Source organism: Dolichospermum sp. UHCC 0406 (assembly GCF_009712025.1).
GTDB lineage: Bacteria > Cyanobacteriota > Cyanobacteriia > Cyanobacteriales > Nostocaceae > Dolichospermum > Dolichospermum lemmermannii.
Map to the genome: position 1 here is coordinate 57,672 of NZ_VILA01000017.1, position 55,350 is coordinate 113,021.

Annotated in this window: 65 protein-coding genes and 2 pseudogenes (1 of these 67 cut by a window edge); 30 read left to right on the forward strand and 37 right to left on the reverse strand. The window is 37.7% G+C overall.

The features are described from left to right. Positions 1-18 precede the first annotated feature (18 nt). Positions 19-861: an HpsJ family protein gene (locus FJR09_RS16335; RefSeq protein WP_015079959.1), complete on the reverse strand. Its 843-nt coding sequence runs from the start codon at positions 859-861 to the stop codon at positions 19-21. Between the two features lie 81 nt (positions 862-942). Further along, on the reverse strand, positions 943-1,911 hold the full coding sequence (gene cofG / locus FJR09_RS16340) for a 7,8-didemethyl-8-hydroxy-5-deazariboflavin synthase subunit CofG (RefSeq protein WP_168653428.1): 969 nt from the start codon (positions 1,909-1,911) through the stop codon (positions 943-945). A gap of 276 nt (positions 1,912-2,187) precedes the next feature. Between cofG and psbA the strand changes: the two genes are divergently transcribed. Next, positions 2,188-3,270 carry a photosystem II q(b) protein gene (psbA, locus tag FJR09_RS16345; protein ID WP_015078361.1) on the forward strand — a complete coding sequence of 361 codons (1,083 nt, stop codon included), beginning with the start codon at positions 2,188-2,190 and terminating at the stop codon, positions 3,268-3,270. Positions 3,271-3,324: 54 nt separating this feature from the next. Here the strand turns inward: psbA and FJR09_RS16350 are convergent, their stop codons facing one another. Next, positions 3,325-3,771 (reverse strand): SRPBCC family protein, encoded by a 447-nt coding sequence (locus FJR09_RS16350; RefSeq protein WP_015078362.1) that lies wholly within the window; start codon positions 3,769-3,771, stop codon positions 3,325-3,327. 345 nt (positions 3,772-4,116) lie between these two features. Here FJR09_RS16350 and FJR09_RS16355 point away from each other — a divergent pair, with 345 nt between their 5' ends. From FJR09_RS16355 to FJR09_RS16365, 3 genes are all read left to right on the forward strand, one after another. Then, entirely contained in the window at positions 4,117-4,449 is a 333-nt protein-coding gene (locus tag FJR09_RS16355) for an RNA-binding protein (protein WP_015078363.1), read from the forward strand. Between the two features lie 198 nt (positions 4,450-4,647). Then, entirely contained in the window at positions 4,648-5,562 is a 915-nt protein-coding gene (locus tag FJR09_RS16360; protein ID WP_015078364.1) for a 3'-5' exonuclease, read from the forward strand. A gap of 305 nt (positions 5,563-5,867) precedes the next feature. Further along, entirely contained in the window at positions 5,868-6,710 is an 843-nt protein-coding gene (locus FJR09_RS16365) for a tetratricopeptide repeat protein (protein WP_015078365.1), read from the forward strand. 220 nt (positions 6,711-6,930) lie between these two features. On the opposite strand, the gene FJR09_RS16370 is transcribed toward FJR09_RS16365, so the two are convergent. Both FJR09_RS16370 and FJR09_RS16375 read right to left on the reverse strand, forming a co-directional pair. Continuing rightward, the gene (locus tag FJR09_RS16370) at positions 6,931-7,725 is read right to left on the reverse strand and encodes an Rpn family recombination-promoting nuclease/putative transposase (RefSeq protein WP_168651699.1); all 795 of its coding nucleotides are present in this window, start codon (positions 7,723-7,725) and stop codon (positions 6,931-6,933) included. 94 nt (positions 7,726-7,819) lie between these two features. Continuing rightward, the gene (locus FJR09_RS16375; protein ID WP_015078367.1) at positions 7,820-9,187 is read right to left on the reverse strand and encodes a hypothetical protein; all 1,368 of its coding nucleotides are present in this window, start codon (positions 9,185-9,187) and stop codon (positions 7,820-7,822) included. A 399-nt stretch (positions 9,188-9,586) separates the two neighbouring features. Between FJR09_RS16375 and FJR09_RS16380 the strand changes: the two genes are divergently transcribed. Continuing rightward, the gene (locus tag FJR09_RS16380) at positions 9,587-11,095 is read left to right on the forward strand and encodes a UbiD family decarboxylase (RefSeq protein ID WP_168653070.1); all 1,509 of its coding nucleotides are present in this window, start codon (positions 9,587-9,589) and stop codon (positions 11,093-11,095) included. A 173-nt stretch (positions 11,096-11,268) separates the two neighbouring features. Here the strand turns inward: FJR09_RS16380 and petE are convergent, their stop codons facing one another. After that, the gene (gene petE, locus FJR09_RS16385; protein ID WP_015078369.1) at positions 11,269-11,688 is read right to left on the reverse strand and encodes a plastocyanin; all 420 of its coding nucleotides are present in this window, start codon (positions 11,686-11,688) and stop codon (positions 11,269-11,271) included. Positions 11,689-11,988: 300 nt separating this feature from the next. Continuing rightward, a complete protein-coding gene (locus FJR09_RS16390) occupies positions 11,989-12,582 on the reverse strand; it encodes a thylakoid membrane photosystem I accumulation factor (protein WP_015078370.1) in 594 nt (197 codons plus the stop codon). Between the two features lie 312 nt (positions 12,583-12,894). Between FJR09_RS16390 and FJR09_RS16395 the strand changes: the two genes are divergently transcribed. Further along, a complete protein-coding gene (locus tag FJR09_RS16395) occupies positions 12,895-14,238 on the forward strand; it encodes a Mur ligase family protein (protein WP_015078371.1) in 1,344 nt (447 codons plus the stop codon). Here FJR09_RS16395 and FJR09_RS16400 read toward each other — a convergent pair. Continuing rightward, a complete protein-coding gene (locus FJR09_RS16400) occupies positions 14,132-14,350 on the reverse strand; it encodes a hypothetical protein (RefSeq protein ID WP_083881412.1) in 219 nt (72 codons plus the stop codon). The two genes, FJR09_RS16395 and FJR09_RS16400, sit on opposite strands and share 107 nt — an antisense overlap. A 3-nt stretch (positions 14,351-14,353) precedes the next feature. Between FJR09_RS16400 and FJR09_RS16405 the strand changes: the two genes are divergently transcribed. The 3 genes from FJR09_RS16405 to FJR09_RS24780 all read left to right on the forward strand — a co-directional run bounded on the left by FJR09_RS16405 (position 14,354) and on the right by FJR09_RS24780 (position 16,182). Next, positions 14,354-14,626 (forward strand): hypothetical protein, encoded by a 273-nt coding sequence (locus FJR09_RS16405; protein WP_015078372.1) that lies wholly within the window; start codon positions 14,354-14,356, stop codon positions 14,624-14,626. Positions 14,627-14,732: 106 nt separating this feature from the next. Continuing rightward, positions 14,733-15,731 (forward strand): metal ABC transporter solute-binding protein, Zn/Mn family, encoded by a 999-nt coding sequence (locus tag FJR09_RS16410; RefSeq protein WP_015078373.1) that lies wholly within the window; start codon positions 14,733-14,735, stop codon positions 15,729-15,731. A gap of 289 nt (positions 15,732-16,020) precedes the next feature. Then, the gene (locus FJR09_RS24780; RefSeq protein WP_158310497.1) at positions 16,021-16,182 is read left to right on the forward strand and encodes a hypothetical protein; all 162 of its coding nucleotides are present in this window, start codon (positions 16,021-16,023) and stop codon (positions 16,180-16,182) included. A 309-nt stretch (positions 16,183-16,491) separates the two neighbouring features. Here FJR09_RS24780 and FJR09_RS16415 read toward each other — a convergent pair whose 3' ends face one another. The 5 genes from FJR09_RS16415 to fraC all read right to left on the reverse strand — a co-directional run bounded on the left by FJR09_RS16415 (position 16,492) and on the right by fraC (position 21,313). Continuing rightward, entirely contained in the window at positions 16,492-17,934 is a 1,443-nt protein-coding gene (locus FJR09_RS16415; RefSeq protein WP_168654128.1) for a phosphoglucomutase/phosphomannomutase family protein, read from the reverse strand. Between the two features lie 252 nt (positions 17,935-18,186). Next, positions 18,187-18,837, reverse strand: a complete 651-nt coding sequence (gene purN / locus FJR09_RS16425) for a phosphoribosylglycinamide formyltransferase (RefSeq protein ID WP_168653478.1) — start codon at positions 18,835-18,837, stop codon at positions 18,187-18,189. A gap of 83 nt (positions 18,838-18,920) precedes the next feature. Continuing rightward, the gene (locus FJR09_RS16430) at positions 18,921-19,700 is read right to left on the reverse strand and encodes an ABC transporter permease (RefSeq protein ID WP_168653477.1); all 780 of its coding nucleotides are present in this window, start codon (positions 19,698-19,700) and stop codon (positions 18,921-18,923) included. A 20-nt stretch (positions 19,701-19,720) separates the two neighbouring features. Then, the gene (fraD, locus tag FJR09_RS16435) at positions 19,721-20,731 is read right to left on the reverse strand and encodes a septal junction protein FraD (RefSeq protein WP_168654129.1); all 1,011 of its coding nucleotides are present in this window, start codon (positions 20,729-20,731) and stop codon (positions 19,721-19,723) included. Positions 20,732-20,767: 36 nt separating this feature from the next. Then, the gene (gene fraC / locus FJR09_RS16440; RefSeq protein WP_015078378.1) at positions 20,768-21,313 is read right to left on the reverse strand and encodes a filament integrity protein FraC; all 546 of its coding nucleotides are present in this window, start codon (positions 21,311-21,313) and stop codon (positions 20,768-20,770) included. A 274-nt stretch (positions 21,314-21,587) separates the two neighbouring features. Between fraC and FJR09_RS16445 the strand changes: the two genes are divergently transcribed. Continuing rightward, entirely contained in the window at positions 21,588-22,724 is a 1,137-nt protein-coding gene (locus FJR09_RS16445; protein ID WP_015078379.1) for a cob(I)yrinic acid a,c-diamide adenosyltransferase, read from the forward strand. 89 nt (positions 22,725-22,813) lie between these two features. On the opposite strand, the gene FJR09_RS16450 is transcribed toward FJR09_RS16445, so the two are convergent. The 5 genes from FJR09_RS16450 to der form a co-directional block, all read right to left on the reverse strand. Further along, the gene (locus FJR09_RS16450) at positions 22,814-23,650 is read right to left on the reverse strand and encodes a DUF4351 domain-containing protein (RefSeq protein WP_015078380.1); all 837 of its coding nucleotides are present in this window, start codon (positions 23,648-23,650) and stop codon (positions 22,814-22,816) included. A 186-nt stretch (positions 23,651-23,836) separates the two neighbouring features. Further along, positions 23,837-24,568, reverse strand: a complete 732-nt coding sequence (locus FJR09_RS16455; protein WP_168652386.1) for a hypothetical protein — start codon at positions 24,566-24,568, stop codon at positions 23,837-23,839. Between the two features lie 84 nt (positions 24,569-24,652). Continuing rightward, the gene (locus FJR09_RS16460; protein WP_015078382.1) at positions 24,653-25,369 is read right to left on the reverse strand and encodes a Uma2 family endonuclease; all 717 of its coding nucleotides are present in this window, start codon (positions 25,367-25,369) and stop codon (positions 24,653-24,655) included. Positions 25,370-25,615: 246 nt separating this feature from the next. Continuing rightward, complete coding sequence (locus FJR09_RS16465) at positions 25,616-26,545, reverse strand: energy-coupling factor transporter transmembrane protein EcfT (protein ID WP_015078383.1); 930 nt, start codon at positions 26,543-26,545, stop codon at positions 25,616-25,618. Between the two features lie 321 nt (positions 26,546-26,866). Next, positions 26,867-28,231, reverse strand: a complete 1,365-nt coding sequence (gene der / locus FJR09_RS16470) for a ribosome biogenesis GTPase Der (RefSeq protein WP_015078384.1) — start codon at positions 28,229-28,231, stop codon at positions 26,867-26,869. Positions 28,232-28,681: 450 nt separating this feature from the next. Here der and FJR09_RS16475 point away from each other — a divergent pair, with 450 nt between their 5' ends. The 3 genes from FJR09_RS16475 (at position 28,682) to FJR09_RS16485 (ending at position 29,859) form a co-directional block, all read left to right on the forward strand. Next, positions 28,682-29,302, forward strand: a complete 621-nt coding sequence (locus tag FJR09_RS16475; RefSeq protein ID WP_168653474.1) for a hypothetical protein — start codon at positions 28,682-28,684, stop codon at positions 29,300-29,302. An 80-nt stretch (positions 29,303-29,382) separates the two neighbouring features. Beyond that, positions 29,383-29,562 (forward strand): hypothetical protein, encoded by a 180-nt coding sequence (locus FJR09_RS16480; protein WP_041457552.1) that lies wholly within the window; start codon positions 29,383-29,385, stop codon positions 29,560-29,562. 102 nt (positions 29,563-29,664) lie between these two features. Next, positions 29,665-29,859 (forward strand): hypothetical protein, encoded by a 195-nt coding sequence (locus FJR09_RS16485; RefSeq protein ID WP_148279012.1) that lies wholly within the window; start codon positions 29,665-29,667, stop codon positions 29,857-29,859. Here FJR09_RS16485 and FJR09_RS16490 read toward each other — a convergent pair. Beyond that, entirely contained in the window at positions 29,806-30,549 is a 744-nt protein-coding gene (locus FJR09_RS16490) for a response regulator transcription factor (RefSeq protein ID WP_015078386.1), read from the reverse strand. The genes FJR09_RS16485 and FJR09_RS16490 overlap by 54 nt on opposite strands. Positions 30,550-30,768: 219 nt before the next feature. Here FJR09_RS16490 and FJR09_RS16495 point away from each other — a divergent pair, with 219 nt between their 5' ends. Both FJR09_RS16495 and hetI read left to right on the forward strand, forming a co-directional pair. After that, complete coding sequence (locus tag FJR09_RS16495) at positions 30,769-31,842, forward strand: YheT family hydrolase (protein WP_168652400.1); 1,074 nt, start codon at positions 30,769-30,771, stop codon at positions 31,840-31,842. 12 nt (positions 31,843-31,854) lie between these two features. Next, entirely contained in the window at positions 31,855-32,571 is a 717-nt protein-coding gene (gene hetI / locus FJR09_RS16500) for a 4'-phosphopantetheinyl transferase HetI (protein ID WP_015078388.1), read from the forward strand. A gap of 80 nt (positions 32,572-32,651) precedes the next feature. Here the strand turns inward: hetI and FJR09_RS16505 are convergent, their stop codons facing one another. Then, entirely contained in the window at positions 32,652-32,873 is a 222-nt protein-coding gene (locus FJR09_RS16505; RefSeq protein WP_015078389.1) for a ferredoxin-thioredoxin reductase variable chain, read from the reverse strand. Positions 32,874-33,171: 298 nt separating this feature from the next. Continuing rightward, entirely contained in the window at positions 33,172-35,100 is a 1,929-nt protein-coding gene (locus FJR09_RS16510; protein ID WP_015078390.1) for a protein phosphatase 2C domain-containing protein, read from the reverse strand. A 225-nt stretch (positions 35,101-35,325) separates the two neighbouring features. Here FJR09_RS16510 and FJR09_RS25360 point away from each other — a divergent pair. Then, positions 35,326-35,427: pseudogene (locus tag FJR09_RS25360) on the forward strand (NfeD family protein); the annotation flags it as partial. Here FJR09_RS25360 and FJR09_RS16515 read toward each other — a convergent pair. Next, entirely contained in the window at positions 35,414-35,851 is a 438-nt protein-coding gene (locus FJR09_RS16515) for a Fur family transcriptional regulator (RefSeq protein ID WP_168652399.1), read from the reverse strand. The pseudogene FJR09_RS25360 and the gene FJR09_RS16515 sit on opposite strands and share 14 nt — an antisense overlap. Positions 35,852-35,977: 126 nt before the next feature. Here FJR09_RS16515 and purS point away from each other — a divergent pair, with 126 nt between their 5' ends. Further along, positions 35,978-36,256: a phosphoribosylformylglycinamidine synthase subunit PurS gene (purS, locus tag FJR09_RS16520; RefSeq protein WP_041457555.1), complete on the forward strand. Its 279-nt coding sequence runs from the start codon at positions 35,978-35,980 to the stop codon at positions 36,254-36,256. On the opposite strand, the gene FJR09_RS25925 is transcribed toward purS, so the two are convergent. Then, entirely contained in the window at positions 36,236-36,361 is a 126-nt protein-coding gene (locus FJR09_RS25925) for a hypothetical protein (protein ID WP_256370264.1), read from the reverse strand. The genes purS and FJR09_RS25925 overlap by 21 nt on opposite strands. Positions 36,362-36,530: 169 nt before the next feature. Between FJR09_RS25925 and purQ the strand changes: the two genes are divergently transcribed. Continuing rightward, a complete protein-coding gene (gene purQ, locus FJR09_RS16530) occupies positions 36,531-37,202 on the forward strand; it encodes a phosphoribosylformylglycinamidine synthase subunit PurQ (protein ID WP_015078393.1) in 672 nt (223 codons plus the stop codon). A gap of 93 nt (positions 37,203-37,295) precedes the next feature. Here purQ and FJR09_RS16535 read toward each other — a convergent pair whose 3' ends face one another. The 4 genes from FJR09_RS16535 to FJR09_RS16550 are packed head-to-tail and all read right to left on the reverse strand — an operon-like array spanning position 37,296 to position 38,771. Beyond that, on the reverse strand, positions 37,296-37,721 hold the full coding sequence (locus FJR09_RS16535) for a type II toxin-antitoxin system HigA family antitoxin (protein ID WP_015078394.1): 426 nt from the start codon (positions 37,719-37,721) through the stop codon (positions 37,296-37,298). After that, positions 37,681-37,983, reverse strand: a complete 303-nt coding sequence (locus FJR09_RS16540; protein WP_015078395.1) for a type II toxin-antitoxin system HigB family toxin — start codon at positions 37,981-37,983, stop codon at positions 37,681-37,683. Before FJR09_RS16540 ends, FJR09_RS16535 begins: the two co-directional genes overlap by 41 nt. Positions 37,984-37,992: 9 nt before the next feature. Next, positions 37,993-38,448, reverse strand: coding sequence for a hypothetical protein (locus tag FJR09_RS16545; RefSeq protein WP_015078396.1), 456 nt, complete (start codon positions 38,446-38,448; stop codon positions 37,993-37,995). Then, on the reverse strand, positions 38,445-38,771 hold the full coding sequence (locus FJR09_RS16550; protein ID WP_015078397.1) for a hypothetical protein: 327 nt from the start codon (positions 38,769-38,771) through the stop codon (positions 38,445-38,447). The genes FJR09_RS16545 and FJR09_RS16550 overlap by 4 nt, the downstream gene beginning before the upstream one ends. Before the next feature lie 175 nt (positions 38,772-38,946). Here FJR09_RS16550 and FJR09_RS16555 point away from each other — a divergent pair, with 175 nt between their 5' ends. Beyond that, positions 38,947-39,252 carry a hypothetical protein gene (locus FJR09_RS16555; RefSeq protein ID WP_015078398.1) on the forward strand — a complete coding sequence of 102 codons (306 nt, stop codon included), beginning with the start codon at positions 38,947-38,949 and terminating at the stop codon, positions 39,250-39,252. Between the two features lie 152 nt (positions 39,253-39,404). Here FJR09_RS16555 and FJR09_RS16560 read toward each other — a convergent pair whose 3' ends face one another. Next, entirely contained in the window at positions 39,405-39,536 is a 132-nt protein-coding gene (locus tag FJR09_RS16560) for a WG repeat-containing protein (RefSeq protein WP_083881413.1), read from the reverse strand. Between the two features lie 125 nt (positions 39,537-39,661). After that, entirely contained in the window at positions 39,662-41,062 is a 1,401-nt protein-coding gene (locus tag FJR09_RS16565) for a TldD/PmbA family protein (protein WP_015078400.1), read from the reverse strand. A 692-nt stretch (positions 41,063-41,754) separates the two neighbouring features. Between FJR09_RS16565 and FJR09_RS16570 the strand changes: the two genes are divergently transcribed. The 4 genes from FJR09_RS16570 (at position 41,755) to FJR09_RS16585 (ending at position 43,125) form a co-directional block, all read left to right on the forward strand. Further along, positions 41,755-42,018 (forward strand): hypothetical protein, encoded by a 264-nt coding sequence (locus FJR09_RS16570; protein WP_168633641.1) that lies wholly within the window; start codon positions 41,755-41,757, stop codon positions 42,016-42,018. A 140-nt stretch (positions 42,019-42,158) separates the two neighbouring features. After that, entirely contained in the window at positions 42,159-42,416 is a 258-nt protein-coding gene (locus FJR09_RS16575; protein WP_015078402.1) for a hypothetical protein, read from the forward strand. Between the two features lie 118 nt (positions 42,417-42,534). After that, positions 42,535-42,843: a DUF3181 family protein gene (locus FJR09_RS16580; RefSeq protein ID WP_168651796.1), complete on the forward strand. Its 309-nt coding sequence runs from the start codon at positions 42,535-42,537 to the stop codon at positions 42,841-42,843. A gap of 57 nt (positions 42,844-42,900) precedes the next feature. After that, positions 42,901-43,125: a hypothetical protein gene (locus FJR09_RS16585; protein WP_015078404.1), complete on the forward strand. Its 225-nt coding sequence runs from the start codon at positions 42,901-42,903 to the stop codon at positions 43,123-43,125. Between the two features lie 53 nt (positions 43,126-43,178). On the opposite strand, the gene FJR09_RS16590 is transcribed toward FJR09_RS16585, so the two are convergent. The 5 genes from FJR09_RS16590 to FJR09_RS16610 all read right to left on the reverse strand — a co-directional run bounded on the left by FJR09_RS16590 (position 43,179) and on the right by FJR09_RS16610 (position 45,875). Beyond that, the gene (locus FJR09_RS16590) at positions 43,179-43,637 is read right to left on the reverse strand and encodes an ABA4-like family protein (RefSeq protein ID WP_168654130.1); all 459 of its coding nucleotides are present in this window, start codon (positions 43,635-43,637) and stop codon (positions 43,179-43,181) included. A gap of 1 nt (position 43,638) precedes the next feature. Continuing rightward, complete coding sequence (gene cobW, locus FJR09_RS16595) at positions 43,639-44,688, reverse strand: cobalamin biosynthesis protein CobW (RefSeq protein ID WP_168654131.1); 1,050 nt, start codon at positions 44,686-44,688, stop codon at positions 43,639-43,641. Positions 44,689-44,807: 119 nt separating this feature from the next. Continuing rightward, the gene (locus tag FJR09_RS16600) at positions 44,808-45,251 is read right to left on the reverse strand and encodes a type II toxin-antitoxin system VapC family toxin (RefSeq protein WP_168654132.1); all 444 of its coding nucleotides are present in this window, start codon (positions 45,249-45,251) and stop codon (positions 44,808-44,810) included. Continuing rightward, positions 45,244-45,498, reverse strand: a complete 255-nt coding sequence (locus FJR09_RS16605; protein WP_015078408.1) for a hypothetical protein — start codon at positions 45,496-45,498, stop codon at positions 45,244-45,246. Before FJR09_RS16605 ends, FJR09_RS16600 begins: the two co-directional genes overlap by 8 nt. Before the next feature lie 170 nt (positions 45,499-45,668). Further along, positions 45,669-45,875 carry a DUF559 domain-containing protein gene (locus tag FJR09_RS16610; protein ID WP_083881492.1) on the reverse strand — a complete coding sequence of 69 codons (207 nt, stop codon included), beginning with the start codon at positions 45,873-45,875 and terminating at the stop codon, positions 45,669-45,671. Between FJR09_RS16610 and FJR09_RS24785 the strand changes: the two genes are divergently transcribed. Then, a complete protein-coding gene (locus FJR09_RS24785; RefSeq protein ID WP_158310499.1) occupies positions 45,874-46,023 on the forward strand; it encodes a hypothetical protein in 150 nt (49 codons plus the stop codon). The two genes, FJR09_RS16610 and FJR09_RS24785, sit on opposite strands and share 2 nt — an antisense overlap. 223 nt (positions 46,024-46,246) lie before the next feature. On the opposite strand, the gene FJR09_RS16620 is transcribed toward FJR09_RS24785, so the two are convergent. From FJR09_RS16620 to queC, 3 genes and pseudogenes are all read right to left on the reverse strand, one after another. After that, positions 46,247-46,648: a type II toxin-antitoxin system HicB family antitoxin gene (locus tag FJR09_RS16620; RefSeq protein ID WP_015078410.1), complete on the reverse strand. Its 402-nt coding sequence runs from the start codon at positions 46,646-46,648 to the stop codon at positions 46,247-46,249. Position 46,649: 1 nt separating this feature from the next. Further along, a pseudogene (locus FJR09_RS25930) lies at positions 46,650-46,778 on the reverse strand (type II toxin-antitoxin system HicA family toxin); the annotation flags it as partial. 58 nt (positions 46,779-46,836) lie between these two features. Beyond that, positions 46,837-47,520, reverse strand: a complete 684-nt coding sequence (queC, locus tag FJR09_RS16630; RefSeq protein ID WP_015078411.1) for a 7-cyano-7-deazaguanine synthase QueC — start codon at positions 47,518-47,520, stop codon at positions 46,837-46,839. 576 nt (positions 47,521-48,096) lie between these two features. On the opposite strand from queC, the gene FJR09_RS16635 reads away from it, so the two are divergent. The 6 genes from FJR09_RS16635 to FJR09_RS16660 all read left to right on the forward strand — a co-directional run. After that, positions 48,097-49,179 carry a Gfo/Idh/MocA family protein gene (locus tag FJR09_RS16635; protein WP_041457566.1) on the forward strand — a complete coding sequence of 361 codons (1,083 nt, stop codon included), beginning with the start codon at positions 48,097-48,099 and terminating at the stop codon, positions 49,177-49,179. A gap of 364 nt (positions 49,180-49,543) precedes the next feature. Beyond that, positions 49,544-50,695 (forward strand): ParM/StbA family protein, encoded by a 1,152-nt coding sequence (locus tag FJR09_RS16640; RefSeq protein WP_168651799.1) that lies wholly within the window; start codon positions 49,544-49,546, stop codon positions 50,693-50,695. A gap of 5 nt (positions 50,696-50,700) precedes the next feature. Further along, positions 50,701-51,162, forward strand: coding sequence for a hypothetical protein (locus FJR09_RS16645; protein ID WP_015078414.1), 462 nt, complete (start codon positions 50,701-50,703; stop codon positions 51,160-51,162). A 761-nt stretch (positions 51,163-51,923) separates the two neighbouring features. Next, on the forward strand, positions 51,924-53,255 hold the full coding sequence (locus tag FJR09_RS16650; protein WP_168651800.1) for a folate/biopterin family MFS transporter: 1,332 nt from the start codon (positions 51,924-51,926) through the stop codon (positions 53,253-53,255). Positions 53,256-53,278: 23 nt separating this feature from the next. Then, the gene (locus tag FJR09_RS16655) at positions 53,279-54,760 is read left to right on the forward strand and encodes a carotenoid oxygenase family protein (protein ID WP_168653562.1); all 1,482 of its coding nucleotides are present in this window, start codon (positions 53,279-53,281) and stop codon (positions 54,758-54,760) included. A gap of 183 nt (positions 54,761-54,943) precedes the next feature. Continuing rightward, on the forward strand, positions 54,944-55,350 hold the 5' end (the start) of the coding sequence (locus tag FJR09_RS16660; protein ID WP_168653561.1) for a Glu/Leu/Phe/Val dehydrogenase. The gene runs 883 nt beyond the window's last position; only the first 407 of its 1,290 coding nucleotides appear in the window; it begins with the start codon at positions 54,944-54,946; the stop codon falls past the right edge of the window.

A 55,350-nucleotide genomic window follows, 5' to 3' on the forward strand; every position in this document is an offset into this window, starting at 1 on the left:
AAATTACTAAGGAGCTACTCAACCTCTAGAACTACTTTTGGAAATACCCATACCTCTTAATCCCCTCCAGCCGATGACGATATAACCAATTGACAATAATAAACTATTAATACCAGTTCGCAATTCCTTCCAGGCATCTTCCTGGGTTTTCTGCAACTGTTGTTGTGTTTGAGTCTGAATTTGGTTAAGTCTTTGGGTTGCTAGTTTTTGAGGGTCTGTTTGCTGGGCGATAAAATTATCAAGAGAGTTAAGATTTGTTTTATACTGCTTGAGTAGATCCTTCTGTGCCTCAGGTAATTGACTATCGCTAAGTGCCTGATTATACTTTTTGTCATCCTTAACCAGTTCATTTAGCTGGGTTCTGAGTTGCTCTTTTAATGCAGCGCGTTGTTTCTCTACAGATGCTTTTACCTGATCATTACCAAGTTGATTTTGGAGTTGTGCTAATTGATTTTTCACTTGGGTTTCTGACTGTTCCGCTTCTTTCTCAATCCGTGCTAACCCCTCTGCCTTTAGTTGATTGACGTTACTCAGATGTAGGGGAAAAATCAACAAAAATATCAGTCCTAACAAACTAGAGAGGATAAAAATTGGCAATTTTAGACCAGAAGACGAGGAACGACTACTTTCACTAGATCCACTAGATTTACCAACCCAGTATGCAATTAGAATTGTTCCCAGACCAAGCAATGGTACAATACCCTGATTTACAAGACTTCTGCACAAGTTAATTTGCCAGAGTTTATCTGTAAATTGCAAAGGGAATAATAAAAATAGACAGTCTACAGAAAAGAACAATATACAGATTATACCTATTAACTGGAGCAAGAAGGATGTGTTAGAGGATGTATTAGTAGCCATATTGGTTTACAGTGTGAATACATTAAATTAATTAGCATATTTAATGTTACAGGATTACCCAGTAAGCGTAAAGCTCAGTGTCTAGAGCTTAAATCTTTCTCGCCATTCTTCTACATTTTGTCGTAAACCTGCACCCAACCAATCATCAAACTGGGGATACAGTGGTAAACGTGGTACTAACTCCCAGCCCCCAGATTTTAAGATGTTTCTGAGTTCCTGTTCCTGTAAATGGGGATAATCAGGATTAACTTCATCCTTGGGACCTATTCCCCCTAAATCCCTCGCTCCAGCGGCTATACAAGCAAGTAACCAATTTTCATCTTTAACTAAATTGGGGGGAATCTGGATTGTAATGTCTGCTGGTAAAATTTCCCGCACTTTGGCGATAATTTCTGGTAATTGATGAGGGTTAAATGGTGGTGCGTCAAAGGTTTGCACCGTTCCGGGGCTGTGGGGTTGGAGAATTACCTCTTGAATATGATGGTAATGTGCATAAGATTCAGAAATAGCCGCTAAAGTCTCCCACCAATCTGTCTCTGTTTCCCCTATTCCTAAAAGTAACCCTGTGGTGAAGGGGATTTTTAGCTCTCCTGCCCATTGTAATTGTTGCGATCGCACTTGGGGCAATTTACTTGGTGCATGACGATGGACTGTACTTAATAGTTTTGGTGTCAACTGCTCCAACATTAACCCCATGGACACATTCACCGTTTTCAGTTTTTGCATTTCTACCCAACTCAGTGGACCAACATTGGTATGGGGTAAAAATCCCATGTCTATTGCTAAGGCACACAAATCATAAATTCGCTCAAACCAAGCTTCCCGTCGGGCTGAATGGGGATGGACTTCACCGCTCAAGATCAGGATTTCACAGACATTTTGTTGTTTAAGTTGTAAAAAAATCTCTTTAGCTTCCCCAAGAGTCAACCAAGGACTTTTACCCGGTTCAGTGCGGAAATTGCAATAAGAACAGCGGTTAAAGCACTCATAAGTGGGAACAATAGTATAAGCAGGGCTATAGGTAACAATATTTTGACTAGATAGAGACATATATAGTAGGGAGCAGGGTCTGCGTCCAAAAATGCAGGGGTTCATGAATGAAGTAGGGAGTTGCGTTCCCAGAAAATCAGAAATTATCACAAAAATAATTAATGCCTGAAACCCGCAGCCTGTCTACAATATAACCTTCTCTATGACCCAACTTACAAGATTTATTAAAAAATATTCCGAAAACCCCTTTACAAATCGAAACATATCGCTTAATATAAATTCATGAGGTAGAAACACCTACCAAAACATACATAACTCAAACGCAATTATAAACACATGACAACTACCTTACAACAGCGCGAAAGTGCTAACGTATGGAATCGCTTCTGCGAATGGATCACCAGCACTGACAACCGTTTATATATCGGTTGGTTCGGAGTATTAATGATCCCTACCCTCCTCGCTGCAATTACTTGCTTTGTAATTGCATTTATCGCTGCTCCTCCCGTGGACATTGACGGTATCCGCGAACCAGTTGCAGGTTCTCTACTCTACGGAAACAACATCATCTCCGGTGCAGTAGTTCCTTCCTCCAACGCTATCGGTTTACACTTCTACCCTATTTGGGAATCTGCTTCTTTAGATGAGTGGTTGTATAACGGCGGTCCTTACCAGTTAGTAGTATTCCACTTCTTGATCGGCGTATTCTGCTACCTCGGTCGTGAATGGGAACTTTCTTACCGCTTAGGAATGCGTCCTTGGATTTGCCTAGCATTCTCCGCACCTGTAGCTGCTGCTACCGCAGTATTCCTAATCTACCCAATCGGTCAAGGTTCATTCTCAGACGGTATGCCTTTAGGTATCTCTGGAACATTCAACTTCATGATCGTGTTCCAAGCTGAACACAACATCTTGATGCACCCCTTCCATATGTTAGGTGTAGCTGGTGTCTTCGGTGGTTCTTTGTTCTCTGCAATGCACGGTTCACTCGTAACTTCTTCCTTGGTTAAAGAAACAACCGAAAACGAATCACAAAACTACGGTTATAAATTCGGTCAAGAAGAAGAAACCTATAACATCGTTGCTGCTCACGGTTACTTCGGTCGCTTGATTTTCCAATACGCTTCCTTCAACAACAGCCGTCAACTACACTTCTTACTCGCTGCTTGGCCTGTAATTGGTATCTGGTTCACAGCTTTGGGTGTTAGCACAATGGCTTTCAACTTGAACGGTTTCAACTTCAACCAATCTGTCATGGATTCTCAAGGTCGTGTCATCGCTACATGGGCTGACGTAATCAACCGCGCTAACTTAGGAATGGAAGTAATGCACGAGCGTAACGCTCACAACTTCCCTCTAGACTTGGCTGCTGCTGACGTTGCTCCTGTTGCTTTAAGCGCTCCTGCAATCAACGGTTAATAAGTTTAGTTAAATAGAAAACGCTCTCCAATCATGGGGGGCGTTTTTTTGTATTCATTTTTCACATTCGCGTTTAGTCACATAATGCCGATAGCGAAACATTGCTTCTAGCTGTGTTTGCACTAACCAACCACTGATAAATTCTATTCCATCACCGCCAGGCATAGAATAAGTAATATTATCGGTTAATTTAGTTTTGCCATTTTCTTCTGTAAACTCATGACGATGTACCCAGGACTCAAAAGGTCCAGATATCTGTTCATCGGTGAACAGACGATATTCTTCATAGTCTGTGTGCCGCGCTAACCAAGTTAAGGGTAAAATACCCAAAAAAAGCCGAAATTCTGTAATTGCACCTGCTGATAGTCCTCCTTCCCGTCTGACTATTTGTACAGGTTGCCAAGGTGGGGTGAGTATTTGGAGTATGTCTGGTCTTTCGTGGAATTTCCAAACTACTTCTATTGGTGCGTTAATAATTGAGGAATGTTTAAAGTGCAACATGAACAAAGAAACCTAAAATTGAGCCTTTAGATTCAGTCTTGATAATTTTATCAGAAAATAGGCTAAAACCCCCGAATTAACCCCTAAAAATCCTTCAACTAAGTATAACGAGAGAATGCCATAAAAAGCTGATGCTGCCATTGCTAATTAAGGTATAAAAAAAATATTTTATAAACTTTTTGAATTTACTGCCTAGATATCTATTTTCTATGCCATAATGGGAGTCGAGAAGTAATTCGGTGGACCTCGTTTGTTTTTAGTATTGATAGGCTTTTCCCCTTTGGTATTTACAGACTTTTCTCCGAAATCTAAATCTCTACACTCTTATGATTTTGGAGAAAATCTATGTCAATTTATGTAGGCAACCTCTCTTATGAAGTTACCCAAGAAGGTTTGAGCGAAATTTTTAAGGAGTATGGCAAGGTAAAACGTGTTCAGCTACCTACCGACCGGGAAACTGGTAAAGTTCGCGGTTTCGGTTTCGTGGAAATGGAATCAGATGAAGAAGAAGAAAAAGCCATTGAAGCCCTTGATGGTGCTGAATGGATGGGACGTGATTTAAAAGTGAACAAAGCTAAACCCAGAGAAGAACGTAGTTCTTTTGGTGGTGGAAACCGTAGCGGCGGTGGTGGCCGTAGCGGCGGCTATGGCGGTGGCGGCGGTGGAAACCGTTACTAATATCCATAGACCAAAGCTTAACAAATATCCGCCTCTAGGATAATTAGGTTGAATAAAAGTTCAGGAATTAATACCTGAGCTTTTTTTAATGGAAAATTTTCTATAAAAATAATGATGATGTAGCACTTGCCAGCATGATTAGTCATAAAATGTTACTTTGGGAAGCGATAACTAATTTACACTTCCTGACATTTACCAATGCCTTATCTTACTGCTGCGAGGGAAATTCGTTCCTTAATTACTGAATATACCACAGCTAAAACTTTGTGGATAGATACAGAAGTTGCTGATTATAAAACTCGTAATCCAAGATTATCACTGATTCAGGTGTTAGCTAATCCTGAAGATATGACTGGTAATAGTGTTTATTTATTAGATGTTCTCGATAAATCAGATGTAATTGCTGATTTTGTGGAGAGGATTATGGTTAATGATGCTATTGAAAAAGTTTTTCATAATGCTGGTTATGACGTGAAATATTTGGGAGCTAAAAAAGCCAAAAATATTACTTGTACTTTGGAAATGGCGAAGAAAATTCCCGTCTATTTACTACCATTACCTAATTATCAATTGAAAACCCTAGCTACTAAACTTTGTAATTTTCATGATATTAATAAACAAGAGCAAACGAGCGATTGGGGAAAAAGACCATTAACTGAAGAACAAATAGAATATGCTTATCTTGATTGTATTTATTTAGCTCAAGTACATTTACGATTATTAGAATTAGAGGCAAACTTAAAGATAGATCCAATTAGGGAAGATCTAAGTTTATTGACTGCTAGATATATAGAAATTGAACAGCAACAAAAAATACTCAAATCAGAATTTGAGCATTTACAAGAACGGGTAAAACAAGCGATGTTAGTCCAGAATATTTCTGAAACATCATCTTGTAAACTTACAAGTTATGAGCGAAAAACTATCAAGACTCAGTTTCAGGAATTGGTAGATTTGGTAGAAAATCAAGGTGTTGATTTAGATTTTACAATTACTTTAACCGAAGATATTCGCAAAAATTTGGGGGTAAATTTGGAAAAATTGACTGTAAATGTTGATATAAATACTTATTGGAAAATAACGCCTAAAAATCAAGAAGGTGAGGAATACTGAGAAACTCTGTGAACTAGTTTTGAGTCTATTTCCTGATACTGGTATGGAAATTTTTCTCAAATTGCTAACAAAATTAACAGAATTATCAACGGTAGTCTAGTAATAATACAAATATAGCTATCAGGGATTTTTTTAGTATTTAGTAATATGCGGTGATTGGCTGGATAAATTTATTTATTTCCGATAACTTCAGGGAATTTTATCATTTGAATTGAATATTAATCAAAAAGCGAGAGTATTTCCTAAGTAAGTAAGCAATTTAGTGAATGATTTACTCCAGGTATAATGGCGATTTATAGTAAATTATGAAATGGCAGTTATTGAGACACAAACACAGAGAAGTAAACAGAGCATTCACTATAGCGATGGTTACTATTTTTAGCGGGATTATTTGCGTTTCTTGTAGTAATAATCAAGATGTTTTGGTGACAGAAAGAGGAGCAAGTCCCCCAAATCCACAGATAGGGAGAACCTCTAAAGCTGGGGAATTTTATGTTCAGGGACAAACTCAACATCTTAAAGGTAATTACCAAGCGGCTATTGCTGCCTATAGTAAATCAATTAGTCTGAATCCTCAATATGCACCAGCATTTAAAGGTCGGGGTTTGGTTTATTTTGATACTGGTAATAAAGAGGGAGCGATCGCGGATTATAATCAGGCATTGGGTCTAAATTCTCAGGATGCGGAAGCGTACAATAATCGTGCTAATGCTTTTGTATCTATAGGAGACTACAGAAGAGCGATTGCGGATTATAATCAAGCAATTAGTATTGCGCCTAAATATGCCGAAGTTTACAATAATCGAGGTAACGCCCGTGCAAACCAAGGTGATAAGAATGCGGCGTTAGAGGACTACACTCAAGCAATTCGGATCAATAAAGAATATGCTGTAGCTTATAATAATCGTGGTAATGCTTACGCATCAAGAGGAGAACCACAAAAAGCAATATCGGATTATAATGAAGCAGTTCGCATTAATCCTAACTTCGGTGCTGCTTTCAATAATCGAGGTAATGCCTATGCTGCAATTGGTGATAAACGGGGAGCATTAAAAGATTTACAACGGGCAGCAGCGATTTTTGATAAGGAAGGAAATAAGGATTTATATCAACAAGCGATGAAAAATATTGAGGAATTGGGGAAGTAATTGATAGTATCTTATTTAAGTATTCCCCATCAAGAGGCAAAAATCTCAAATATCTACTGAATTTCACTCTGTTTTTGGCTTGTGGTTAGGTTTGGCTGTAGCCTAGTTCGTAAATAGTTGAAACTAACGATTAAATTTTTATATTAAATATCCCCGACTTGTGCTAAAAATCAGGGATATTATTTTTATGAAAATTGAAACCAAAAACATCGAAGTTACTTTAGTTAGAAGTAGGATTTTTTATCTCTCTTTCTAAAGCTTGAACTTGTTCCAGAGATAATTCCGTAACTTCAGAAATTTGTTCTAAACTCATACCAATTCGCAACAAATTTAAAGCTAACTTTTTGGTTGCTTCTGCTATTCCTTCAGCTTTACCTTTAGCTTCACCTTCTTCGAGAATTTCTTGATATATCACTGATTCTCGCATAATCTCACTCCTGAAAATCTTCCTAATTACATCTTTTTTTAACACAAGACCGGCTAAAACTGCACTAGCAGCAGCTATATTCCCCTGTATCTTTTGATCTGTAATGGCTGCTACTGCTTCTCCTACTTGGCTTAATACCATTTTAGGATCTTTTGTCTGACTTAGCACTGCAAAAGGTAATAAACCTGGAACTGTCATAAATTGGGCTGTTGGTTGTTCCCAAAGTCTAATTATCTCAAATTGATGGTAAGTGTTGTTTAATTTAAAACTATTTTCACTTACTAAGTCAGAACTTGTTTTTCGCAGATAGATGACTACTTGACGCATTTCTTTTTGAGGAAACCGACGATATATCCTAACTCGATAATCTAACATCCTAAAGGGCATATCTTCATCAGTATCGGTTTGAAATTCTGTATGTAGAACTAATTGATCTGATTGTAATAATATTAATGAATCTGCTCTAATTGGATCATTTGATAATTCCGTGGGACTAAGTTCTGTTAATTTAATTGGTGAACCTAGCAACCATGTTGCTATGTCATCTTTGTAATTTTCGGCAATGAATTTACAGATATTGTCATACATGAGAGATTGTTGAAAATAGCAAGTCTTGATATTTTACCATATCAAACTCAAAAAATATTTAGGGTTTAGCATTGCTAAACCCCTACAAAATTAACTAACTAACTGCTAATGAATTTTTACTGTAATATTCGGTTTGCGGGTAGACGCTAATAATGGTATTTCCAACTTCAAAAAATGTCCCGGCTTGTTCATGTTTAGAAAATTGCAAATGGGGATATTTAGCAGCTAATTCATCAGCAGTCATGGCTTTAGCTGATATTTTATTTGGTAAAAGTCCTGTTGCACCAATGTAAAATACCATAGGGGAAATATTTTCTTGGTAAGTTTGCTCAACATAAGCTGCTAATTTTTGGTAAGCTGTCGTCATAGCTGTAATCAAATCTTCTCCATTGACAGATTTGCCAGCGTGTTGAGCATATAATAGCAACGCTAAACGATGATTACCAACTTTATGGAGAATTTCCCCTACTTTACCATTGATATTAATTCCCAGAAAGTCGTCAAAAATGGGTTTCATCAAATCATCAACTTTAGTCAGTTTCATTCTTGCAGAAATGGCTTTTTGTCGAAAAGCAATATTTTGATTTAAACCCATTTCTAAAGTTGGTTTAGGGAAAATCTCCCCAGTTTCTTGGTCATAAACCTCATATCTTCGCGCTAAAAATTGATTAGCAGCATATAATTTACTCAAATTGAGAATATCCTGATTACCAAACTCAATTTTATAACTGATATGAGAATCAATTGTATCTGGATATTCCTGAGTTTTAGGAAAATTCAGATAGAGATTTTTTGACAAATAATGTTGTTTTAATTCCTCTACCTGATTACTCACAAATACATCTGATTGATGGCGTAAATAAGCAGACAAAATACTCATGACAACTTTAATTTCTGCTAATTGAGTAAATAACCCATCAATACTAGCAAACTTGATATTAACAGGAACTAATGGTAAATTATCTAACTGAATTATATATTCAGAATTGAAATCAAACTTGTCAGCAATAATTACACCTTTAGCTTGCAATAAATCAAATACTTTCTTGTTGCTGATTTTGATATTTAAAGCAGAAACATGAACTTTTCCATCTTTAACAATGGTATATTTATTAAAATTATCCAAATCATGAGCCAGCAAACCCGCAACTTCAGTGATATGGATATTATCTTCAGATTTCACCAGCTTAACCTTCCGGCTTATCAACATATTAATAGTAGCCGTATTGCGATTTATAGCAAATACACCCATTTGCACAAAATCACCAGCATAAACATCCTCAGTTTCTAACCAAGGAGTAATCAAATCACCATTAATATCTCTCACCCCCCTCACCCGTTTAATACCAGTTCGGTGGTAATCTTCCTTTAACTTATGTAAATTCAAAATGATATTTTGACGATATGCCGATAAAATTTGGATAAGTTCTAACAGGGAAATCTGGTGATTTAACTTCGACATAAAACCCCCTAACTTTTATTAGGTAAAAACTCAATTTTCCTCTCCCCGTCTCCCTTAGAGGTTGTTTGAAAAGTATTATATGAAACCCATAATCTCCAAAAACCTAACCCCCCTCCCCCCCTTCCCTACAAGGGAATGGGGGTTTTAAAGCCTCTCCCCTGGTAGGGGAGAGGTTTGGAGAGGGGTCTGTTTACACATTAAAAACTTTTAAAACATCCTCTTAGGGTTCACCAGTCGCCTACGGAGGGAAACCCTTCTACAGCGCTGGTTCACTGCGACTCTGTGTGAGGAAAATCCATATTTCTTCCATTATAGTATATTTGTACTAAAAAGTCAAATCATCTGAATGAAGACTAAAATAACAATAGCTTTACACTTCTTAATAATTAAAACAAAACAATGGCGAGAGATTTACGGGGATTCATTAAAATTCTAGAAGAAAAAGGACAATTAAAGCGAATTTCGGCTTTAGTTGACCCAGATATGGAAATTGCAGAGATTTCCAACCGAATGCTGCAAAAAGGTGGTCCAGGCTTAATCTTTGAAAACGTCAAAGGTGCATCTTTCCCCGTTGCGGTAAATTTAATGGGGACAGTGGAAAGGATATGCTGGGCTATGAACATGGAAAAACCAGAGGAGTTGGAAACCCTGGGAAAGAAGCTGAGTATGCTTCAGCAACCCAAACCACCCAAAAAGATTTCCCAAGCCATAGATTTTGGTAAAGTGCTGTTTGACGTAATCAAAGCCAAACCGGGAAGGGACTTTTTTCCCCCTTGTCAACAAGTGGTAATTGAAGGGAATGATTTAGATTTAAATAAGTTACCTTTAATACGTCCTTATCCGGGAGATGCCGGAAAGATTATTACGCTAGGATTGGTAATTACCAAGGATTGTGAGACGGGAATCCCCAATGTAGGCGTGTATCGGTTACAGCTACAATCTCAAAATACAATGACCGTACATTGGTTATCGGTGCGGGGTGGGGCAAGACACTTGCGGAAAGCAGCAGAACGTGGTAAAAAGTTAGAGATTGCGATCGCTCTGGGTGTTGATCCTTTAATCATTATGGCAGCAGCCACACCCATTCCTGTAGATTTATCAGAGTGGTTATTTGCTGGATTGTATGGCGGTTCGGGAGTCAACTTAGCCAAATGTAAAACCGTAGATTTGGAAGTTCCCGCAGATTCCGAGTTTGTTTTAGAAGGGACAATTACACCGGGGGAAGTTTTACCCGATGGACCTTTTGGCGACCACATGGGATATTATGGCGGTGTGGAAGATTCGCCTTTGGTGCGGTTTCAGTGCATGACACACCGCAGAGACCCAATTTATCTTACCACATTTAGCGGTTTGCCACCGAAAGAAGAAGCCATGATGGCGATCGCTCTTAATCGGATTTACACCCCCATTTTACGGCAACAGGTCTCAGAAATAGTTGATTTTTTCCTGCCAATGGAAGCGTTAAGTTACAAAGCCGCAATTATTTCCATAGATAAAGCCTATCCTGGACAAGCACGACGAGCAGCTTTAGCGTTTTGGAGTGCGTTACCACAATTTACCTACACTAAATTTGTGATTGTCGTTGATAAAGATATCAATGTTCGTGATCCTCGTCAAGTCGTTTGGGCAATAAGTTCTAAAGTTGATCCTACCAGAGATGTATTTATTTTACCAAATACTCCCTTTGATACTTTAGATTTTGCTAGTGAGAAATTAGGGTTAGGTGGGAGAATGGGCATAGATGCCACTACAAAAATTCCTCCAGAAACAGAACATGAATGGGGTGAACCATTAAAATCAGATATTGATATAGCTGCAATGGTAGAAAGACGCTGGCAAGAATACGGTTTAGCGGATTTACAATTAGGAGAAGTTGATCCGAATTTGTTTGGTTATGATATGAAGTAATACCCACACTTTCCCTTCTCTATCAGGAGGGGAGTATTTTTTTAAAATTGAAAATTTGGAGAACATAACCATTTTATCTACAATTATAAAAGTATTTTTATGTCTTTATTGTCTATCAAAAGGATTGCTTTTACCATCCCCATCTATTCACAGGGATGGTTAATAGCTATATATTAGCCTTCAACAGTGATTTTACCAACCATGCCAGCACCACGGTGGGGTTGGCAATAAAAGGTATAATCACCAGCAGGAGCGTCAGCAGGAAAAGTGGTTGTTTGTTTTTGTCCGGGATTTAGTAATAACTTTGTATGGGATAAAGCTGTCGCTAATGCTTTGTCATGAGCGGGGTTTTTAGCAGAATCAAATACAACGTTGTGGGGAGGAACTTTGTTGTTTATCCATTCAATAGTGTCACCAGGCTTAACAGTCAACTGCTTTGGTTGAAAAGCCAACAAGCCTTTATCACTACCTAGCTTAACTGTATATGTTTCCGCAGATGCAGTGGGGGTAAATACAGCAAAGCTACCGAAAATTACAATAACTGTTAATACAGCTAGGCTTAAGCGTCGCAAAGTTGCTGCGATAGATTTCATGGTTCTCTCCTGTGGAAGTATGTTTATTTTTCTGATCTCATTTTAAATACAATCAATGCCAAATATGACAACCTGTCATATATTTATTTTTCTAAATTTCCTAAAGGTTAGTTTAAATTACCAAAATAGGGTATGCAAATATCTGCGAGAATGACTGCGCTAAAGCAAAGAGTAACGCACTAGTTTCGGTCAAATCAGAATTGCAGGTTACTAAATTTGCGTTCCTTAGAGAGAGTTAGACGTTCCATAGAACCTCTCTACAAGGGTTCTAGGAAACGCACATTTAATTTTTGGAGATATCTATTGATCTTCTAACTGACTACTGAATTCTCTCGGTGAACGTCGTTTTAACTCGACTGACTCAGTGCGGGGTAATAAGTCAAATACTTCTCTCAATTTGTCGTCTATTTCCTCAAAAGGGACTTGACCTTTTTTATTGAAAACTACCTTACCCGACTGGTCAAAAACTACAACTTGAGGCACACTTCCTCCATAATAATATCCTGGTTCTGTGGGTTGATAGGTTTTGTCAGCTAAAAGAGTATCAACGCTGATAGGAATGATTTCTGTTGCGCGGCCATAGAATGCTTGCATTTCGGAAACAACCGGCGCATATTTTTTGCAATCGCTACTGTCATCAGTGTAGAATGTCACTATCGCTGGTTTATGTTCTGCTAATGTCTGAGCTAGTGTTTCTTTGGAAGGAACTAGAGAACCATTACCAGCATAAATTACAAAAATATTGCCATCATATCGGTCATCTTTAATACCTGCTAATGCTGGCTGCATACTAATTACGAATAGACAAACAAGCAGCAATAAGCATTTTGACACTAACTGGCGACCGTTAGTAATTATTTGAGTTTGTAAAAAAAGCCACTTTATGCTATTCATTAACAGAAACCTTGTCTTTGCTACTATTTTTTGTGAGTTTGTGCTGAACTGATGTTAACTGGTTTGGATAATAATCACACCCACGCACTATTTTTTAAGATAACCTTTACTGGTGTTTTCAGAGAAAAAATTATTTGTTAGTGAGACTATACTCATTTTGATGCTATCTTTTCTAATTAGTTAAACTTACACGAAATGAAGATGAAGTTCTATAGAATAAGATTTCTGGAATAATTGACCGCAGATAAACGCAGATAAACGCAGATAAATACGGATGAAATTCTTTTTGCAATTATAGGTTATTTATAAATCATGACTGTAGGTAAGAAAATAAAAGTTATAGATAGACTCCGCTTGGGTTTTGCGGTATCAATGGCCAAAAGTGTCACGTTTTTGGTGAGGTCACTGCGTCTTGGTGCTGCTAGTGTTTTACCCGGTTCGATTGCGCGACGGATAGAACCCCGAATTTTGGAGTTATTGAGTCAGCAAGTGAAAAATGGGATAATTCTCATTGCGGGAACAAATGGGAAGACGACTACTGCTTTACTATTATGCACCATTTTAGAACGGAAGGGCTTTCGGATTGCCCATAATTCTACAGGTGCAAATCTGGAAAATGGGTTAGCAACGGCTTTGATAGATAATGCGAATCTGCTAGGAAACCTGAATGTAGATTATGCAATTTTGGAAGTTGATGAAAATATAGTTCCCAAGGTTTTAAAACCGCTACAACCTCGAATTATTCTTTGTTTAAATCTGTTCCGTGACCAGTTGGATAGATATGGGGAAGTGGATAGTATTAGTAAGCGGTGGACTAAGGTGATTGCTACTTTACCAACAACAACTGTAGTTATTCCCAATGCTGATGATCCGACTTTATCCTATTTGGGTCAACAGTTACCCCAAAAGGTTTTATTCTTTGGTTTAAATGAACCTGAAAATTATTTAGAAGCTATTCCTCATGCTGTGGATTCTATTTATTGTCCTAGCTGTGGTCATGCTTTAGATTATCAAGGGGTTTATTTGTCCCATTTGGGAGATTTTACTTGTCCTAGTTGTGGTTTTACTAAAAGTCAACCCGCATTATTAAGCCAGGAATGGTCACAAATTCTTGTGGGTTTGTACAATAAATATAATACTTTAGCCGCAGCCACAGCAGCAAAAGAATTAGGAGTTGATGAAGTTAGTATTAGAGATGGAATTAATAATTTTCAAGCTGCTTTTGGTCGTGCAGAAGATTTGGTAATTGATGGTAAACGGGTAAGAATTTTATTATCAAAAAACCCTGTAGGAACAAATGAAACTATTCGCGTCGTCACTGAAAGTACCGATAAAACTACTTTATTGGTGTTGAATGACAGAACCCCAGATGGTACTGATGTATCATGGATTTGGGATGTGGATACAGAAAAGTTAGTAGCACGGGGTGGAACGTTGATTGTCAGTGGCGATCGCGTGTATGATATGGCTTTACGTCTGCGTTATAGTCAGGAATCTCTGGACAGTGACATCAATCTGATTGTAGAGTCAAATTTGCAGCAAGCGATCGCTACTGCTCTAGAGCATACACCAGTGAATGAAACTTTACACATTCTCCCCACCTATTCAGCCATGCTAGAAGTCCGAGAAGTATTGACTGGTAGAAAAATCCTCTAATAACTAACAACTGTACGGGCGAAGCATTTGGAGAACTATTTTTGGCAATGACCGATAATTTATCTTCCAAATGCTTCGCCCCTACTGACAACTGACAACTGACAACTGACAACTTATGAAAATAGTCAAACTGATTTTGCTGGCTTTTCCTATGTTTTTAGCATCTCTGCTATTGGTAGTTAACCCAGCACACGCTTCCAAATTCAAAGCTGCACCCGCTGTCCAAATGATTGTGGTGACATCTAATCAAGCAAATTTTGATATAGCTACACCGCAAATAAATAGCATCACACATTCTGTAATACAACAAATTGGTTGCAATTGCACTAATTGTGTTCAAGCTAATTTACAGAAATTACAAGGTAAGTTACCTATGGCTGGAATTTAATAAATTAGAACAATAAATGTTTTACAAGACACAGCAAGTCTGTGTCTTTATTACTTTATATAATTATTTCTGGACTTTTTAATATATTCATCAATTACAATCAATTATGTCAGCAAAAAAACTATCTACACATTTATTGAAAACTACCATTTTAGGTTTAATGGTGGGTTTATCTGGATGTGGAAATAAACCTATTAATACAACATATAATACCACTAATAAAAATATTAATAATAATTTACCGTTTGTCGTAGCAACTAATAGCGTAATTTGCGATTTAACAAAACAAGTTGCTGGAGATACAATTAATCTGATTTGTTTAATTCCTCCTGGGATAAATCCTATAAATTATAAACCCATTCCAGAAGATAATCAAGCCATTAAAAATGCTAATTTAGTATTGTATCATGGTGATAATTTTGAACCAGGTTTAATTAAAATTATTGAAGAGATTAAAAAACCTAAATTAAAAATTGCCGTTGCTAAAACTATGGGTGTAAATTCCATCCAAATTAGAAAAAACGGTAAGCAAATTATTGAACCTCATGTTTGGCATAATCCTATTAATACTATCAAAATGGTAGAAATAATTAATAGTAGTTTAGTTAAATTAGCACCAGAAAATAAAAATATTTATAATAGAAATACCAAAAAAGTAACTAAAGAAATTAATCAAATTAATAGTTGGATTAAAAGCAGATTAGCTAGTATTCCCGATAAAAATCGGAAATTAGTGACAACAAATTCAGCCATGATTTATTATGTCAAAGCTTATGATATTCCCTATTCAGTCAATTTAGGTAATGTCAAAAATACAGGAAAATTGACAGATCCAAAAGTCATGAATTTGGTTAGAGATATTCAAAAAGCTCAAGTACCAACAATTTTTGCAGATACAAATACCAATTCTAATTTACTCGCACCTGTAGCGACAGCAGCGAAAGTAAAGGTTTCTCAAAGACCACTTTATATTGACGGACTAGGTGAAGCAGGAAGTGACGGAGAAACCTATCAGAAAATGATGACTGCTAATACAAGAATAATTGTAGAAGGATTGGGAGGAACATATTTGAAATTTGAGCCGAAAAATTCTCGAAATAAATAGCTACTGGATTTCCATAGAAACAAAATATTTGCTACTTACGTCTAATCACTAAGCTGCTGTCATAAGTAATGCTACGCTTAGTTGCCAAATCTTCACAAAGAGGGGAAACTGGTAATTATAGTTTACGCGCAACTGTTCAACCATAGTAGGTTGGGTTGACGTATGTTACCCAACATTTGTAAACGACAAAGTTCTAACTGTGTTGGGTTTGGCTATCGCTCTACCCAACCTACATTTTGACTACATTTTTACAATCAATATCAACTTTTTAATTAAGGACTCAAAAATCATGAATCTACAATCATTCTGCACCGCATTGGGATTAACAGCTTTAACATTGAGCGTACAGTTGGAGAGCCAAATTATCAAAGTTCAGGAGGTCAAACGTATTTTAATGTGCGTAATTATTTGCAAAATGCACCCGTTGTTAATGTGGAAAAATAGGCGATAAAATAGCCTAGTACCGCAGGGCGGAAGTCAAAAGTCAAAAGTCAAAAGTCAAAACTAATATTGTCGGGTTAAATTTGCATCAGTCTTCTAGTAACTATTCATCATAATTAGTGATTGAAAAAAAAGTAATTAAGAGAGGAAATTGATTAAAACCCGTTTCTAGATAAATCGCAATAAAGTCCCCAACCCATCACCAAAACCCGATAAAATACCCAAATAACATCTTACAAAATAGCCATTTATCCGGGGAATAAATTCCCCGTCTCATAGTTAAAGTCGGTTAAAACCGACTAGGAATTGAAGTTATTAATTAATTGGATTCAGCCCAATTTTTTGCCCAAGCTAGAGTTTTATGAACTTCTTCCAGAGTTGCGGCTTCACAATAAAGACGTAAAACTGGTTCAGTTCCGCTAAATCTAATCATTAACCAACTTTGATCAGCCAAACGGAATTTATAACCATCAATTGTTTGACAACCAATGACTTCTTTACCCGCAATTTCTGTCAAAGGTTGGGATTGCAACTGTTTTAATAGTCGCCCTCTAACTTCCATATTTGCTAAAGGTAAATCAATGCGATCATAGCTGGATGAAAAGTTCGTTTGTTGTTGTAAATAGCGATAATATTCACCTAAATCTAACCCTGATTCCACAACTGCTTCTAATACATAAAGTGCCGATAATAAAGCATCGCGTTCGGGAATATGGCTACCATAACCAATGCCACCGGATTCTTCACCACCTAGTAATACCTGGGTGGCTAACATTCGGTCAGCAATGTATTTATAACCTACTGCTGTTTCATGGATAGAAAGGTTGTGTAATGCGGCTACACGGGGCATTAAGTCCGAACCGCTGACAGTTTTGACGATTTCGCCCTGAAAGTTCCGCCGTAGGGTTAAATGGTCAATTAAAATGGGAATTAAGACTTGGGAACTGAGGAAATTAGCATCTTGATCTACTGCCGCAATGCGATCGCAATCTCCATCAAATACCAAACCCACAGTTAAACCGGTTTTATGGGTTTGCCGATGGGTTTTCATAACTGTAAATAGTCGGGAAAGATACTTTGGTAAAGGTTCAGGCGCACCACCTTCAAATAGAGGATCACGATCGCTATTAATTTCCTTAACTTGTTCCCCTAATAATCGGGCTAATCCCCCAGCCGCTGCCCCGTGCATGACATCCACAAATATTGTTAACTTGCCAGTTGCGATCGCTTCTTTGATTTTGTCAATATCAACTTTAGCCGCCAATGCTTGACAATAACTCGGCCAAGGATCAAAGGTTTTTTCCTTACCTGGAATCGCTGCTGGGGCAACTTTTTCTGATAATAAAGCCTCTATCTCTTGAGTAACTTCCGGTGGTACTGAACCACCAAAAGCACTTTTAACTTTTAATCCTAAATATGCACCAGGATTATGACTAGCTGTCACAACTAATGCCCCTAACGCCTTGAGTTCTTTAGCCGCCCAACTGTAAGCTGGAGTTGGGGCAAAAGTTTCGCTAAACAGGACATCAAAACCCACTGCGGTGACGGCATTGGCAACCACACGGGCAAACTCTTCTGCCATAAATCGGCGGTCATAACCAACAATAATCGTCCTGCTACCTACTTCCGAAAAGTAAGTATTATGTAAAACTTTGGCTGCTACGGTTGCGACTAATGCCAGACGTTCAAAGGTAAACTCCTCACCTATCACACCCCTCCAACCATCTGTACCAAACTTGATTGGGTTAGTTACAACTGACATAAAAATATCCTAAATTTCTAATTCAGGATTCTAGCATTAGTCAGTTGTCAGTTGTCAGTTGTTAGTAGGGGCGAAGCATTTGGAAGATAAATTATCGGTCATTGCCAAAAATAGTTCTCCAAATGCTTCGCCCGTACAGTTGTCAGTTGTTAGTAGGGGCGAAGCATTTGGAAGATAAATTATCGGTCATTGCCAAAAATAGTTCTCCAAATGCTTCGCCCGTACAGTTGTCAGTTGTCAGTTGTCAATTGTCTATTCCCTTTGACTCAAGAGAGAAATTGCCATTGGTAAAATCCGATGCTCTTGGATTTGAATTCTCGCGTGTAGTGTTTCTGATGTATCATCTGGTAAAACCGGAACAGCCGCTTGAATTAAAATTTCACCACTGTCAACTTCTAAAGAAACAAGATGTACAGTACAGCCCGTAATTTTGACTTTAGCAACCAAAGCCTGTTCTACAGCTTGCACGCCCTTAAAACTCGGTAATAAACTAGGATGAATATTAATCATCCGATTAGGAAAAGCGTCAATTAAAACTTGTGTGACTAATCGCATCCATCCCGCCATAATCACGAATTCTACATTATACTGCTGTAATGTTTGGACAACTTTATGATCAAATTTTTGACGATTTTTGTAGTCCCGATGATTTAACAATACAGACTCTACACCCCAATTTTCAGCCCTGACGGCTGCTTTCGCATCAGGATTGTTGTAAATTAAAACTTGAATTTGGGCGTTAATTTTACCATCGGCAATGGCTTGGGCAATTACTTCAAAGTTACTACCATTCCCAGAAGCCATAATTCCTAGTTTCAAAGGCTGATTCGAGGAAACTTGGTGATGATAAATATCAGGATAAATGAGACTATCAGTAGTATTTAGTGGGGAATCGTAAATCATAGACAATAATTATTTTCACAAAATTTTTGAAAGTCGAGATTTTCAGATCCCCGACTTCTCTAAGAAGTCGGGGATCTTGTTATTTAAAATTCTCGTCTTAAAAAGATAAGAATAGCGATCGCTAACAACATAAAACTATAAAGCAAACCATATCCCGCATTGGTAATTAATGTAATTGGATCAGGTAGTGCTTGCAAACCGTAAACAGCATCATTTTTTAAATCTAATCTAGATAAATCTGGCAAAATTAGATATAAACTTTGGGTAATGCGTTCCATAGCGGGGTTCTGACTCAATTTACCTAATGCCACTAGATCTTGAGTAATATTCCCCATTAAATACACTGCAAATGTTAGGGCTGTGGCTATCAGTGAACTGGTAAAAATGCCCAAAGTAATGGCTACGGCAGTAATTAAACATAATTGAAAAAAGATGAATAGCGTAGCCAGAAAAATGCTAGTAACCGGATAGGATACTTGACCAAGTTGTAAGAATCCTAAATAAATTATTGTCATTGCGGTAATTAAGACAGCGATAACTGCTGATAACCCTAAATATTTACTAGCAATAAATTCACTGCGGCTGATGGGTTTGGCAATTAATACTAAGATAGTCCGTTTTTCGATTTCTTTGTTAACTAATCCTGTGCCGATAAATATAGCCACAATTAAACCAATGACGTTCATGGTTGCCAAACCAAAGTCTAAAAAGATTTTATCAAAAGCAGTGACAGTAAATTCGGGAATGGCACGGAAGGCAATACCCAGGATAATGGCATAAAAACCGATGATGTACAGAATACGATCGCGGATCACTTCCTGAAATACATTCTTAGCCATGACGACAGTTCTCATTACATTCATAGTAATTGCTTGTTTCTTCCTTATTGTTGTGCTGGTGGAGAACCCATGATAAATTTACTTGTGCGATCGCAAGTCAGACGGGCAATGGTGTTTTTATTATCTGTTTGTTTACCAGAGTTAGATGGTTCTATCAAACAAGATTTTTTCCAGTAATATCCTTGAGAGTTGGCGCCAGGTCCCCCCCAAATTGTCAAAATATCTAGTCTATATCCAGATTTAATATTGACTACACGGGGTTCAACTCGCCATAATAGCCTTTCTTGAGATTGACCTAAATTACTATTAATCGTTCTTCTCCCCAAGTTTCCTAGTCGCGGTTTAGCTTCTAGTAACCATTTTTCCACTTCTGACCAAGGTTTATTGGCAATTTGTTGATTAACTAAAGGTTGCAATTTATTTAAGATCAAATCACCAGTTTTCGGCTTTTTGGCTGGTCGTTCTAATCTAATCACAAAAGCACTTTTTTGAAAATTATCTGCTCGTAAACTAGGATATTCTTTTAACCATTTATCTATGACAAAGTAAAACTGAAGCCAACAACTAATTAGCATACACCAAGCTAATAAAACTACAACTTTTTGACGATCTTGTAATTTAGGAAGTTTGGCTTTTGCTAATTTTCCACCTGTACCTTCAAAGAAATTAGGTATGGCTGTAACTATGGCAGCTATTGTTGGCCAAATAACTATCGTATTCGGTGTTAATACACCTTCTTTGTGTCCAAAAGCAAAGATACTCACTAAAAATCCCGTTGTTACTGCCCCCACTGGCATAAAAGTTCCCGGAACTCTTAAAGGATCATCGGTAGTATACCAAGCTGTTCCTGCTAATAAAAATAGCCAACCACAAAAGGCAATAATATCTTTGATATACCCTAGGGCAAAATATGATATTCCCCAAGAAAAAATACTCAAATAAATTAATGTTTGCCACGAGTATGCTTTAGCAGGTGTCAGAAATTTTTGCACTCCTGCAAATAAATCCTGAATATATTTAAATATGCCACGTATTTCCTTCAATAAAAAGTTCATGAGATTACCTCTAATTAATGCAATGATGAATATTGATCATTTTATCGAGAGCGAGCGAATTAGGATAATGAAGGTTATGGCAGTGTAACTGAGTGAATTGGCTATTAAGGTTGCAGTTATTAAATTAGTATTTTGCAACTTAGCCATATTCATATAACTGGCTCTTTGCTGTGAAGAAATGATTTCTGTTTCTGTTTTTTTTCCTCCTTCTCCCATAAAAATTATGAGGATCTTCATTAGTAAAAATTTCACTAGAAAAGTCGCTATGAAAATAGTAAATGACAATAAAACTATCATTGTGCCAATGCTAGGATCTTGAAGTTTATTAAAAAATACATAATTAATCAATTCTTTTTTGATAGCGATAGATAATATTGGTTCGACTGTGAAAAACACAATCCAGCCAATTACACTCGAGAAAACATTTAAGGCTATAGCATAAAAAATGCTGGTTCTTTTATCAAACTTCAGCCATCTATTCAGAATATAAGCTTCTAGGGGAATGGCAATTAGTAAGAATAATATCTCAAAAAATATCGCCCCAATGGGCAAAATTATAGGTAGTGATAATTCATCAGACATAATGGTAACAACAAGGAGATTTTAGGAGTTAGTTAGATCCCCGACTTCTTGAAGAAGTCGGGGATCTGGGGATTAGTTGTACAGAGTATAACTGAAAGAATACGGATAATCGGCAATTATCTCATTCTTCTGACATTTATGATCTGAGTGCGCCAAGATATTTAGATAATTATATTATACATTTATCAAACTGTAATACGCAGATAAAAAACCGCACATTCTAGACTCTAGTTTCGTTAAGATAAGGAATTGCCACTTTATAGCTTTTCAAAATATGACAAGGAACGGTATCGGTATTCGCACAGCGCAAGTGCGTTCTGAGCGGCTTACGGGTCAAATTCACGTCTATGATGGTATTGGGAAAGGTAAGTCCCAAGCAGCTTTAGGAGTGGTTTTGCGCTCGATTGGTTTGGGCATTAATACACCCAGTGATTCTAGCCGGGTTTTATTGCTGCGGTTTTTGAAGGGTCCAGAACGGGATTATGATGAAGATGGAGCGATAACTGCTTTACAGCGAGGGTTTCCCCATCTTATTGATCAGGTTCGCACAGGAAGAGCGGAGTTTTTTGGCCATGATCAAATTACACCTTTTGATCGAACTGAGGCTGCACGGGGCTGGGATGTAGCCAAAGGTGCGATCGCTTCCGGGTTGTATTCAGTAGTTGTTTTGGATGAAATTAACCCGGTTTTGGATTTGGGTTTGTTATCGGTGGAGGAAGTGGTAAACACGTTAAAATCTAAACCCCAAGAATTGGAAATCATTACGACTGGACGCGCTGCACCACAAGCATTGTTAGATATTGCGGATTTGCATTCGGAAATGAAACCCCACCACCACCCCACAGCCGCAGAACTCTTTATTGAAGGGATTGAAATTTATACAGGTGCAGGTAAGGGTAAATCTACCAGTGCTTTGGGTAAGGCTTTGCAAGCTATTGGGAGAGGTATCAATCATCCTGGTTCTACCCGTGTATTAATTATGCAGTGGCTCAAAGGTGGGAGTGGCTATACTGAGGATGCAGCTATAGCGGCTTTACAGCAATCTTATCCTGAAGTGGTAGATCATCAACGGTGTGGACGTGATGCCATTGTTTGGCGGAATTCTCGTCAAGATTTAGACTATATAGAAGCGGAGAGGGGTTGGGAAATTGCCAAAATTGCGATCGCTTCTGGTGTGTATAAAACTATTATCCTCGATGAACTCAATCCCACTGTGGATTTAGAATTGTTACCTGTTGATCCCATTGTTCAAGCTTTGTTACGTAAACCCCGTGATACGGAAGTGATTATTACTGGGCGCTGTCAAAATCAACCGGCTTATTTTGATTTGGCTAGTATTCACTCTGAGGTTTATTGTCATAAACACTACGCAAATCAAGGTGTGGAATTGAAACGGGGGGTTGATTTTTAAACCGATAATATCCCCGACTTCTTAAAGCAGTCGGGGATCTAGTTTTTAGTTTTTGTTTGGATTGAGAAAACCCAACCCAAAAATCACTATTAATGATGATCTTCTTGATTTAACCAAGTTACTAAATCAGCAATTTCGGAAATATTAAACAACGCTGCACCTAAATTTTCTAGATGTTCAACCGATAAGACTTTTACTCTTTCAAGTATTTCAGAATCAAGTTGTCCAAAGCGTTGATTAAGTAACATTAGACAAAATTTAACTGCCTCTTTTTGTTCTCCTTTTCCTTCTCCCTTCTGCAAAATATCCTGATAAATTACTGATTCTTGCATAATATCCTCACTTAACAATTGACGAATAAAATCTTTTTCAAACCGTAACCCGGCTAAAATCTCTGTGTAAGCTGCAATATCCTGTTTAGTCTCCCTATCTGCAATTTTAGCAACATTATTAGCAATTTGGGATAATAAACCTTGGGGTGAATTTGTCCGGGTTAATGGTGCTAATGGTAATAATGCCAGATTATGCAAAAATAATTCTGGTTCTTCTTCCCACATTCTGATCACACGATAACGGTGTCTGGTTGTTTCGTTAACATATTCTTCAGTAAAAACAATTGGATCATCTGTTTCTTGTAAGAAAATCACTACTTGGGTTACAGGAACTTGATATGTACGGATTAATCTCACTGAATAGTCTAACTCCCTAAAAGGAATGGGAGGTTTAGATTGTGGGTTGGTTTGAAATTCAATATGTAAAATGCGATTTTCTGTTTGTAGGAAGGTGACAAAATCAGCGCGAATTGGTTCTATACTCAATTCGGTTTTTAAGACTTTGATGGTTTTTGGTTCTTGGGGAAGTAACCATTTAGCAAAATCAAAGGGATATTTTTCTGCTAGTAGTTTACAAACGTTGTCAAAACTCATAGGGTTATAAAGTTAAATTGTCAAATTGTCAGAATCAGGATATCCAGGATTTAAGGATTTACAGGATGTTTGTTTGAGTTGTGTTTTTAGGGTTTGAGGATTTATAGGTAACGCTAGGTAAACAAGATTGAAATTTTCATAATTTTGTTAAGTAAATTTCTATTCCAAAGTTTCTTCTTTAGTATTTTAGAAATTCCTATTTTTAAAATTTAAAAAATGAGCAAATTTTTCTAAAAAATTATCAATCAATCGTATGTAATCATCCTCATTAATAGTTGAACCTTCTTCAATGCCTTTAAATACATTCTCAATACTTGTTTGAACTATATTACTAATATGTTCTTCACTTTGCTTCTGGTCTATGAAAAACCTCAATTCATCTAAGGCATTTTTGAATTTATTAATATTTTTTTGCTGAGATTCTTTAATTTCTGAAATGCTATTTTTGCATAAATCAATATTTATATTTGATTCTATTTTATCTCGCTCCATAACATCAAAAGAATATTCTTTACAAAAATCATTACCGATATAGTCATTGGATAGTAAAACTAAAAATTTAAATGTACTAAATAACTCAACATATCCATAAATTATTTTTTCTGTGGAACTTCCTTTAATAAAGAGTTGATGTAATATTTTAAAACTATCATTGGTAGTTGTAAATGTTCTATCAGGATAATAGTAAAAAACACAATTTTCTTGACTATCACCTAAAATGTAAGGTAGAAGATGTGAGATATTTTCTCTATTACCACCATTCTGCATATAGAAACTTATGATCATCTTACATATAGCTCGAAAAGTTGTATTATTTGCATTATACAAAATTTTACCGAAGATGGTTACAAATTCCGATCCTGCTTGAAGTTTTTCTACGGTTATATGCCTAATTCCCAACTGAAGAGTTAATGACATCTTTTAGATCATAAAATCATTGAGATTAATAACTTTATTAAATCCTGAAAATCCTTAAATCCTGTAAATCCTGATTCAGACAAATTAAATATCAGGTTCAACACCCAACTTTCTTAACTGTTCTATCAACCTTTCCTTTTGTTCTATTGGAGTCAAAACCCAATTACCAGAAATATCATACCAGCGTAACCAAGGCTGCTGAATATTATTATAAGTTCCCTCCCAAACTCCCAAACCTAATTCTATTTCTGGTATCCAAAAACGAGAATTTGATGATGATAAATCTATTTCCGCATAACGACCACCATCTAATTTAAACATTCTAAACTCATACTTGTAACGGTCAAAAATAGCATAATAGGGAATCCTTAAAATCTGTTCATAAACTTCCCATTTTGTAGGCGGTTTTTCCACATTCCGCAAAGTCTGTCCTAAATCTTCCTTTTCAGTTCCTGGTGATAGTAATTCAACTATAATAAAAGGAGTAATTCCCTCTTGCCAAATTACATAACTTAAACGTAAATCACCATTTTTATAAAGAGGAGAAACATCCACAGATACAAACCAATCTGGTCTTTTGTACCATGTGGGATGATGAGGATCATAATAGAGGTTCAGATCACTAGCGGTAAATATTTTGTTGCTAGGATAGGTAGGAGAATTAAAAGTTTCGTCTAATAAACGAGGTTGTAATAAATGAAATTGATCAGGCAAACCTTTCTCCTCTGGATCTTCACTTTTGAGATCATACATCGTTGGTAACACTTCTTGGGGTGAACGGGGTGGGTCTGTTTGATACATAGTAGTATTCCTGGAAAATATACTTTATTGTGTGTTTACAGTGTCTTTAAACCCACGCAGGTGGATTTATAATTTAGAGGAGCATGAATAATATGACCATAGACAATAATACTTTGGATTTAGTGACTGGAGGATTAGCAATGATTATTTTGGTAGGTGGGATGTTAATGATGTTTACTACCATTTTCAGCACTAAAAAATAATCAATTACCTCACCCAGTATTTCTGGGTGATCAATAATATCAGTTAAGAAACATCAGCACCAAAGGCTATTCTAATTACCCAAAATATCATTAAAGTGGCGATCGCTAACCAATCCCCTGTTATTAACTTTAACTCTTGCCATTTAACTCGATGTTCATTGGGACTAGTAAAACCCCTTACCATCATCGCATTTGCCATTTGTTCCGCCCTTAAAAGCAGATTTTCTAATAATCTCTCAGTCACAATTAACCAAACTTTTGCCCCTCCTTTTAATCCTAGCTTTTTCCAATTAATTGCCCTAGTCATTACCGAACGCACTAGGTTTTGGATTTCTTCTAAAACTAGGGGAATAAACCGCAAAGATAAAGTTAACGTCAGGGTAATTTCTGTAACGGGAATATTGAACCTTCTCAACGGCTGCATTAAACTTTCCATTCCCGAAGTAATTTCTTCTGGTGCAGTTGTGAGTAAATATAAATTAGTGCTGTAGATTAATGTAAAAACTATTGTACTCAAGCTAATTGCCAAATCCAAAGAACGGCGATTTACTTTCACAAATCCTTTATTAAATAGCACATAGCTATATTTTTTATGACTATCTGCTATTACTGGGGTAACTTGGGTCTTTTTCTCACTTATTGGTTGGGTGAGGATTTGTTCATTTGCAGGTAAGCGAGACTGATAACTTACACCTAATCCATCAGGACTAATGGAGGCAATGACTAATACCATAAATGATAATATCAACAACCAGCCCATTTGTTGTCGCCATACTCGCAGAGGAATTTTGGCAAATACAGTAAAAGTAATTAGCAGTAATACCAATAATACCCGCCAATAGTTATTAGCGACAATATAGCTACTCAGAAAGCTCAATAACCAAATTAACTTAACTCGCGGGTCGAGTTTATGTAACCAAGTTTGCGGTTCTTCTAAGTAAAGTCCGAGAGGAAGCGATCGCAATAAATCCATATTTTGTCAGTTGTCATTGGTCAGTTGTCAGTTGTCAGTAAGCCACCCAGAAATAAAACTCCGGTCTAATAGCTAAAGTACGTTAAAACGCACTCTGATTAACTCAAAATCAAAAATTATCCTATTTCTAGAATAAATAAACATAAAACAGTCGGTTTTAACCGACTTTAGCTTTTAGACAGGGAATTTATTCCCTGGCTTCCTTTTTGGCTTCCTTTTTGGCTTCCTTTTTGGCTTCCTTTTTGGCTTCCTTTTTGGCTTCCTTTTTGGCTTCCTTTTTGGCTTCCTACTTCCTAACTGACTCCTGACTCCTTACGTTTCCTATTTTACACGAGTAGCGCGGTTTGGACCGCCAATTTCCACGTCTCGAACTTTCTTACTGCGCCAAAATAGCCGAATGGGTGTACCTTGAAAGCCTAACTGTTTGCGGAATTGGCGTTCAATGTAACGGCGATAATTATCATTAAAGCGGGTATTGTCATTAACGAACAGCGCGATAGAAGGAGGCTGACTACTCACCTGAGTACCATAGTAGATCTTACCCTGACGACCGCCCCGTGAAGTCGGTGGTGAATGCCAACTGATAGCATCTTCTAGCACTTCATTAATTACTGATGTACTCACACGGCGTTTGTGTGCCTCAGCCGCTGTATTTACCAATTCTAAAATCTTTTCTACCCGTTGTCCCGTAACAGCACTAACATAAATGGTATCTGCCCATTCTGTAAAGTGTAAGCGTGATTCTAATTCTTTTGCATGATCATAAATGGTATACGAGTCTTTCTCAACAGCATCCCACTTGTTGACAACAATAACACAAGCGCGACCTTCTTCTAAGACGCGACCTGCTAATTTTTGATCCTGTTCAGTTACGCCATCTACCGCATCAATCACTAATAAAACCACATCAGAACGGCGAATAGCTTTGAAAGCGCGGTTAATACTGAAAAATTCTGTCCCGTATTCTATATGTTTCTTTTTGCGAATACCAGCAGTATCAATTAACCTATAGGTTTGATCACCTCGTTCAACTACTGTATCAATTGTATCTCTAGTTGTTCCAGAAATAGGACTGACAATAGCTCTATATTCACCAACAAACGCATTGAGTAGGCTGGATTTGCCTACATTTGGTCTACCAATAATGGCAACTTTAATTTCCTTATTTTCCTCTTCTTCTACTATCAGAGGAATGTGATTCATTAACTCATCCAGGATTTCCCCTGTCCCACTACCATGAATCGCGGAAATGGGGAAAGGTTCACCTAGTCCCAATTCCCAAAATTCAGCAGCTTGAATCACCCCTTGATCTGGAGATTCACATTTATTCACAGCCAGTAATACGGGTACTGGTTGTTGACGTAACCATTCAGAAATTTCTTCATCTGCGGGCATCAAACCAGCTTGTCCATCCACAACAAAAATAGCAGCACAAGCTTCTGAAAGTGCTGTTAACGCCTGTTGGCGAATCATGGGGAGAAATTCGGTGTCATCGTTAAAAACCAAGCCACCTGTGTCCACTACCACAAATTCCCGATCATTCCAAAAAGCTGGACGATAGGTGCGATCGCGTGTTACCCCTGGTTCATCATGGACTATTGCCGTTTGATCTCCGGCAAGACGATTTACAAAGGTAGATTTGCCCACATTGGGGCGGCCGATAATTGCAACAATTGGCAATGGCATAAACTAGAGTTCTTTAGTGCTGAGTGTGTAGGTGTGCTGAGTTTTGTCTCTACGTTCTTCACCCAGCACTGTTTTAGAGAACTATTTATTGTACCATGGTTTTTGATAATTAGGAGTTTTTGAAAAAGTTGTCTGTCAGGGTAGGGAACTCTTAACTCTTAACTGGGAACAGTTTTGTTCTAAAAATCTGCAATTAGAAATAATTAAATTTGTCAATACTGTAGCCAAATTAGGATGGTTCAAAGGCTGTATAAGCATTGTGAGTACGACCAAGTGAGGTCAACTGCGATATTTAGAGAATTTTTTGTGTCAACATACGAGCTATGTAGACTGGTTCAGGAAGATTGTCTTTGCGAGCTAATTTTGTTATTTTGGGGTTACTATGTCTTTAAGTACGAAATTTTGTTATGAGATTCAATATTTATGGTCACATAGTATTAAACTTTGTTTGTGTTAACTATTTTATTTTTGAACACCATGTTCATCAACCAAAAAGTTTGTATAGCTATCGCTGGTGCTACCTTGGCTGGGATGATTGCTTCTGCTTCCCCTGCTGGTGCTGTTGTTTTTACCTATAATGGTTCAAAGTACGATGTAACTACGCACAGTTTCAATGGCAATGATGCTTTTTCCGGCACAAACGCTTTGAACAGTCCACTTAATGCGTTGTGGGGAAATAAATCTCTTGCTAATGGATTGGCTAGTGTTGTTGGTTGTCAATTAGGCGGTTGTTACGTGAATCCGACTGACATAAATGGGAATGATTGGGCAGGAGCGTACTTCGCTTATGCAACCCAGACTGAACACGTACCTGGAAAGACGAACACTATTCTAAGTTTAGCGTCAATACAGCCGAACAATTCAACCCAACTTCCATATATAGATGAAGTTCAACACTCCTACAACATAGGTAACTGGAATAATCCCAACCGATGGTTCGCTACAGCTGTGGCTGTGCCTGTGCCTTGGGATATTTCAGGGAGTGGTACTATTCTTGGTTCTATAACAGGAATTGGTCTTGGTGTAGGGTTAAAGCGATTAAAAAGCAAAAAAACATCAACAATAAGTTAAGTTGGCGTTAAAAATTCAATCTATGTAACAATACCTTGTCCAAATCGAAAAAACTCTTGATTTGTAGGTTGGGTTGACGTATGTTACCCAACAAATGCGTCGGGTTGCGCTGTCGCTTAACCCAACCTACAAAAAATGGACTTTTTGTCAGTTGTCAGTTGTTAGTAGGGGCGAAGCATTTGGAAGATAAATTATCGGTCATTGCCAAAAATAGTTCTCCAAATGCTTCGCCCGTACAGTTGTCAGCATTTGGAAGATAAATTATCGGTCATTGCCAAAAATAGTTCTCCAAATGCTTCGCCCGTACAGTTGTCAGCATTTGGAAGATAAATTATCGGTCATTGCCAAAAATAGTTCTCCAAATGCTTCGCCCGTACAGTTGTCAGCATTTGGAAGATAAATTATCGGTCATTGCCAAAAATAGTTCTCCAAATGCTTCGCCCGTACAGTTGTCAGTGGTAATAATTCTTGCCTGTTCCCTGTTCCCTGTTCCCTGTTCCCTTTCACTCAACTATTGTAGCGATCGCTTCGTCAATTCCAGAAGATACACTAGGTAATTCCAGACAATATCCCGCACCGTAGACAGTCTTAATGTAGCGTGGATGACGAGGATCTGGTTCGAGTTTGGTTCTCAAATGACGAATATGCACGCGAATAGTCTCAATATCATCATCAGGATCATAACCCCAAACTTCTCTGAGGATTTCGCTGGGGGAAACGGTTTGTCCATGACGTTGTAGCAAGCAGTGGAGTAACTCAAATTCTAAATGAGTCAATTTCACTGTTGTTTTGAACCAGATAGCCTCAAATCTTTCGGGAACGAGAGTAATCGGTCCATAGTTGAGAATTTCGCTATGTTTTGCAGCTTGGGGAATCCTGTCCGTGCGTCTTAATAAAGCCCGTACCCGCGCTAATAACTCTTCTAGCTCAAAGGGTTTGGTGAGATAGTCATCCGCACCAGCATTAAAGCCTTCTACCTTGTTTTGAGTTTGGCTTAAAGCAGTTAACATCAATACAGGAATTTCGGAAGTGCGTTCATCCCGACGTAAGCGTTGACAAACTGTAAACCCATCTACTCTAGGTAACATCAGATCGAGCATAATTAAGTCTGGTTGTAGCTGGAGAGCCAGCGCCTGACCTTTGATACCATCTTCGGCTTGACTAACATCGTAGCCCGCCATTTCCAAGTTGACGGCAACAAGTTCTGAAATCGCTGGGTCATCGTCTATGACAAGAATCCTCGGCATTCTTAAAAATTATAACTACTTTATTTAAGGATAATTGACGTTTCCTCGACTACCAAAATTTCGCTTTGCTGATTCTGGGAAAAAGTTGAGGGATTGTGAGATCATGGAGCAAACTCTAGACAGTTGTTTTCCTTGATATATAAAAAGATTACCACCTCAATTATAAAAAATATGTTAAACCTAATATAAATATTAAAAGTAAATGATTGTAATATTTATATGTATAAATACGAGTATTTGCCGCCCTATTTTTTGCAAAATGGCGTGACCATGACGACTTATACAGCTTTATGGGCTAATCGTGATTGGGAGAGTAAAACTACTCACCCAGAACCAAAATACCAGGAAGTCATATTCACAGGTGGTCAAGGTGTGCCAATTTTTGGAAAAGTTGCTATTCCCCCAAATGCCCATAGTACGATTCTTGGCACTTATGGTATTACTGGAGAATTAGACCAACAATGGTTTTTAAGAATTTTGGGACGCAAGGCTTACGCCCAAGGCTATGCTGTGGTGTTATTTGATTGGCGGGCGCATGGTAAAACCGCAGAATTATCGCCAACATTGACTTCTGATGGTTTGTATGAAGGGGAAGATTTTGTCAGAATTGCGGAAACTGCGGCAAAAATGGGTTGTCCTTCACCATTTTGGTTTACGGGCTATTCTTTGGGAGGACAATTGGCGTTGTGGGGAGTGAAAGCCGCAGCGGATTTAGCACCTAAAGACATTGATATTGCAGGTGGGGCGGTGATTTGTCCGAGTTTGGATTCATTCCGGTCCCTGACTTATTTGGTTACACACCCCTTTGGTAAATATATTGAATCTCGCATTGCTAAGGAATTGAAAAAACTGGCCTGGAAAATTCATGCTGTTTATCCTGAATCTATGCAACCAGAAGCTATTGCACGGGCTAATAGTATTTGGGGATTTGATGAAGAATTGGTGATTGAACGTTTGGGTTTTGCCACCGTCGCTGATTATTATCAAGCCAGCAGTGGGTTAGAATTATTACCTAAATTGTCCAAACCAACTTTAATTTTATATGCTGCTGATGACCCTTTATTTGATCCTGCCATTATTCCTGATTTAGAAGCCGCTGCTACGAAAAACCCTGACATAGATTTATTACTGACTCGCTACGGTGGCCATGTTGGTTATGTGAGTAGCAAAAAATGTCAAAATCAATATGAAGATCCTGATCAATGGTGGGCTTGGAATCGTGTTTTAGAGTGGATAGAAACAAGCCGTAGCCAAAAAATTGAAAATGGTTCTATGCAAAAAAGTAAAGTTTAATTATTAGCGATTGTGTTTAATTTTAATTGGCTACCTGCACCTAAAAAATTAGATTTGTTATTAAATGATGTGCATATTTGGCGCATTAATTTAAATTCATCAGAATCACAATTACAATTTTTTCGAGAAACTTTATCTAGTGATGAAATTGCTCGCGCCCAAAGGTTTTATTTTCCTGAACATCGGCAAAGATTTATTGCTGGACGTGGCACTCTCCGCGCCATTTTAGGGCAATATTTGGGTATTGATCCCAAACAAGTAGAATTTGAATATCAGCCCCGTGGTAAGCCTTTATTAGCGGCTAAATTTGCTGATCAAGGATTATTATTTAACTTATCTCATTCCCAAGATTTGGCTTTGTGTGGAGTAAGTTATCAAAATCAAATTGGTGTGGATTTAGAATATATTCGCACTATGTCTGATTTGGAAAGTCTGGCAAAACGGTTTTTTTCTTTTAAAGAATATGAACATCTGCGACTTATTTCTCCCCAAGAACAGCAACAAATATTTTTCCGTTATTGGACTTGCAAAGAAGCTTATTTAAAAGCCACAGGAGATGGTTTAGTACAGTTAGAAGAAATTGAAATATCTTTAACACCAAATCAACCAAGTCAATTACTTGTATCAGGAGATTGGAATTTAAGAGAATTAACACCAGCAGAAAATTTTGCGGCTGCGGTTGTAGTTGCAGGTAGCAATATTAATTTGCATTGCTGGGAATATTACTGAAAAAGAGTTCAGAAGTGAGAATCAATTATTGGGGATACTGAATTCTTTTTTATTCCCTCTTCTGACTTCTGACTCCTATTCTAGATACTTTCTATTTCAAAATCGCGTAAGTGGGCTTTAAATTTTTTGCCAAACTGCACTAAAAAAGGAAAGTTAGCACTCACGGGTCTACCCTGCCATTGGGTGACAATAGCCACTATTTCTCCTTCTGTACCTTTGATGTCAAAAGCCTGACCGCGATGTTCAGGATGATGATAAACTACTACTGATTCTTTCACTTGCACGCGATCGCCTACTTTCATAATATCTTATGTATCTAACTTTTTTTGTTCCCAAACCATCTCCACAGCTTTTTTGAATATAAAATCCAGCATGATTTAATGGCAAACTCAATTTTACAACACATCGCGCTATTCAGCCGTGGAACAAACTTGTATATTTCTTATTAAGATGATTGGTAATTGGTAATTGGTAATGGGTAATTGGTAATTGGTAATGGTAATACTCTTTTCCCTACCTCCCCTACCTCCCCTACCTCCCCTACTTCCCCTACCTCCCCTACTTCCCCTACTTCCCCTACCTCCCCTACCTACTCCCTACCTACTCCCTGCCTGGACAGAATTCTCGCACCTTTTGGGGAAGTTGCCGACAGACTTGTGAGAATGATTGGGGAGATAATTGCCACCAAGCAAATAAACCGACAGTGGTACTTCCCAGCAACAAAACTAATAATCTCGCAAATAGTCCCAAACCTTTGCTTCTAGATGGTTTTATCGGTGCTGTCTGTGCTTCTGTCAGACTTAAATCAAGCAGGGCTTGGGAACTTGCGGCTAAATCTGTTTCTATGGATGCTGTGATAATTAATGCTTCTGAATCGGGAACAGCTAAGGGTTGGGGAGGAATAATTTCTGCCGGAGGTGCGGGGATAATTGCCATTGAGGATGGTTTGGCCACACGACAAAGGGTCAATACTACAGATATATTATCTTGGCCATTCTTTTCATTGGCGAGTTTAATTAATTCCTGGGTAGCATCTGCTATGTCTAAATCGCCTGTAAGCACGGGAATTGCGTAGTCTTGCCAGGATTGTTCGACTAAATTGCGATCGCTTAAACCATCGGAACACAGCAATAAAATCCCATCTTCTTCTATGATAAATCGTTGAATCGAAAAGTTGAGAAATTCGGCTTCTTTTGTGCCTAGTGCTTGGGTCAGGGCTTTGGCTTCTGGGATTTGCAATGCTTGACGATATAAAGTTTTCCCTAAACCAACTTTTCGTTTTACCATATCATCATCTACAGTCAGAAGTTGACAATAATTCTGGGTTATCCAATAAACCCGACTATCACCAATATGGGCTAAATAAAGTTCGTGGGAATTTTCTAATTGTTCTCCTCTTTGGGGGATTTGCAATGACATGATTAAGGTTGTGGCCATGCGTTCTTTGCCCTGGCGTTTTTCCTCGTCATTGCGCGACCATATCACATTATTAACGACTCGCAAACAAGACTCTATTTGTTGATATAATAAATCCGGAGTTAATAGTTCTGTTTGTTGTCCTATCTCTGTTAATAAAGCCCGCATTTGCAATTTGAGAGACTGCAAAGCTAATTGACTCGCAACTTCACCACCTTCATGGCCACCAATACCATCACAAATAATTGCTAGTCGTGGTTGTAATTGATCATCTATATCTCTCGGATGACTGGGATAACAAGCATCTTCATTATGTTTAATAACAGTTCCAGGATCTGTTGCCCCGGCTATGGTTAAATATAAAGGTAAGTCGGCGGCTGTTGTTAGCAATAATTCATTGAGTTGAGTATTGATGATCTGTAAATCAATTTCTGGTTGACACATTAACTCAACTATGATGTTTAGTTTTTCGGCAATTGTGGTTTTGGCTATTGTCACCCAGTTCCGCCAAGAATTACCTAAATCTTGTAAAGTTGGTGGTTCTGTACTTTGATGCAGTTCTAATAACCGAATACACCAACCTTGCACACATAAATTATCTGCTAATAGTAAACTTTGGGCAACTCCTAATTTTGATAAATGTGTCCATAGTTGGAGAATTTGCCATAACCAGTAAACTTGTCTGACGGGAGATGCTTGTTCCCAGGAGTCGGTAATTTTCGGGTAAATGCAGCCTGTTTCATCTATGGGGGCATTTTCTAGCAGTAAAATATCACCATATATTTCTGCTAAGGAAGTAAACCCATAAGCTTGGGGAATATGTAAACGTTGTGAATATAAGCTGAGATAGGGAATAACGATATTTGGCAGTGGGGCAGGTATATGTGGTAGGGTTGCAGGTTTGGTATCTAGCCAAATTTGTGGGTTGATGACTTCATATCTGTCTGCTACTTTTGTTCCTGGGGGAATTTCTGCTACTTGGTTGCCAGTTGCCCGGAGATAGCGGTAAATTAGGGGAGTGTGACAGCGATCGCAAATAGTATCCCCCACAGAGTTAATTGGTTGATCACATTCTGAATTTGGGCAATTAATAATCCGTTGAGTAGAAAGCATAATTAAATTGATGATTAGTTTTTTATGTAAATATTCACTGTATTGATGTATCTAATCTCAAGTTAAGATGGAACTGCATGGAATCAGATTTTAAGAATATTTGAACGCAGATGAACGCAGATAAACGCAGATAAACGCAGATAAGGATGGATCAATAGATTTCATGATTCTTTGCAGTCTCTCATAAAATTAGTACGAGTAAATCTATTGTAAGGGAAAAGCGTTATGCCAAGTTTTACCTTAATTTGGCTGTTAGCAGGGTCGGTTCTGTGTTTAACGGAACTTTCTTTACCATCAGCTTTTGTTTCTTTCTTCATTCCTTCTTCCTTCCTTCCTTCATTCTGACTCCTGACTCCTGACTCGGTGACTCCTTGACTCGACATTTTGTACACAGTCCAAAAAACTCTAGAGTGTGATAAAACACTTTAAATTGATGGCTGGTTTGTAATTGGTTTTCGAGTTCATGGACAGGACATTGATGAATGGGAATGGAAATACCGCATTGTAGGCAGGTGAGATGGTGTTTATCCTGTTGTATTAAGCTATATAAGGCTTCCCCATTTGCCAAAGTTCGCACTTGCACTAAGCCTTCTAATTTGAGAGCATCCAAGGAACGGTAAACTGTTGCTAAACCCATGCTTTGTTTGAGATTACGTAGTTCTACGTAAATATCCTGGGCAGAAATGCCTTGTTTAAGATTTTGTAACAGGTTTAAAATCCGTTCTTGACTACGAGTATGTATGGCTCTCATAAATGTTTGTTAAATTTGTATCTATGTAGGGGGAATTCATGAATTACTTCTACTCCTGATTATATTTTCACTCAGTTAGACCATAAAAGTTATAGGATAGCGATCGCAGCATTCAGCAAAAAGCCTGTGCAAATAAAATATATAGCTAAAATTTTCGTGACACTTAGGACTTCAGTTTTAGATCCTGCTGGTGTGGCTGTACAATCTGGCCTCAAACAAATGGGATACGACAACGTGGAACAGGTGAGAATTGGTAAGTACATTGAGTTAACTATTGTCGCACCTGATGAGATGAAAGCGCGTCGAGACTTAAATCAAATTTGTGATCAAATGTTATCAAATCCTGTCATCGAAAATTATCGCTTTGACTTGATTGAGGTAGAATCACAAACTGGCGTATTTTGAAATGGGTAATGGGTAATTGGTGATTGGTGATTGGTAATGGGTAAGAGGGAAAATTCTTGCCTTTTGCCTATTCCCTGACAACTGACAACTGTACGGGCGAAGCATTTGGAGAACTATTTTTGGCAATGACCGATAATTTATCTTCCAAATGCTTCGCCCCTACTGACAACTGACAACTGTACGGGCGAAGCATTTGGAGAACTATTTTTGGCAATGACCAATAATTTATCTTCCAAATGCTTCGCCCCTACTAACAACTGACAACTGACAAACAATGAAATTCGGTATTTTAGTTTTTCCAGGTTCTAATTGTGATCGTGACGTTGCCTATGTTACTAGAGATTTACTAGGACAACCAACGCGCATGGTTTGGCATCAAGAGACAGATATTAGTGATATAGATGTAGTGATTGTCCCCGGTGGCTTTAGTTATGGGGATTATTTGCGTTGTGGGGCGATCGCTCGCTTCTCTCCTGTGATGCAGCAAGTAATTGACCATGCACAACAAGGTAAATTTGTCTTGGGTATTTGCAATGGGTTTCAGGTATTAACTGAGGCTGGTTTATTACCTGGGGCATTGGCTAGAAATCAAGATTTGCACTTTATTTGCGATCGCTCTCCCTTGAAAGTTGAGCGTAATAATTTACCTTGGACTCAAGGTTATCTTGAAGGGGAAATCATCACTTTACCCATTGCCCACGGAGAGGGGCGATTTTACAGTGACGAAACCACTTTAGCAGAAATCGAAGCCAACGGACAAGTTTTATTTCGTTATCAAACAAATCCCAACGGTTCACTCAACAACATTGCGGGGATTTGTAATCTGCAAGGCAATGTTTTGGGGATGATGCCACATCCAGAACGAGCAGCAGATTCCGCGTTAGGGAATAGCGATGGTTTGCGTTTGTTTGAGGGGTTGTTGGGGAAGGTAGCGGCTTTGGTGTAATAGATTCCCGGCTTCTGAGTGGAGTCGGGGATTTTTATATTTACTATACTTGGTATCAAATTCTTTTATTATTATTAGTATTCATTACATCAACTAAACATTTTTTAAGAACACAGATGGAGAAACATGAAAGAAATTACTAAGTTTCTCGATTTGTTCAATAGTTAGAGGTTGTTCTCCTGACAAAATATCAGATATTATAGTTTCATCGGCAAAAATTGGCATTAAATCTTTGGGTTGTAAATTCAATTCTGTCATTAATACTTTTAATAGTTCTACTCCATAAATATCTGCTACAGGATAATTTTCTTCTTCATATTCAGATACTACTAATCCTAATAAATGCAGATAATCTCGTTCGTCAGGAGTTAGCCTTTCTTGATCTAATAAAGAATCAATAATATTTTGAGTTATGGCTAATTCTTCCTCTGAGGTAATTTTTCTGGGAGGAAAAGCAGTGATCAATTCTACATAAGTTTTAGGTGTACCAAGGGTCTTGTTTCCAATTTTGTTTGTCATATTCTGCATGGGTAAGGATATGGCGAATATACACTTCTTGATATTGATAGTCTACTAAAGCGATCAGTCGGTAATTGTTCCCACTAACGTTGAAAACGGTGAAGTTACCAACTAAATCCGCAGATGGGAATACTTGACGTAATTGAACAAAGTTTTCCCATTTGGCTTTATTAACAATTTTATACCATGTTTCTAGATTTGATTCAGATTTTGGATGCTGCTGCGAAAATTCTTTTAATCTCTTTTTGCTGATAATGTGCATATCTAGACGTTAAGCAATTTTTTGATAAACAACATTAATTTTAGGTTGAGATATTTCTGTTTCTTGAGTGTCAAATAAATTAGCATCAACTCGAATACAATTATTCAAAACATTAACAGGTAATAATTCTGTTACTCCTAAAATATCTACAGAATAACCATCCCTGATAAAAACAGTAATAATTTCTTGAGAACTTTTCACTAAGGTAGCTTCTAAATCTAGAATTTGTCCTTCTTCTTGCAAAAGTTGTAAAAAATCTGAAGAAGAAATAGTCGTATTCTCTTGATTATTTAAAATAGACGTTAAACGATTTCCTAATAATCCGGTAGCATCTATTTCAGTAATCAGCCATTGTGATTCAAGATAGGTTTTAGCTAAGTAATTGACAATGATATAAACGCGATTTTCTATTTTTTCCTCTGGTTGAATAACTAAGGTAAAAGCCGATTTTTGGAGGTTATTCATAGAATTTGTGGTTGTTTACTGCGAGTGGGAGTACCACCTGTTATATTAGCAAGCCAAAGATGTTGATGAGGCGGTGGTAAATGATCAGGGCGGAGTGTACCATTAGGATATGTCGGACTAGTAAAGTCAATATCTCGCACTGGTTGACCATTGGTATCAAATTCTCTAGCTTGATAAACTCTTTGATGGTATTGATCCCATCTTAATCTGGAATGGGCTGCTTGTGCTAAAGGATCGGCTACGGGTTCACCAAATCTAGGAGGTCTTTGACTTTGATAAACTGGTGTTCCATCCGCATATCTGGAATGGATTTTGTCAGACACTAATTAGAGGTTGTTTGAAAAGTATTAGATGAAACCGATAATCTCTAGAAACCTAACCCCCCTTCCCCCCTTCCCTACAAGGGAATGGGGGTTTCAAAGCCTCTCCCCGCGTCGGGGAGAGGTTTGGAGAGGGGTTTATTTATACATTAAAAACTTTTCAAACATCCTATAAATTATGACTAATGATACAATCAGAACAGTTATTTGGGTAAATTCTGCCAAAGAAGAGCTTCTAGAATTTCCTGAAGATGTAATTGATGAAGTTGGGTATATTCTCTATCGCGTGCAAACTAATCAAACTCATCCTAACAGGGTGTTTGAAAAGTCTAATTTATTACTTGCAAGGGCGACTAGAAGTCGCGGAACTACACAGACGAAACCCACCTATTCCTTCGGAACGCTACGCGAACGTGGGTTCAAAAGCCTTGATTTTTCGTTAGTCCACGCAGGTGGACTTTGTTTGTGTAGTAGCGATTTCTAATCGCCGGAAACTTTTCAAACATCCTCTTAGTTAATAAACTATCTTTCTTGTTTTATCTATTAAGGAACGCAAATTTAATAACCTGCAATTCTGATGTAACCTGGAATGGTGCGTTACGCTGTCGCTAACACTACTTTTGCACCTTATTTAATTCACATTCCTAAGTGTTCTTTGCCATTAATTGTTACTGCTGCTAAACCTTCTGAAAAACTTAAAGCATCATCAAATTTACAGGGAATAAGTAATTGACCACTATTATTAATAAATCCCCACTTACCATTCATTTTAAATACCCGACTGCTGGGAAAAGTCGAGTATCTCAAATGAATGATAATTTTTCGCGTTTTATGGGTTGAAGCTATTGACTTGCACCAAAAAATATGTTAAACTGAATCTTGATAAGGAAGAACTATTCTCCACTTTCCCCTCCCACCACCACATCCCGAATTCGTAAACTGGGACCACCGCAACCGACAGGTAAACCATTTTGTCCACCTTTACCACAACCCCCGGATTCATCCCAGTAAAAATCATCACCAATGGCTTCGATATCTGCGAGGGTTTGGAAAACATTACCGGAAAGGGTGACATCTTTCACAGGTTCAGCAATTTTGCCATTTCTAATCATCCAGGCTTCCCCAGCACTGAAAGTGAACATTTCCCCGTTCGTCATTCCCCCTAACCAATTTTGGGCAAAAACACCTTCTTTAATCCCCGTAAATAAATCTGCGACGGGAGTTTTACCCCGTTCAATCCAGGTATTTGTCATTCTCACAATGGGGGAATAGTGATAATTAAGACAACGGGCGTTTCCTGTGGGTTTCTCATCCAATTTACCAGCAGTTTCACGGGAATGCAGTCTCCCAACTAATACACCATCTTCAATTAACTGGGTAGTTGTCGCAGGTGTACCTTCATCATCGTAAAAATAACTACCGCGATGTCCTTGGGGTGCAGCACCATCAAATATTTGCAATTCTTTGGGGCCAAAACGTCGTCCTAGAGTCATGACTTCCAGAATATCAGGGTTTTCATAAGCCATATCTGCTTCAGAAAGATGTCCAAAGGCTTCATGCACAAACAAACCGCTGAGAATGGGATCAATAACTACGGTGTAAGTATTGCCCTTGACAGAAGGTAAAGATAAGGACGTAACTGCCCTTTCTGCTGCACCTTTAACTTGTTTGTCTAAATTAGTTAAGTCTTCGTAGGCTTTGCGAGAACCAGTGGTTTCTCTACCAGTTTGCACAGTGTCCCCATTCCTGGCTGTGGCTGCAAAGCGCATTTCCATATCTACCCAAGATTGATCAATGAAAGTTCCTTCAGAGGTGACAATAATGACTCTTTGGGTGCTGTCACTGTAATGAACTGAGGTAGTAGTAATTCGGTGATCAACTGTTTTCAGGAGGTCAGTATAGCGATCGCATAATTGTTTTTTCTGCTTTAGCGAAACCTGGCGAGGGTCAGTACCCAATAAAGGCAATCTACATACAGCCTGTACGGGATCAATGGCTGCAAGTATAGTCTCTTCATCACCCACTATCCGGGCTGCGGCAATGGCTTCTTCTATGCGGTCTTCAATGGTTGTTAATTTATTAAAACTACTTAATCCCCAACCACCTTTATAACAAGTGCGAACATGACCACCAATAGAAATTCCCTCGCTGAGAGTTTCCACTTTATCACCCCGCAAGACAATATCTGTTCCCTCGGCTTCTTCCAAGCGAATCATCAAATAATCCACACGGGAAGAGTAACGAGAAATTAAATCTGAGAGGAGATTTTGAACGTCAGTAAGTTTAGTTTTCATTTTATAAATCGCTATAAATTACATTTATTTTCTGATTGAAAAACATATTTTGGAGTTATCATAATCTTTACTTATCTATATGAATAGAAAAACCAACATAGAACCATCTTAAATCATAACAGCTTACTTGATCATTTTGAAAGAAGTTAAAATCTTTTACAGCACTTTCCGGTGTTATGAGGTACATATTCAGCGGGCAAGATGCCCGCACTACAAGAGTTTCATAATTCAAGTTTGTACCTCATTAGAGCGAAATCTGCTGTAATACTTATTTTACCTCCTAACTTATAAATTCCCTTGCCAATAAATTTTTAATAATTTTTGCAAAATCGTAACTATGGATACATCAAATTCTTGCAACCGTGGATAACATGATAAAAATATTCACATAGTAAAAAAACATCAAGAACCAAAAAACCATTGTTCTTGTTCATCTTTCTATTTTCATAAACAGCAGCCCACAGGAGTTTGCCTTCCTCAATAATTTATCTGACAAAAATAATCTTTACAGCCTTAAACATAGGGACAAAATAACTTTATCACAATTGCGGATGACATCACAAAAACCTGTCATACCAATTTGGGATTTTAGATTGGGAATAAAAAACACCTTTACAGCCACTTCCCACCATCCTAAATATCCGCAGTTAGCGTCCTTGTGATATTTCAACTAAACAATCAAGGAGTTCACTATGGTTCGACAAATGTGCTGGTTATCTAAGTCTAACGGCGATGATGAAAAGATTTTGTACTTGCAAACTGCACCTGGACAACCTTGGCGGCCTTACACAGCTTTTCCGCAATTTTCAGTTCCAGATTATCGCGTCCCTCGTGGTTCTAAAGGTTGGGCAACTTATCAAAAACTCTTTAAAGCAGGTTGGACTTTAGTACCTAGTGCCAGAGGCAGCGAATTTGGTGATAGTTGCTATGCAGAGTCAACTGTGCAGAGTTCATAGCCTATATTACCATCTGGGGAACACCATCAATATTATCTCATCCCCAGATGGGTGAAATTATTTGTGTATCTGAGCAAGTCAGTCGCAAACACCTTACAATAAATAAGGTGCGTTAACTGCTGTTACAAACATTTATATTTATGCCTCCCCGTTGGCCTCGCAAACCAGATCGTAAAGATCCAGATTTCCGTAAACTAGATGATCGCATGAATTTCGCTGTTCATGTCGGTATTTGTGCAACTGTCACTTCTGGGTTGTGGTTTTTTCACATTTTGAAAACTACTGCCTGGGAATGGCTACCTGGAGTAACAATTGGTTGGGTAGGAGTATTGCTGCTGCATCTAATTTACATTGGTGCGATCGCTAATTACGACCCCACACCACCGAAATCTACCTAAAGAAAGAAAATCAAGCTAGGGAATTCTCACCTGTGGTAGTAGATCAAGCCTAGCTAATTGAGTAATAATGTGAAATAAGCTAAGATATCCCAATGTTACTAACAATGAGGTTATATTTATGGCTAAAACTAATACCACAGAATTACTAGAAACCCTAGCCGCAGAAATTGGTGAAAGTGTTTATATAGATATTGCCAAGTGGCATCTATATCTATCTGATGCCAAACTGCATAATGTTGTGGCTGAAAAATTGTATCCTTTAATTACTTCTAAAAGCGTTAATGAAGATAAGGTAATTGCCGCTTTAGAATCTATCACCGTTAAAGTTGGTGGTGGCAGAAAGGAACTATCTTTAATTGATTTATTACCCTTGCAATGTCAAGTGACCTTAGTAGATATTGTCGAAAAATATCAACGGGAAATCTAATCTTTATTTTCTTCCCATTGGCAAATTTACACATTGAAATAATGGAGGTTGATCAAGATGTTTTTACAAATCAAAGATAGCCGCGATTTGGTGAAAATAGTTGATGTTCAAGAACTATTAGACCCCACTAGTAAGATTGTCCATGCCCAAGACCAAGAAGGACAAGAAGAACAGGAAACGGACATTTATCAAAAGGAAGAATTAGTATTTCCTTCTGGGGAAAAATTGCCCCGCTGTTGGTTAGATGCCAAATTTAGAGAAAGAGAAGCTGTAGCAGCTTGATATTAATTACAGTATTTCGTAGGGGTTTAGCAATGCTAAACCCCTACATTAATTTAATTAACAGCAGCTTTTTCTGTCACCCCTTCAGAACCTTTAGAAAAGGCTTTTGTAATCCAATAGGTGAAGATATGAGAAAGCACACCTAAAGGACCGGCAAATAAACACAAAGCTATCGAGTGAATTGTCCAAATTCCGGTTTTTTGTCCTTCCCAGTAAATCCATCTACCGACAAATAAATCCATTACTAAAAAATGAATCCAACCTGTAGCAGCAGCAGTTTCATTACTAAAAAACCTGGCTATATCTGCTAATTGAGGATTTGATAAAGCTGCGGCGTTTTCTGGAGTAATGCTGACGACAAATAAGTACAAATATGCACCAGCTAAAACCACAAAAGGTACATAAGATTCCATTACCTTGCGGGTAATTTTCCAATTTGGTAACAGAATCATCAAAGCCCAAAAAGGCAAAACAAACAAATTGGCAACGTTAAATAAATCTGTGATATTCATATTACAAAGCTACTAATTGAGATTCTATTACTGAAGATTGTAAATTACGACCGATAAAAACTAAACTGGTTTGTTTTGCTTCTTCTGGTTTCCAAGGACGATCATAAAATTTATCAAATCTATTACCTACACCTTGCATAACTAACCGCATGAGTTTATTCTCAACAGCCACAAATCCTTTAATTCGGTAAATTTCTTGTTCCTGTGCCAGTTTTTCTAAGGTTGCTTGTAGCTTTTCGGGGTCAAATGTTCGGTCTAAAATCACGTGAGTTGAGTTAATTTCATCATCATGATCATGGTCTTCTTCGGTGTCATGATGACTAGGACGATCATCTAAATTATCTTCAACTGCGGCTGCAAATCCTAATAAGATAGATGGGTCTAATTTACCATAATCACTAGAGACAATTTTCACAACTCTAGGTAATTCATGCTTGACTAATTCTAGAACTTGTGCTTGGGTTTCACTATCAACTAAATCAGTTTTATTCAAAATCACTAAATCAGCGCAAGCAAGTTGATCTTCAAACAATTCTTGTAATGGTGTTTCATGTTCTAGACTATCATCTTCTTGGCGTTGGGCTGCTATAGCATCTAAATCACTAGCAAATGTTCCCGCTGCAACTGCGGCACAATCTACCACTGTAATTACTGCATCTACTGTAGCAGCATTGCGGATTTCTTGCCAACGAAAGGCTTTAATTAAGGGTTTTGGTAAGGCTAAACCAGAGGTTTCAATGATAATATAATCTATACTATCTCGGCGTTTAATTAACTCCCGCATTGTCGGGTAAAATTCTTCTTGCACGGTGCAGCATAAACAGCCATTTGTGAGTTCAAATATATTAGTTTCTGGATTTTCTGCTGTTTCATCTTCGGGGCAAATTTGACAAGATTTCAATAATTCTCCATCTATCCCCAGTTCACCAAATTCGTTGACTAATACGGCTATCCGTCGTCCTTGGTTGTTTTGGAGGAGGTGACGGATAATGCTGGTTTTACCGCTTCCTAAGAAGCCTGTGATCACAGTAACGGGGATTTTTGTAGCCATGTTTTGTGTGTGGTTTTGAATTCAATTTTACCATATATTGTATAACCCAGATCCCCGACTTCTTAGAGAAGTCGGGGATCTAAACTTGTTAAGGGGTTAGGTATAGAACCAGATTTAGGTTAAGTGTGAGAGATAAAGTGTACCCAGTTTAAAGATAATTTAATACTGTTATATAAACGTTTATCTGCTGTGTAAAATTCTGCATTTAATAGCTTTGATAATGCTAGGTAATGAGCATCATAAGCAGCAGATAGTTTCAGAGTTTTTGCTAGAGTTAATGCCATTTCGTGAAGTTGGGGAAATTGAGAACTTCCATAAAGAACTATCCCCAAATTTAACGCATCTTGCAACGCTTTTTCTGTATCTTCAATGGTTAATAAATTTGCTTGATTCATGCGATGTAAAGCATTAGTGATTTCATAATAAAATAATGTGGGAGCAATAATAGTAGCAGAATTTTGTTGCCAATTTTCCCATAGTTTGATAAATAGTGAATCCAGGGATTTACTATTAATTAAGTTAATGGTAAAACTGGCATCTACACAAATTAGATAATTATTCATGGACTTTCAATGAATTGATTAATTCTTCACATCTTTCTTCTCTCATTTCTGAAATAATATTAGTAATTGTATCTTGTAAAGATTGATTATTAAGTCTTTGGTTAAGTATTTCTCCTCTTTGAATGATGCTTTTTTTGATAATATTCCAATCAGGTTTAATTTGTAATTCTGTTTCTAATAATTGTTTCTCTTCTGGGGATAAACAATGAATAATTTCAACTAATTTTTTGACTAATTCCCTGTTCATAGTTGTAGTTATTGGTAAGGAATAATTGTTGATATTTATTTGATTATAACGTAAGTTGCTTGATTTAACCTCAATTTTACCACAAGATCCAGATCCCCGACTTCTGAGATCAATTTACATTTTATTGACAAGTTTAAAAAAGAAGTCGGGGATCTTCTTTATGCTTGCTTTTAAGAATATCCAATTTCTATCATTTTGAAAAATTCCTGGACTACTTCATCAGGATTGTTATAACATCTTTCAGCATCAAATCTTTCTACAACTTTGATACCGTTTTTCTTAAAAATGCGTTCTCTTTCTTGTTCTTCAACTCTGCGTTCTGCGGTGTGAAATGGTCCATCAACTTCTAAAACTCCCCATTTACCGTTATAACAAATGAGAAAATCAGCTTCTTTATTTTCTCTACCTTTAGGTGTGGTAAGTCTTGCTAAGGAGTTGGGTACAAATAAAACTCCAGTTCTGTCTAATGCTTCAGCAATTTTGATTTCCGTTTTTGAGCGAAAGCGTAGATTTTCCCAAGTGTGAATTGTTGAGTCTGAAGAAAATTTAACTCCTTGGTTATTAAAAGTATTATCATTTTCGGGAGTTTTTCGTAAAATTAAATCTGTATTTTCTATAATCTTTTCATATAAACTGGCAAATTCTCCAGGTGCATCGCATTTGGAGTTAACTAGCGATCGCTATGAGTATTCATCAAATTTTTTAAAGTGAACGTTTAACCAAAATTTTAACTTAGATCAAAAGATTTCTACTTAACATTTGCCATGCTTAAAGACTTAATAGCATTTCTTTCACTTAACAAAAACACAAGATATTGATTAAGACTAACTCCTTCTTTCTCTGCATTTTCTGTTAATCTCTCATGCAATGATCGAGGTATCCGTAGTAAAACTTTACCACTGTATTGAACTTGAGTTGAGGGTAAGGGAATTTCATCCCCATATTCATAGGCTGTTTCTATCCATAAACTACGTGCTTCTTCAATATTAAATAACGTTTCATCTGTTGTTTCTCCCTGAGTCATACATCCAGGAAGGTCTTTAATTTCTGCTACATATCCCCCATCAGGATCAGGGTAAAGTGTAACTGGATATTTCAAATTCAAGTAAAATTCTAGTGACTCACGTTCAGTTTTATTTTTCTTAGACATACTACTCCCCTAATCTGAGCAGTTTTACAATCTGCTTAATATAAATTCCTTTTACTTTTTGTCCCTCTTTTTTGGGTACAACTTGTATTCTTCCATCCTCATGACGGAAAGTGTGATGACTCCCATTAGATCGAACTTCTTCAGTTTTTGGAAATTATGGGTTTCATATAATACTTTTCAAACAACCTCTAACCAACTTCAGAATAATCAATAGGATCTTTTAAACCCAATTCTGCAAAAGCCGCTAATCGCAACTGACAAGAATCACAGACACCGCAAGCTGACTCACCACCAGCATAGCAAGACCAAGTGAGATCCCAAGGAACTCCTAATTGATTACCTAGTTGGATAATTTCTGTCTTCTTTAAATCAATTAACGGAGCAATAATTTTCATAGCTTCTCCCTCACGTCCTTGTTTTGTTCCCAAGCGGAAAACTTCCTGCATAGCTTCGATATAATCAGGACGACAATCTGGGTAGCCAGAATAATCTAGGATGTTAACGCCAATATATACTCTTTCTGCGGCGATCGCCTCAGCATAGCTCAAAGCAAAACTTAAAAAGATGGTATTCCGGGCTGGAACATAGGTTACAGGAATATTATCGGCCATTTCGGCCAGCGATCGCCCTGTAGGGAGATCAATCTTCTGATCTGTCAGTGCTGAACCACCCCATTGTCCCAAGTCAAAATTAACCACTTGATGTTGAATTACTCCAGCCGCTTTAGCAATCATCAAAGCAGAATTTAATTCTTTCCTATGCCGCTGTTGATAATCAAAAGAAATAGCGTAACATTCACAGCCATCAGCCTTTGCTTTGTAAAGAACTGTCGAAGAATCTAAACCACCAGACAACAGAATTACAGCTTTCATATTCAGAATAAGAAATGGGAGATCAATAAACAGGGGTAGAAGCGGGAAATTTGACCAATTACCCATTCCTTGATAAATTGCATCCAAAAGATGGGAAAATCAACAAAATGCCACAAACAAAAATTAAATATGTCCAAAAAGACTCTCAGGAATGAGAATATCAATTGTATAAATCGTCTAAAACATTATACTCTGAGTATTAACTATTTGATGACTTGTAATTTTACTTGTAGTAAGGGTGATTAATTTACCCCCTGTAAAAATCAGGTATTTATTGAACTTAGTTAATTTCCCAAATACGTACCTGAGAATTTCTACTAAGAAGTTATGAAATTTACACAGTCAACCCAAAAAAACACATAATTTTTATCATAGATGAATAAAACAGGATAATTAACAACTGCTGACCGAAAAGATTACCAGATGGCGGGAACTGAACCCAAACTTTGAAATTCTTCATAAAGATAATCACTATGTTACCATCTGGATGGTTTAAGACAAATCAAACCTGGCGTTTAAGTATAAAGGCCAACGACCGTAGCGTCTCTAAATTTGGTGGTTGAGGAGAGAACAATAGTGCAAGATAGCATATCAGTGTCAGAACCAAATCTATATTCACAGCGCAGTCAGCCGCATCACATCCGTATAGGTGTGATTGGGGTTGGCAACATGGGACAACATCATACCCGCGTCCTGAGTTCCATGAAAGATGTGGAACTAGTCGGCGTTTCCGATATTAACGTCGAACGTGGTTTAGAAACTGCCAGCAAATACAAAGTCCGGTTTTTTGAAGATTACTGCGACTTACTACCTCATGTAGATGCAATTTGTGTTGCTGTACCTACACGGCTTCACTATGCTGTGGGTATCAACTGTTTGTTAGCAGGAATCCATGTTTTAATTGAAAAACCCATAGCGGCTAGTATTTCTGAAGCAGAATCTCTAGTTAATGCTGCGGCCGAATCTCAGTGTATTTTGCAAGTTGGTCACATTGAGCGATTCAATCCCGCCTTTAGGGAACTCACCCAAGTCCTCAAAACCGAGGAAGTTTTGGCTTTAGAATCTCACCGCATGAGTCCTTATTCAGCGCGGGCGAATGATGTTTCCGTAGTCCTGGATTTAATGATCCATGACATTGATTTGCTGCTAGAATTAGCCGCCTCACCAGTAGTAAAATTGACTGCTAGTGGGACTCGTTCTTTAGACTCAGGTTATTTAGATTATGTAACTGCCACCTTGGGGTTTGCCAATGGTGTTGTTGCCACGCTTACAGCCAGCAAAGTTACTCATCGCAAAATTCGCCGCTTAGTTGCCCATTGTAAAAATTCATTTACAGAAGCAGATTTTCTCACTAATGAGATATTGGTACATCGGCAAACACCGATAAATCCTCTGATTGACCACCAAAAAGTCCTCTATAGACAAGATGGTTTAATCGAAAAGGTTTATACCAGTAATGTTCAGCCTCTCAGTGCAGAATTAGAGCATTTTGTCAACTGTGTCCGTGGTGGCAATCAGCCTTCTGTCGGTGGTGAACAAGCTCTCAAAGCTTTACGTTTGGCTAGTTTAATTGAGCAAATGGCTTTAGAAGAAAGAGTTTGGAATCCATTAGAGTGGTCTTCCGAATCCAGAGTTCAATCGTTGACATCAAGCATTTAGTTAGATGTAGCTAAAACTGGCAGTGGGGGGAAATTAATGATTTTTTCTCCCACTATATCAGGAGTCAGAACTCAGGAGTATTGATAAAATAATCTTCTGCAACTAATTTTAGCAATTAAAGTAGGACTACTTGCTATAGTGTTGATTTGTTGGCAAATCAATTACAAGCGTAAAAACACCAAATCAGGAAGAAAAGCCGGACATCTACCGAAAACTGCCATCAAAAATGCTAAATCATCGAAAATTGACCATTGCCTATTCTCAATTTTCACGTATTTCTAGTTACACTTAACCCAACCTAAAATTTTTTGGAGCTCACCTTTTTTGTAAGATGAGCATGATAACTTTTTAAAGAGGAGATTTCATGACAGACCAACCCCCCGTAGCCAATCCAATGAATGCCGCTGCCATTTCCATGAACCGTCAACCAGCAGCAGCGACACCCATGAATTCGGTAAATCCTGGAAGGCCAAGCAATATTACCGGTAAAACTATTCTGAGTGTGGATTTAGGTAGAACCTCTACAAAGACTTGTGTGAGCCGTGAACCCGGTAATGTGGCTTTCATTCCTGCCAATGTCAAGCAAACATCAATTGAGCAAATTCGCGGCGGTGTATTTGAGGCTAAGGCAACTGACCCACTGATGGATTTGTGGCTGGAGTATCAAGGTAGTGGTTATGCTGTAGGGCAATTAGCCGCCGATTTTGGGGCTAATCTTGGCGTTGGCCAATCTAAGGTAGAAGATGCTCTGGTCAAAGTATTATCATCTGCCGGGTACTTTAAACTCAGAGATGAAATTTTCGTTGTCCTGGGTTTGCCGTTCTTATCGTTGGAACAATTTGAAAAAGAAAAGGCACAGTTAACTAGCTTGGTAACTGGACCTCATGTATTGAATTTCCGAGGTGAATCCATAACTTTGAATATTAGCAAAGTCTGGGTAATGCCCGAAGGCTATGGTAGTTTGCTGTGGTCAGAAACTCAACCTAATAAAGGCACAGCAGTTCCCGATTTTACGAAAATATCTGTAGGGATTGTTGATATTGGCCACCAAACCATTGATATGATCATGGTGGATAATTTCCGCTTTGCCAGGGCTGCTTCTAAGAGTGAAGACTTTGGCATGAGCAAGTTTTATGAACTGGTAGCTGCGGAAGTACAGGGTGCTGATAGTCAATCTTTGGCACTGATTTCTGCGGTTAATAAGCCTAAAGGCGATCGCTTTTATCGTCCTAAAGGTGCTAGTAAACCTACCAATTTAGATGATTTTCTGCCTAACCTCAAAGAACAGTTTTCACGGGAAATTTGCTCTCGTGTGTTAGCGTGGTTGCCAGAGCGGGTAACTGATGTGATTATTACAGGTGGTGGTGGAGAATTTTTCTGGGAAGATGTCCAACGTCTGCTCAAAGAAGCTCAAATCAACGCTTACTTAGCTGCACCTTCTCGCCAGGCTAATGCTTTGGGGCAGTATATTTATGGAGAAGCGCAATTATCTGCTGCTGTTCGTGCTAGGTCATAAAACCGATGTTCCAATGGTCAAAAAAGGTAGTTAAATCCGTTACGTTCAATCCAGAAATTGCTGATGAGAGCTTGTTAGCGCAGGTGGAAAACTACTTAGAGACACAGCCAGATAAAACTTTCAGTGACCTGTGCAAAGAGGCTCTTTGGAACTTTTTGTGTGTCCCAGAACCTGTACAACTAACTTCTAAGATAGCAAATGTAACCACGGTTGAACAAAAAATCGGTGAGATCCAAAATCAAATAGCTGGTTTTGAAGAACGTTTTTTCGCTAAAGAGTCTCATCGTTTGGAGTCTATGGAAAGTCAAATGTTGCAACTTACTCAACAAGTAGCAAAGTTGACAATCATCCTGAATCAGGAACCACTTACTTGTATTCCTTCTGATAGCGTTAGCGTGGCGCCAGCCATACCTCAAGAAGTAGACCCTGTAATTAGTCGTATTGGTCAGTTTCTTGATGATTTCTAAGAAAAAACCAGGAAGAACCTAGTTTTTACTTCGAGAAAAATTCTTAACTAAACTACCATGAGTCCCACCCATAAGCCATTTCGGCATTATTGGTGGGATATTTTGTTTATTTGACCTTGACCACAAAGATGTAGATAAGTAGGTTAGCATTGAAAATCGTCGTTATGGCACTAGGCAAGAGGCAAGAGGATTTGGACGATTTTAATTTTCGTTACATATTACTCTTCGAGAAGCCGCTCCGCGTCTACGGTTTTTTTCCGTTCACCTACTTAGTTCTCGATAAAAGTAGTAAATAGAAATTTTTGGCATTGCTTACAAAGATTGGAAAACTTTCGTCGCATTTGTTGAAAAAATTCTCAGAGAATTTGCAGAAAACTATCTAATTAATTTTGTCTGATTACTTATCAATAATCATCAGTCACATCTGCGGAATGTCCTTTGGTAGATAAACTTAGAGGTTGTTTGAAAAGTATTATATGAAACCCATAATCTCCAAAAACCTAACCCCCCTCCCCCCACTCCCTACAAGGGAATAGGGGTTTTAAAGCCTCTCCCCTGGTAGGGGAGAGGTTTGGAGAGGGGTCTGTTTACACATTAAAAACTTTTAAAACATCCTCTTATACAAATTCTATAAATGTATCAAAAGTATTGCAATTCATTGAACATGGTTGTTCGCTTTTATTCATAATTAATAAAAACTTATCCCCAATTTAAAAATCCATGATATAAAAGTAAATAAAACTTAATTTTTATTCATCCAAATGCTAAATGACTCCCCTACCTTACCCAAATTCAAAGATCTACTAACCCAAAAAATTTTCTTAGGTAATAAACCTAGTGCTGAGTTAATAGCAATTCTTACCATCTATTTTGTTCAAGGCATCTTGGCATTATCCCGTTTAGCTGTTAGCTTTTTTCTCAAAGATGAATTGCTATTAAGTCCAGTGCAGATGTCAGCAATCGTGGGCATCAGTACCATACCTTGGATGACTAAGCCATTATATGGTTTTATCTCTGATAGTTTACCATTATTTGGCTACCATAGAAAGCCTTATATAGTCCTATCTGGAATTTTGGGAAGTGCGGCTTTGGTATGTTTAGGAACAACAGTTCATACTAGCACAACAGCCACAATTATGATTGTACTTTCTTCTCTCTCTGTAGCTATTAGTGATGTGATAGTTGATTCCATAGTAGTTGAAAGAGCTAGAAGTGAATCAGAAGCCAAAATAGGTTCTTTACAATCTCTTTGTTGGGGTAGTTCAGCTATAGGTGGCTTGTGTACAGCTTACCTTAGCGGCTTACTTTTAGAATATTTTACCAACCGTACAGTATTTTTAATAACAGCATTATTTCCGCTAATTATCTCATGTGTAGCTTGGTTAATTTCCGAAAAACCTATTAATAAAGATGATAAAAAAAGCAATAACACAAAATATCAATTAGGACAGATACGCCAAGCTATTACGCAGAAAGCAATTTGGCTACCAACAGCATTTATATTTGTTTGGCACGCTACACCAAATGCCGAATCAGCATTTTTCTATTTTACAACTAACGAACTACAATTTCAACCAGAATTTTTAGGGCGAGTTCGGTTAGTCACCAGTTTGGCTTCCTTAATTGGAGTTTGGGCTTTTCAACGTTACCTGAAAACTATCCCCTTTAGAATTATGTTTAGTTGGGGGATTTTTCTATCCACAGCTTTAGGAATGACAACTTTATTATTAGTAACTCATACCAACAGACTTTTAGGAATAGATGATCATTGGTTCAGTTTAGGTGATAGTTTAATTATTACTGTGATTGGGCAAGTTTTATTTATGCCTATATTAGTATTATCAACAAAACTTTGTCCTCCCGGCATAGAGGCCACATTCTTTGCTTTAATAATGTCTGTATTTAATTTAGGAGGAACAGTTTCTTACGCATTAGGATCAATCATGATGAAATGGTTGGGAATCACAGAACATCAATTTGATTCATTATGGTTGTTAATCATTATTACTAACTGTAGCTCACTTATCCCAATATTTTTTATTAACTGGCTACCAGATGCTAAAATTGAGATTGACCATAGTCAATCAATCTAGTTTTTCAGCATAGCAAACAAAAAATGCAAATATTAGAACCCCAAAATAGTCAAGTTTTAGAGAAATCCTACACCCTCAAAGACTGGCAAGGAGGATATGAATCTCTTACCGAAGAATATGACTATTGGATTGATGATATAGAAGGAGAAATTCCTCCAGAACTAGCAGGAACATTATTTAGGAACGGGGCTGGTTTATTAGATATCAACAAGCAAAGATTACATCATCCTTTTGATGGTGACGGAATGATTAGTCGCATTACATTTACCAATGGCCGCGCCCATTTTCGTAACCGATTTGTGCAAACAGCCGGTTATTTAGCAGAACAGAAAGCTGGTAAAATTCTTTATCGTGGTGTTTTTGGTACACAAAAACCTGGTGGTTGGTTAGCTAACATTTTTGATTTAAAAATTAAAAACATTGCTAATACAAATGTGATTTATTGGGGTAAAAAACTCTTAGCATTATGGGAAGCATCCGAACCTTATTCACTTAATCCCCAAACCTTAGAAACATTAGGAAATGAATATTTTAACGGCGTTTTATCCAAAGGAGAAGCCTTTAGCGCCCACCCACGAATTGATCCAAATGGCACCTTAGTCAACTTTGCTATTAAACCGGGACTATCAACCACAATTACAATCTTTGAATTGAACACAAATGGGGAAATTACCAGCAAACAAAATCATAGCGTTCCTGGTTTTTGTTTTATTCATGATTTTGTAATTACAGAAAATTACTGTATCTTCTTTCAAAATCCTGTTGATTTTAACCCCATACCTTTTGCTTTGGGAATATCCAGCGCAGCCCAATGTATTAAATTTCAAAAAAATCAACCCACAAGAATTATTATTATCCCTCGCAAAACACAAACTAAAAATGTCAAAGTTTTAGAAACCCAAGCCGGTTTTATTTTCCATCATGTTAATGCTTTTGAACTGAGAAATGAAATTATCATTGATTCTATCTGCTATGAATCATTAACAGAAGTCGAACCCAATAGCGATTATCGAAAAACTGATTTTGATACAAATTCACCTCCCCAACTATGGCGATTTAATCTGAATTTATCAGAGAATAAAGTGCAAAATCAGTTAATAGATCCTCGTCCCACTGAATTTCCCACAATTCACCCGAATTACGTAGGTAAATCCTATCGTTATTTATATAGTGCTGCCGCTCATCAATCAACGGTGAACGCACCATTACAAGCCATTTTTAAGGTAGATTTAGAGTCAGGAAGAAAACAACTATGGAGTGCAGCACCGCGAGGTTTTATAGGGGAACCAATTTTTATTCCTCGTCCAAATTCCCAAACAGAAGATGATGGGTGGTTAATAGCGTTAGTTTATGATGCAGAACATCATCGTTTTGATGTAGTGATTTTAGATGCTGAAAATCTGGAAAAAGAGAAACCAGTTGCAAAACTACATCTGAAACATCATATTCCCTATGGTTTACATGGGAGTTTTACACAAGAGACATTTATCGAAAATTTGGGTTGAGTCCATTTTAACTAGTAACCCTCATATCCCCGACTTCTCGAAGAAGTTGGGGATATCGCGGAGTATCTTACAAAAAAATAAAACTGTAACAAAAACTACAAAATTGATATCTTTTCTCAAAAAGAGGGTAAGCTAACTATATCAATCCGGTTTACAAAGATACCGTGATGAGGAGTAAGAATTATGGTAACAACGTCTCTCCCACTTATGGAAACTCAATCTTCAGCCTACATTTGCCCTTATGATCAAGCTTGTAGCTATTTAGAATGGGCGGCTAAAGAATTAAAATTAGATCAAGGTATCGTAGAAATACTCAGTCATCCACGAAAAGTTGTTACAGTTTCCATTCCCATAAAAATGGATAATGGCGAAATCCGGGTTTTCCCAGGACATCGGGTACAACATTCGGATATTTTAGGACCCTATAAAGGTGGGATTCGTTACCATGAAGCGGTGACATTACGGGAAGTATCCGCCCTAGCAATGCTGATGACCTGGAAATGTGCATTGTTAGGTATTCCCTATGGTGGTGGCAAAGGGGGAATTCCCATAGACCCCAAAAAGTTCAGTGTGGGGGAATTAGAACGGAT

What these genes read in the sequence shown, in the direction of transcription:
- FJR09_RS16350 (WP_015078362.1), bottom strand. Translation starts at nt 3,771, where the DNA reads ATGTTGCACTTTAAACATTCCTCAATTATTAACGCACCAATAGAAGTA.
- FJR09_RS16430 (WP_168653477.1), bottom strand. Translation starts at nt 19,700, where the DNA reads ATGAATGTAATGAGAACTGTCGTCATGGCTAAGAATGTATTTCAGGAA.
- FJR09_RS16560 (WP_083881413.1), bottom strand. Translation starts at nt 39,536, where the DNA reads ATGAATGGTAAGTGGGGATTTATTAATAATAGTGGTCAATTACTTATT.
- FJR09_RS16555 (WP_015078398.1), top strand. Translation starts at nt 38,947, where the DNA reads ATGACTAATGATACAATCAGAACAGTTATTTGGGTAAATTCTGCCAAA.
- cofG (WP_168653428.1), bottom strand. Translation starts at nt 1,911, where the DNA reads ATGTCTCTATCTAGTCAAAATATTGTTACCTATAGCCCTGCTTATACT.
- petE (WP_015078369.1), bottom strand. Translation starts at nt 11,688, where the DNA reads ATGAAATCTATCGCAGCAACTTTGCGACGCTTAAGCCTAGCTGTATTA.
- FJR09_RS16540 (WP_015078395.1), bottom strand. Translation starts at nt 37,983, where the DNA reads ATGCACATTATCAGCAAAAAGAGATTAAAAGAATTTTCGCAGCAGCAT.
- FJR09_RS16600 (WP_168654132.1), bottom strand. Translation starts at nt 45,251, where the DNA reads ATGAATAATTATCTAATTTGTGTAGATGCCAGTTTTACCATTAACTTA.
- FJR09_RS16455 (WP_168652386.1), bottom strand. Translation starts at nt 24,568, where the DNA reads ATGTCATTAACTCTTCAGTTGGGAATTAGGCATATAACCGTAGAAAAA.
- FJR09_RS16450 (WP_015078380.1), bottom strand. Translation starts at nt 23,650, where the DNA reads ATGAGTTTTGACAACGTTTGTAAACTACTAGCAGAAAAATATCCCTTT.
- FJR09_RS25925 (WP_256370264.1), bottom strand. Translation starts at nt 36,361, where the DNA reads ATGCTTCGCCCGTACAGTTGTCAGTTGTCAGGGAATAGGCAAAAGGCA.
- FJR09_RS16620 (WP_015078410.1), bottom strand. Translation starts at nt 46,648, where the DNA reads ATGTCTAAGAAAAATAAAACTGAACGTGAGTCACTAGAATTTTACTTG.
- FJR09_RS16390 (WP_015078370.1), bottom strand. Translation starts at nt 12,582, where the DNA reads ATGAATAGCATAAAGTGGCTTTTTTTACAAACTCAAATAATTACTAAC.
- FJR09_RS16580 (WP_168651796.1), top strand. Translation starts at nt 42,535, where the DNA reads ATGGCTAAAACTAATACCACAGAATTACTAGAAACCCTAGCCGCAGAA.
- FJR09_RS16535 (WP_015078394.1), bottom strand. Translation starts at nt 37,721, where the DNA reads ATGACAAACAAAATTGGAAACAAGACCCTTGGTACACCTAAAACTTAT.
- queC (WP_015078411.1), bottom strand. Translation starts at nt 47,520, where the DNA reads ATGAAAGCTGTAATTCTGTTGTCTGGTGGTTTAGATTCTTCGACAGTT.
- FJR09_RS16360 (WP_015078364.1), top strand. Translation starts at nt 4,648, where the DNA reads ATGCCTTATCTTACTGCTGCGAGGGAAATTCGTTCCTTAATTACTGAA.
- FJR09_RS16485 (WP_148279012.1), top strand. Translation starts at nt 29,665, where the DNA reads ATGCTTCGCCCGTACAGTTGTCAGCATTTGGAAGATAAATTATCGGTC.
- FJR09_RS16395 (WP_015078371.1), top strand. Translation starts at nt 12,895, where the DNA reads ATGACTGTAGGTAAGAAAATAAAAGTTATAGATAGACTCCGCTTGGGT.
- fraC (WP_015078378.1), bottom strand. Translation starts at nt 21,313, where the DNA reads ATGTCTGATGAATTATCACTACCTATAATTTTGCCCATTGGGGCGATA.
- fraD (WP_168654129.1), bottom strand. Translation starts at nt 20,731, where the DNA reads ATGAACTTTTTATTGAAGGAAATACGTGGCATATTTAAATATATTCAG.
- FJR09_RS16585 (WP_015078404.1), top strand. Translation starts at nt 42,901, where the DNA reads ATGTTTTTACAAATCAAAGATAGCCGCGATTTGGTGAAAATAGTTGAT.
- FJR09_RS16570 (WP_168633641.1), top strand. Translation starts at nt 41,755, where the DNA reads ATGGTTCGACAAATGTGCTGGTTATCTAAGTCTAACGGCGATGATGAA.
- FJR09_RS16380 (WP_168653070.1), top strand. Translation starts at nt 9,587, where the DNA reads ATGGCGAGAGATTTACGGGGATTCATTAAAATTCTAGAAGAAAAAGGA.
- purN (WP_168653478.1), bottom strand. Translation starts at nt 18,837, where the DNA reads ATGATTTACGATTCCCCACTAAATACTACTGATAGTCTCATTTATCCT.
- FJR09_RS16645 (WP_015078414.1), top strand. Translation starts at nt 50,701, where the DNA reads ATGTTCCAATGGTCAAAAAAGGTAGTTAAATCCGTTACGTTCAATCCA.
- FJR09_RS16355 (WP_015078363.1), top strand. Translation starts at nt 4,117, where the DNA reads ATGTCAATTTATGTAGGCAACCTCTCTTATGAAGTTACCCAAGAAGGT.
- psbA (WP_015078361.1), top strand. Translation starts at nt 2,188, where the DNA reads ATGACAACTACCTTACAACAGCGCGAAAGTGCTAACGTATGGAATCGC.
- FJR09_RS16490 (WP_015078386.1), bottom strand. Translation starts at nt 30,549, where the DNA reads ATGCCGAGGATTCTTGTCATAGACGATGACCCAGCGATTTCAGAACTT.
- FJR09_RS16365 (WP_015078365.1), top strand. Translation starts at nt 5,868, where the DNA reads ATGAAATGGCAGTTATTGAGACACAAACACAGAGAAGTAAACAGAGCA.
- FJR09_RS24785 (WP_158310499.1), top strand. Translation starts at nt 45,874, where the DNA reads ATGAGAAAATCAGCTTCTTTATTTTCTCTACCTTTAGGTGTGGTAAGT.
- FJR09_RS16655 (WP_168653562.1), top strand. Translation starts at nt 53,279, where the DNA reads ATGCAAATATTAGAACCCCAAAATAGTCAAGTTTTAGAGAAATCCTAC.
- FJR09_RS16515 (WP_168652399.1), bottom strand. Translation starts at nt 35,851, where the DNA reads ATGAGAGCCATACATACTCGTAGTCAAGAACGGATTTTAAACCTGTTA.
- FJR09_RS16640 (WP_168651799.1), top strand. Translation starts at nt 49,544, where the DNA reads ATGACAGACCAACCCCCCGTAGCCAATCCAATGAATGCCGCTGCCATT.
- FJR09_RS16445 (WP_015078379.1), top strand. Translation starts at nt 21,588, where the DNA reads ATGACAAGGAACGGTATCGGTATTCGCACAGCGCAAGTGCGTTCTGAG.
- FJR09_RS16605 (WP_015078408.1), bottom strand. Translation starts at nt 45,498, where the DNA reads ATGAACAGGGAATTAGTCAAAAAATTAGTTGAAATTATTCATTGTTTA.
- FJR09_RS16575 (WP_015078402.1), top strand. Translation starts at nt 42,159, where the DNA reads ATGCCTCCCCGTTGGCCTCGCAAACCAGATCGTAAAGATCCAGATTTC.
- der (WP_015078384.1), bottom strand. Translation starts at nt 28,231, where the DNA reads ATGCCATTGCCAATTGTTGCAATTATCGGCCGCCCCAATGTGGGCAAA.
- FJR09_RS16410 (WP_015078373.1), top strand. Translation starts at nt 14,733, where the DNA reads ATGTCAGCAAAAAAACTATCTACACATTTATTGAAAACTACCATTTTA.
- FJR09_RS16495 (WP_168652400.1), top strand. Translation starts at nt 30,769, where the DNA reads ATGTATAAATACGAGTATTTGCCGCCCTATTTTTTGCAAAATGGCGTG.
- FJR09_RS16370 (WP_168651699.1), bottom strand. Translation starts at nt 7,725, where the DNA reads ATGTATGACAATATCTGTAAATTCATTGCCGAAAATTACAAAGATGAC.
- FJR09_RS16505 (WP_015078389.1), bottom strand. Translation starts at nt 32,873, where the DNA reads ATGAAAGTAGGCGATCGCGTGCAAGTGAAAGAATCAGTAGTAGTTTAT.
- FJR09_RS16565 (WP_015078400.1), bottom strand. Translation starts at nt 41,062, where the DNA reads ATGAAAACTAAACTTACTGACGTTCAAAATCTCCTCTCAGATTTAATT.
- FJR09_RS24780 (WP_158310497.1), top strand. Translation starts at nt 16,021, where the DNA reads ATGAATCTACAATCATTCTGCACCGCATTGGGATTAACAGCTTTAACA.
- FJR09_RS16650 (WP_168651800.1), top strand. Translation starts at nt 51,924, where the DNA reads ATGCTAAATGACTCCCCTACCTTACCCAAATTCAAAGATCTACTAACC.
- FJR09_RS16465 (WP_015078383.1), bottom strand. Translation starts at nt 26,545, where the DNA reads ATGGATTTATTGCGATCGCTTCCTCTCGGACTTTACTTAGAAGAACCG.
- FJR09_RS16545 (WP_015078396.1), bottom strand. Translation starts at nt 38,448, where the DNA reads ATGAATAACCTCCAAAAATCGGCTTTTACCTTAGTTATTCAACCAGAG.
- FJR09_RS16460 (WP_015078382.1), bottom strand. Translation starts at nt 25,369, where the DNA reads ATGTATCAAACAGACCCACCCCGTTCACCCCAAGAAGTGTTACCAACG.
- FJR09_RS16405 (WP_015078372.1), top strand. Translation starts at nt 14,354, where the DNA reads ATGAAAATAGTCAAACTGATTTTGCTGGCTTTTCCTATGTTTTTAGCA.
- FJR09_RS16510 (WP_015078390.1), bottom strand. Translation starts at nt 35,100, where the DNA reads ATGCTTTCTACTCAACGGATTATTAATTGCCCAAATTCAGAATGTGAT.
- purQ (WP_015078393.1), top strand. Translation starts at nt 36,531, where the DNA reads ATGAAATTCGGTATTTTAGTTTTTCCAGGTTCTAATTGTGATCGTGAC.
- FJR09_RS16590 (WP_168654130.1), bottom strand. Translation starts at nt 43,637, where the DNA reads ATGAATATCACAGATTTATTTAACGTTGCCAATTTGTTTGTTTTGCCT.
- cobW (WP_168654131.1), bottom strand. Translation starts at nt 44,688, where the DNA reads ATGGCTACAAAAATCCCCGTTACTGTGATCACAGGCTTCTTAGGAAGC.
- FJR09_RS16375 (WP_015078367.1), bottom strand. Translation starts at nt 9,187, where the DNA reads ATGTCGAAGTTAAATCACCAGATTTCCCTGTTAGAACTTATCCAAATT.
- FJR09_RS16335 (WP_015079959.1), bottom strand. Translation starts at nt 861, where the DNA reads ATGGCTACTAATACATCCTCTAACACATCCTTCTTGCTCCAGTTAATA.
- FJR09_RS16480 (WP_041457552.1), top strand. Translation starts at nt 29,383, where the DNA reads ATGTTACCCAACAAATGCGTCGGGTTGCGCTGTCGCTTAACCCAACCT.
- FJR09_RS16415 (WP_168654128.1), bottom strand. Translation starts at nt 17,934, where the DNA reads ATGTCAGTTGTAACTAACCCAATCAAGTTTGGTACAGATGGTTGGAGG.